Below are 57,671 nucleotides of genomic sequence, written 5' to 3'. Positions count from 1 at the left end.
ATCCCGAACGTACGCGCCACGCAACAAGCGCTGTACCAGGGCCTGGTCGCCACCAGCACCAACGGCTGGCCGAGCGTGAACAACGACATGATGGGGATTCTCGGCAAGGTCGGCGGCAAGCTGATGCCACCGGGCTTCTACTACAAAACCTTCATGTACCCGCAATCGTTCTGGATGACTTACGAGAAGTACATTCGTAAGGCTGCCGGTCTTGGCCGCTCGCCGACCGAGAACGATCCGGACACCTACGACTACATGAACCAGCACTGCGACGTGCTGATCGTCGGCGGTGGCCCGGCTGGCCTGGCCGCTGCTTTGGCAGCCGCTCGCAGCGGTGCTCGCGTCATTCTGGCCGATGAGCAGGAAGAGTTCGGCGGCAGCCTGCTCGACTCCCGCGAAAGCCTCGATGGCAAACCTGCCGTGGAATGGGTCGCCAGCGTCCTCGACGAACTGAAGAACACCCCGGACGTGCTGCTGTTGCCGCGCGCCACGGTCAACGGCTACCACGACCATAACTTCCTGACCATCCACGAGCGCCTGACCGATCACCTCGGCGACCGCGCACCGATTGGCCAGGTGCGTCAACGCATCCACCGGGTTCGCGCCAAGCGTGTGGTGCTGGCGACCGGCGCTCACGAGCGTCCACTGGTCTACGGCAACAACGACGTGCCGGGCAACATGCTCGCCGGCGCTGTGTCGACTTACGTCCGTCGCTACGGCGTGGCACCGGGTAAAAAACTGGTGCTGTCGACCAACAACGATCACGCCTACCGCGTTGCACTGGATTGGCTCGACGCCAGCCTGCAAGTGGTGGCCATCGCCGACGCCCGCAGCAATCCGCGTGGTGCACTGGTTGAAGAAGCCCGCGCCAAAGGCATTCGCATCCTGACCGGCAGCGCCGTGATCGAGGCCCGTGGCAGCAAGCACGTGACCGCCGCTCGCGTCGCCGCGATCGACGTCAAAGCCCACGCCGTGACCAGCCCTGGCGAGTGGCTCGAATGCGACCTGGTTGCCAGTTCCGGCGGTTACAGCCCGGTGGTTCACCTGGCTTCGCACTTGGGTGGCAAGCCAATCTGGCGTGAAGACATCCTCGGTTTCGTACCGGGCGAAGCACCGCAGAAACGCGTGTGCGTCGGTGGCATCAACGGCGTCTACGGTCTCGGCGATTCGCTGGCCGACGGTTTTGAAGGCGGCGCTCGCGCAGCCAGCGAAGCCGGTTTCAGCGTGGTCGAAGGCACCTTGCCGAAAGCCCTGAGCCGTCTGGAAGAGCCTACGTTGGCACTGTTCCAGGTGCCGCATGAAAAGAACACCGCACGTGCGCCGAAGCAATTCGTCGACCTGCAAAACGACGTCACCGCCGCCGCCATCGAACTGGCGACCCGCGAGGGCTTCGAGTCGGTCGAGCACGTCAAACGCTACACCGCACTGGGCTTCGGCACTGACCAGGGCAAGCTCGGCAACGTCAACGGCCTGGCCATTGCCGCCCGTTCGCTGAACGTGACCATCCCGCAGATGGGCACCACCATGTTCCGTCCGAACTACACGCCGGTGACCTTCGGCGCCGTGGCCGGCCGTCACTGTGGGCACATCTTCGAACCTGTACGCTTCACTGCGCTGCATCACTGGCACGTGAAGAATGGCGCCGAATTCGAAGACGTCGGTCAGTGGAAACGTCCTTGGTACTTCCCGAAAAACGGTGAAGACATTCACGCCGCCGTGAAACGCGAATGCAAAGCCGTGCGCGACAGCGTCGGCCTGCTGGATGCGTCGACCCTCGGCAAGATCGACATTCAAGGCCCGGATGCGCGTGAGTTCCTCAACCGCGTCTACACCAACGCCTGGACCAAGCTCGACGTGGGCAAGGCGCGTTATGGCCTGATGTGCAAAGAAGACGGCATGGTCTTCGACGACGGCGTCACCGCTTGCCTCGCCGACAACCACTTCGTGATGACCACCACCACCGGCGGCGCTGCACGCGTGCTGCAATGGCTGGAAATCTACTCCCAGACCGAATGGCCAGAGCTGAAGGTGTACTTCACTTCCGTGACGGATCACTGGGCAACCATGACCCTGTCCGGGCCGAACAGCCGCAAGCTGCTCAGCGAAGTCACCGACATCGATCTGAGCAACGAAGCCTTCCCGTTCATGACCTGGAAAGAAGGTCTGGTCGGCGGTGTACCGGCGCGGGTGTTCCGGATCTCGTTTACCGGTGAGCTGTCGTACGAAGTCAACGTGCAAGCCGACTACGCCATGGGCGTGCTCGAAAAAATCGCCGAGGCCGGCAAGCAGTACAACCTGACGCCGTACGGCACCGAAACCATGCACATCCTGCGTGCGGAGAAGGGCTTCATCATCGTCGGTCAGGACACTGACAGCTCGATGACCCCGGACGACCTGAACATGGGCTGGTGTGTCGGTCGCACCAAACCGTTCTCGTGGATCGGCTGGCGTGGCATGAATCGCGAAGACTGCGTGCGTGATCAACGTAAACAACTGGTGGGCCTGAAGCCGATCGATCCGACCAAATGGCTGCCGGAAGGTGCGCAACTGGTGTTCAACACCAAGCAGACGATCCCGATGACGATGGTCGGTCACGTCACCTCCAGCTACCTGCACAACTCCCTCGGCTATTCGTTTGCCATGGGCGTGGTCAAGGGCGGCTTGAAGCGGATCGGCGAGCGCGTATTCGCACCGCTGGCCGATGGCAGCGTGATCGAGGCGGAAATCGTTTCTTCGGTGTTCTTCGATCCGAAAGGCGATCGCCAGAACGTGTGATTGCCGGATGTGGTGCATCTGATGCACCGCATCGCCGGCGAGCCGGCTCCTACAGGATGTACGCGATTTGTAGGAGCCGGCTTGCCGGCGATGACGCCAGATCAGTCACCGCAAGCCTCACAACAGAATTCAGGAAAGGTGCTTTATGACCGCAGCCAATGTTTACCAACAACGCCCAACTACTGGGGCCAAGGCCGAGTCGTCGCTGCATCATGCCGACCTCGCCAGCCTGGTCGGCAAGGGCCGCAAAAACGCCGGCGTGATCGTGCGTGAGAAAAAACTCCTCGGCCACCTGACCATCCGTGGCGATGGCCACGATGCCGCGTTCGCCGCTGGCGTGCACAAGGCCCTGGGCATCGAATTGCCGAGCGCGCTGACCGTGATCGTCAAGGGCGAAACCAGCCTGCAATGGATGGGGCCGGATGAGTATTTGCTGATCGTGCCGACCGGCGAAGAATTTGCCGCCGAGAAAAAGCTCCGTGAAGCGCTGGGCGACCTGCACATCCAGATCGTCAACGTCAGCGGTGGCCAGCAGATCCTCGAACTGAGCGGTCCGAACGTACGCCAGGTGCTGATGAAGTCCACCAGCTACGACGTACACCCCAACAGCTTCCCGGTCGGCAAGGCTGTCGGCACTGTGTTTGCCAAGTCGCAACTGGTGATCCGCCACACCGCCGAAGACACCTGGGAACTGCTGATCCGTCGCAGCTTCTCGGATTACTGGTGGTTGTGGTTGCAGGATGCGGCGGCCGAGTACGGGCTTAGCGTTCAGGCTTGAGATTTTATCGCCGGCAAGCCGGCTCCTACATGTTGTTCATCTGACCTGTAGGAGCCGGCTTGCCGGCGATCAACCGCGCAGCGGTTGCCCATAACAACAGGAGTCACCGCACTATGAGCCGCGCCCCAGACACATGGATTCTGACCGCCGACTGCCCAAGCGTCCTCGGCACCGTGGACGCGGTGACCCGCTTTCTGTTCGAGCAGGGCTGCTACGTCACCGAGCACCATTCGTTCGATGACCGGCTCTCGGGTCGTTTCTTCATCCGCGTGGAATTCCGTCAGCCTGACGGCTTCGACGAACAAGCCTTCCGCGCAGGGCTGGAAGAGCGTGGCCAGGCGTTCGGCATGATCTTCGAGCTGACCCCGCCGCATCACCGCCCGAAAGTGGTGATCATGGTCTCCAAGGCCGATCACTGCCTCAACGATTTGCTCTACCGCCAACGCATCGGCCAGTTGTCGATGGACGTCGCCGCCGTGGTTTCCAACCACCCGGACCTCAAGCCGTTGGCCGACTGGCACCAGATTCCGTACTACCACTTCCCGCTCGACCCGAACGACAAGCCGTCGCAAGAGCGCCAGGTGTTGCAGGTGATCGAAGAATCCGGTGCCGAGCTGGTGATTCTTGCGCGCTACATGCAGGTGTTGTCGCCGGAGCTGTGCCGCAAACTCGATGGCAAGGCGATCAATATCCACCACTCCCTGCTGCCCGGTTTCAAAGGCGCCAAGCCGTATCACCAGGCCTACAACAAGGGCGTGAAACTGGTCGGCGCCACAGCGCATTACATCAATAACGACCTGGACGAAGGCCCGATCATCGCCCAGGGCGTGGAGGTGGTGGACCACAGTCATTACCCGGAAGATTTGATCGCCAAGGGGCGGGATATCGAGGGGCTGACGTTGGCGCGGGCGGTTGGGTATCACATTGAGCGACGGGTGTTCCTCAACGCCAATCGCACCGTCGTTCTTTAGTTCGCCTTCGCGGGCAAGCCTCGCTCCTACAGGTGAGCGAGTTGCCCTTGTAGGAGCGAGGCTTGCCCGCGAAGGGGCCCTTACAAACAACACAAGACACACAGGCAATAACCCGAGCAATCAACGCGCCGCCGATCCTGGGCGACGCGGCTATTACATAAAAACAACAGCGAGGTGAAAGCATGTCTGGCAATCGTGGTGTGGTGTATCTCGGCGCTGGCAAGGTCGAAGTACAGAAAATCGACTATCCGAAAATGCAGGACCCGCGTGGCAGGAAGATCAATCACGCCGTGATTCTGCGCGTGGTTTCCACCAACATCTGTGGTTCCGACCAGCACATGGTGCGCGGTCGTACCACTGCTCAAACCGGTCTGGTACTGGGTCACGAAATCACCGGTGAGGTGATCGAGAAGGGCAGCGACGTCGAGAACCTGCAAATCGGCGACCTGGTGTCCGTTCCGTTCAACGTGGCTTGCGGGCGCTGCCGTTCCTGCAAGGAAATGCACACCGGCGTCTGCCTCAGCGTTAACCCGGCACGTCCGGGCGGTGCTTACGGTTACGTCGACATGGGCGACTGGACCGGCGGCCAGGCTGAGTACGCGATGGTGCCGTACGCTGACTTCAACCTGCTGAAACTGCCTGACCGCGATCGCGCGATGGAAAAAATCCGCGACCTGACCTGCCTCTCCGACATCCTGCCGACCGGTTACCACGGCGCAGTGACTGCCGGCGTTGGCCCGGGCAGCACGGTGTACATCGCCGGTGCCGGTCCGGTTGGTCTGGCGGCTGCCGCTTCCGCCCGCCTGCTGGGTGCGGCAGTGGTCATCGTCGGTGACGTCAACACCGTCCGCCTGGCGCACGCCAAGGCGCAGGGCTTCGAAATCGCCGACCTGTCCCTGGACACCCCACTGCACGAACAAATCGCCGCATTGCTGGGCGAGCCAGAAGTGGATTGCGCCATCGACGCCGTGGGCTTCGAAGCGCGCGGTCACGGCCATGACGGCGTGAAGCACGAGGCTCCGGCCACCGTGCTCAACTCGCTGATGGGCGTGGTTCGCGTGGCGGGCAAAATCGGTATCCCTGGCCTGTACGTCACCGAAGATCCGGGTGCCGTGGACGCCGCCGCGAAAATGGGCAGCCTGAGCATTCGCTTCGGTCTGGGCTGGGCCAAATCCCACAGCTTCCACACTGGCCAGACCCCGGTGATGAAGTACAACCGCCAGCTGATGCAGGCGATCATGTGGGACCGCATCAACATCGCCGAAGTGGTGGGCGTTCAGGTGATCAGCCTGGATCAGGCACCGCAGGGCTACGGTGAGTTCGATGCAGGCGTGCCGAAGAAGTTTGTGATTGATCCACACAAACTGTTCAGCGCGGCATAAGGCTTCACGCAATGCAAAACGGCGACCCTCGGGTCGCCGTTTTTGTTTGAGTCATCCATCTGTCCAGTGACGAACGGGCTCAAAATGGGCGTAGCGCTGAGGAACATGCCAGCAGAAGCCGAGTCAAATCGGCAGGTTTTTCCGCCCATTGCCGGGCGGTTTTCATGGCGCAAGAGGATGTCTGGATGAAGTTTTCACGTGGTTTTGTACTGGCATCGCTCATGACTCTGGCGGCCAGTCCGGTCTTCGCGCAGTTCAGCTTGAGCGATGCAGCCAGTGCCATTTCCGGCATGAAGGACGATAACGCCGCCACAGCGGCAGCGCCGACTGCTGAAACAGCCGATCTGCTGGGTGCGCTCAGCGAGTTGAACCTGACGCCACAACAATTGCTTGGCGGTACCGGAGCGATGCTCGGCCTGGCGAAGAATCAATTGAGTTCGACCGACTATTCGGAACTGGCCCAAAGCGTACCGGGCATCGACATGCTGTCCGGCGGCGGTGAACTGGGTGCCATCGCCGGTTTGCTCGGTTCGTCCGGCAAGGTGGCCGGGCTGGACAATGTCTTGGGCAACGTCAAGGACACCAATGACCTGAACAATGCGTTCAGCGCATTGGGCATGGAAAGCGGCATGATCGGTCAGTTTGCCCCGCTGATTCTGCAATACCTCGGTCAGCAGGGCGTCGCCGGTTCGCTGCTGCAGAACCTGGGCGGGATCTGGGGCGCCGGCACCTGATTCAGCGGCGCTCGGCGCGCAAGGCGTCGATGCGCCGGTCCTTCTCGATCCAGAGCTGGTTGACCCAGTTCTGGACCGTTTCGCGAAACACCGGATCGTTCTCGTAATCGCCCTGCCACAACGCGGGGTCGAGTTCGCGGGTCTTGATGTCGATGATGACCCTCGGCACGTTGCCGCTGATCAAATCCCAAAACCCCGGGATCTTCGGCTGCGGATACACCACCGTCACATCGAGAATGGCGTCCAGCTGTTCACCCATTGCCGCCAGCACAAACGCCACGCCGCCAGCCTTGGGCTTGAGCAAATGGGTGAACGGTGACTGCTGCTGAGTACTTTTTGCTGCCGTGAACCGGGTGCCTTCCAGGTAATTGACCACCGTTACGGGCTGGCGCTTGAACAGCTCGCACGCGGCTTTGGTGATCTCCAGATCCTTGCCGGCAAGTTGCGGGTTCTTTGCCAGAAAGGCCTTGGTGTAGCGCTTCATGAACGGGTAATCCAGCGCCCACCACGCCAGGCCCAGGAACGGCACCCAGATCAGTTCTTTCTTGAGGAAGAACTTGAAGAACGGCGTACGCCGGTTGAGCGTCTGGATCAATGCCGGAATGTCCACCCAGGATTGGTGGTTGCTGATCACAAGGTACGACGTGTCGACCCGCAGGTCATCGCCGCCCCGCACGTCCCATTGCGTGGGGATGCACAGACGGAAGATCAGCTTGTCGATCTCGGCCCAGGTCTCGGCGATCCACATCACTGCCGCTGATGCGTAATCACGCAAGCGGCCGGGCAGGACCAGTTTGAGCAGGGCAAACACCATCAGCGGCCCGAACAGGACCAGGGTGTTGAGCAACAGCAGCAGGGTAACGAAACAGCCGGTGAGCAGGCGGCGCATAAGTAACTCTTGAAAGCGTCTGGGCGCGCCATGATAAGCAGCTTCGGGCGACAGGCCAAATCGGGGGGGAACGAATGTTTCACGGTTGCGTGGGTATGCTGGAACTGTGGTGATCATTCCGGCCTCTTCGCGGGCAAGCCTCGCTCCTACAGGTTTCCCGCTATCCATGTAGGAGCGAGGCTTGCCCGCGAAGCGATCTCAAGAACGAACGAATTGCCCACTGACGGTCTAAAATTCCGCTGCCCACTTTCCCAGGATGCCCCTTACGTGAAATCCCTCCTCGCATTGCTTTCCCTCGTGGCCCTTCCGGTCCTGGCCGCCGAGCCGACCCTGTACGGTCGCTACGAATACATTGCGCTGCCGGAAATCGGCGGCGAAGTCCTCAAGGCCAAAATGGACACCGGCGCCCTGACCGCCTCGCTGTCGGCCAAGGACATCGAAACCTTCACCCGCGATGGCGATGAATGGGTGCGCTTCCGTCTCGCCACCAAAGACGCGAGCAACAAGGTCTACGAACACAAGGTCGCGCGGATCAGCAAGATCAAGACCCGCTCCGAAGAGGACGAGGATGAAGATGTAGCGGCGCCCACCAAGCGCCCGGTGGTCGATCTGGAACTGTGCCTGGGTAACGTCAAGCGCACGGTTGAGGTCAACCTCACCGACCGCAGCAGCTTCAACTATCCGCTGCTGATCGGCGCCAAAGCCCTGCGTGAGTTCGGCGCGGCCGTGAACCCGGCGCGGCGTTTTACGGCGGACAAGCCCGACTGCTGATTTCAAGTGGTCTCATTGACGTGACGTGAGGCATGGGGCACCGTTCGCCCACTCAACTGCCGGGCTCGGACGCCATGCCTCATATCCTGATTGTCGAAGACGAAGCGGCGATTGCCGACACCCTGATTTTCGCCTTGCAGGGCGAAGGGTTCACCACGACGTGGCTGAGCCTTGGCGCCGCCGCGCTGGACCATCAGCGGCAGTCCCCGGCCGATCTGATCATTCTCGACATCGGCCTGCCGGATATCAGCGGCTTCGAAACCTGCAAGCAACTGCGCCGTTTCAGTGAGGTGCCGGTGATTTTCCTCAGCGCGCGTGATGCGGAAATCGACCGTGTCGTGGGCCTGGAAATCGGTGCCGACGATTATGTAGTCAAGCCGTTCAGCCCACGGGAAGTGGCCGCACGCGTGCGGGCCATCCTCAAGCGCATGGCGCCGCGTGCAGTGGCCGACGCTGGCTCTGCACTGTTTCGCATCGACAGCGAGCGGGTACAGATCTGCTATCGCGGCCAGTTGCTGAGCCTCACCCGCCACGAATTCCGCCTGCTGCAATGCCTGTTGGAACAACCCGAACGCGTGTTCAGCCGCGAGCAGTTGCTCGATGCGCTGGGCGTCGCCGCCGACGCCGGGTATGAGCGCAGCATCGACAGCCACATCAAGAGCGTGCGCGCCAAATTGCGTCTGGTGAAGGCTGACGCCGAACCGATCCAGACCCATCGCGGCCTCGGTTACAGCTACAGTCCGGGGCACAGCTGATGCCCTTGGGGATCCGGATATTCTTGGTCTATGTGCTGTTCATCGGCCTGACCGGCTACTTCGTGCTGAACACCGTGATGGAGGAAATCCGCCCCGGCGTGCGTCAGTCCACCGAAGAAACCCTGGTCGATACCGCCAACCTGATGGCCGAGATCCTGCGCGACGATTTCAAGGCCGGCACGCTCAATCAGAACCGTTGGCCCGAATTGCTCAAGGCCTATGGCGAGCGGCAGCCGAAGGCGAGCATCTGGGGGTTGCCGAAAAATCAGGTCAACCACCGTATCTACGTCACCGACGCCAAGGGCATCGTGGTACTGGATTCCAGCGGTGTGGCGGTGGGTCAGGATTACTCGCGCTGGAACGATGTTCTGCTGACTTTGCGCGGTGAGTACGGCGCCCGCTCCAGTCGCAGCGATCCGAATGATGCCAGCTCTTCGGTGATGCACGTTGGCGCGCCGATCCGCGACAACGGTCGGATCATCGGCGTGGTCACCGTGGCCAAACCCAATAGCTCGTTGCAGCCTTACGTCGATCGTACCGAGCGCCGATTGCTCGCGTATGGCGCCGGGCTGATCGGCCTCGGCTTGCTGTTTGGTGCGTTGCTGTCGTGGTGGCTGAGCGCAGCGCTGCGGCGCTTGACCGCTTATGCGAAAGCCGTGAGTGAAGGCCGGCGAGTCGAGGTCCCACACTATCGCGGCGGCGAGCTGGAGCAACTGGCGACTGCTGTGGAACAGATGCGCACGCAGCTCGAAGGCAAGGCCTACGTCGAGCGTTACGTGCACACGTTGACCCATGAATTGAAAAGCCCGCTGGCGGCGATTCGTGGTGCGGCGGAGTTGCTGCAAGGGGAGATGCCGTTGGCGCAACGGCAGCGTTTCGTCAGCAACATCGACAGCGAAAGCGTGCGGATGCAGCAGTTGATCGAACGGTTGCTGAACCTGGCGCAGGTTGAGCAGCGCCAAGGCTTGGAAGAGCGGGTGGTCGTGCCGTTGGCGGATTTGGTCGATGAGTTGCTGAGTGCTCAGGCCGGGCGCATCGAAGGCAAACGGTTACGCGTGGATCAGGCGATTCCAGGGGATCTGGCGTTGACCGGAGAACCGTTTTTGTTGCGTCAGGCGCTGGGTAATCTGCTGGAAAATGCGTTGGATTTCACGCCGGTGAATGGCGTGCTGCGATTCGGCGCGGAGCGGATTGGCGAACAGATTGAGTTCAAACTGTTCAATCAGGCCGAAGCGATTCCCGAATACGCGTTGCCGCGATTGAGTGAGCGCTTCTATTCGTTGCCGCGTCCGGACAGTGGACGTAAGAGCACAGGGCTTGGGCTCAATTTTGTAGAGGAAGTGGTGAAGCTGCATGGTGGAACATTGAGCATTGGCAATGTCGAGGGTGGGGTTGAAGTGACTTTGCGTCTGGCTTAGAACCGAGTTGCGGCCAATCGCCGGCCCAGTCTCCACATAATCTCCATACTTCCCCCACAAAACCCCCACACACCCATCCCAGACTCTCCCCATCCAAACAGGGAGAGTCCCATGAACCGAAATCTGACCATAAAACTCGGGGCCATTGCCCTGCTGATTCTGTTGTTGCTGATCCCGTTGCTGATGATCAACGGCGTGATTCAGGAGCGCCAGGAACTGCGCGACGGTGTGCTCGAAGACATCGCGCGCAGTTCCAGCTACAGCCAGCGCCTGAGCGGGCCGTTGATGGTGGTGCCTTATCGCAAAGTGGTGCGCACCTGGAAGCTCAACGAAAAAACCAACGAGCGTTACCAGGACATCGGCGAAGAGCGCGGCCGTTTGTACTTCCTGCCGGAGCGTTTCGAACTCGACGGGCAGGTCCAGACCGAGCTGCGTTCCCGGGGCATCTACGAGGCGCGGCTGTTCCACGCCGACAACCGCATCAGCGGACACTTCTCGGTGCCGGCGCAACTGGGCATCAAGGAAAATTTCGCCGACTACCAGTTCGATCAGCCGTTCCTTGCCGTCGGCATCAGCGACATTCGCGGCATCGAGAATGCATTGAAACTGGAGCTCAATGACCAGCGCCTGGACTTCATCCCCGGCAGTCAGGTGGGCTGGTTGGGCGAAGGTGTGCACGTGACGCTGCCAGCGCTTGACCCACGTCAGGCCACGGAACTGGCCTTCGGTTTCGACTTGCGCTTGCAAGGCACCGGCCAGTTGCAGGTTCTCCCGGTGGGCAAAACCAGCAAAGTCTCGCTGGCCGCCAACTGGCCGCATCCGAGCTTCATCGGCAATTATTTGCCGGCCCAGCGCGAAGTCTCCGACCAGGGCTTTACCGCGAATTGGCAGACCTCGTTTTTCTCCACCAACCTGCAAGAAGCGCTGAGCAGTTGCGTGTCCGGCCGCGACTGTGACGCGTTCAGCGGCCGCAGCTTCGGCGTGAGCTTCATCGACCCGGTGGACCAGTACCTGAAAAGCGACCGGGCGATCAAATACGCGCTGCTGTTCATCGTCCTGACCTTCGCCGGTTTCTTCCTCTTCGAAGTCCTTAAGAGCCTGGCGGTGCACCCGGTGCAATATGCGTTGGTGGGCGTGGCGCTGGCGTTCTTTTATCTGCTGTTGCTGTCGTTGTCCGAGCACATCGGTTTTGCCCTGGCGTATCTGTTGTCGGCCAGCGGCTGTGTGTTGTTGATCGGTTTCTATGTCTGCCACGTGCTGCGCAGCGTGCGCCACGGCTTGAGTTTTTCGGCAGGATTGGCGGCGTTGTATGGCCTGCTCTATGGCTTGTTGAGCGCCGAGGATTACGCGCTGTTGATGGGGTCGTTGCTGCTGTTCGGGTTGCTGGGTGTGTTCATGGTGCTGACCCGCAAGCTGGATTGGTACGGGATCGGGCAGAAGGCGGCCAAGCCGCTGGAATTCGATATCGGGGTGGTGGAATGAGTCGGTCGTTGGGGTTGCGTGAGGATCAGCGGGAGGGGGAGGTGTTGGCGACGCTGATTTTTGGGTTGTTTCCGGTAGATCCGGTGTGGTGCCATCGCGAGCAGGCTCGCTCCCACACTGGATCTGCGACATTGCCCATATGTTGTGAGCAACCAAAATCAAATGTAGGAGCGAGCCTGCTCGCGATGGGGCCGGACCAGCAAGCGAAGACCTAGACCTTCGGCATCGTCGCCACCATCGAAGGCCGCTGGCTCACCTCGAAATACCAGTCCGCCAGCTTCGGATTCACCTCGCGCCATCCCAGGTCCGGATGGCGCAAATCCACGTAACCCAACGCACACGCCACACTGATCGCCGCCACATCGAAATGGCTGGTCAGCTCGGCAATCGCATCCGCTTCCAGCAAGGCCAAGGCGCGGCGAATCTTGTCGCGCTGGCCATCGAGCCATTCGTCCCAGTGTTTTTCCGGGGCGCGCAGGGCGACTTCGTAACGCACCAGCACCGCAGCGTCCATGATCCCGTCGGCCAGGGAGGCCAGGGTCAGGCGACGCCAGCGTGCCGAGCCTTCGCGGGGAATCAGCGGGTTGCCGACGTGTTGGTGGTCGAGGTAATCGAGAATCACCCGGCTGTCATGGATGACGTTGCCGTCGGCCAGGCGCAGGGCCGGGATTTTGCTCAGCGGGTTGTCATCGATCAGGGGCAGGTCCGGGGCGACCGGGGTCAGCACACAGTTTTGCAGGGCGACGCGGTCTTGCTGACCGGTCTCGTGCAACAGCACCATGACTTTGCGAACGAAGGGCGACAACGGGTTGTGGTAGAGGGTCATGCTCGGGGCGGACATGGCAGCATCTCGGTCGGTTTGCAGTGTCGGGAGCATAGCGCGTGGATCACGTAACTTGTAGGAGCGAAGCTTGCTCGCGATGGAGGATAACGATAACGCGTAAAACCAGATGCCCAGTGGAGTCCTCGGGTTTTTCGCGAGCAAGCTTCGCTCCTACAGGTTTGGTGTGGTTATCGGCGTTGCAGGAGGCCGCGCAGGGCGAGGGTTGCGGGAACACCCAGACCGAGCCAGCTCAACGCATCCCACACACCATCGCCCAGCAAAGCCGCGAATAACCCGGCAGCGCTGAGCAGCGCGATGACCGTCGGCGTAGAGAAGACCTTCCAGAAATTCGACTGCCGCGGCTTCATGCGATGGCCTCCGCTTGTTCCAGTACTGGCCTTGCCGCTTTGCGCCGCACCACCCACAGGTAAACCCCGCTGCCGAGCACGATGATGGTCAGCACATCGAGGGTCGCCCAGAGGATCTTCATCGGCATGCCGCCGTAGTCACCGAAGTGCAACGGCTGCGACATGCCCATGGCGTCCATGTACCACGGCCGTTCGGCCACGGCGGTGACTTGCAGGGTGCTGGCGTCGATCAGCACCGGCGTCAGCAGATGCGAGGTTAGGTGCGTGCTGCCCTTCATGAACACCGCGTAATGGTGCTCACTGGAAAACCGCGTGCCGGGGAAGGCGATGAAGTCTGGCTGCATACCGGGTGCGACTTCTTTGGCGATGTCGAGCAAGCGGGTCGCAGGCGCGAGTTGCGTCAGCGCCGGCGCATCGCGATACGGTGCGACCATCGCGCTCAGGCTGTCATTGCGCCACGCGGCGATCAACAGGTCGGCGCAAGCACTGATGACACCGGTGACGCCGACCACCAGAGCCCAGGTCAGGGTGACGACACCGATCAGGTTATGCAGGTCGAGCCAGCGCAGACGCGTGGATTTGTTCTGGCGTACGGTGGCGAATTTCAACCGGCGCATGAACGGCAGGTACAGCACCGTCCCGGACACGATAGCCGCTACAAACAGAATCCCCATGAACGCCAGCAGCAGCTTGCCCGGCAGGCCGGCGAACATGTCCACGTGCAGGCGCAGCATGACCATCATGAAGCCGCCGTTGGCCGATGGCATCTCCAGCGCTTCACCGGTGCGGGCGTCGAGCATGAACGTGTGCGACGAATTCGGTTCGGTGCCGGCAGTGGCCGCCATGATCGCGATGGCGGCGTTCGGTTCGTCTTCGTCGAAGCCGAAATACTGCATGACTTCGCCGGGCCGATGTTTTTGAGCGGCCTGCACCAGCTGCTGCAGATTCAATTGCGGGGTGTCGGCCGGCAGCTGCTGCAACTCGGCGGCATCGCCCAGCAAGTGGTCGATTTCGTGGTGGAAGATCAACGGCAAGCCGGTCAGTGCCAGCATCAGCAGGAAGACCGTGCAGATCAGGCTGGTCCAGGTGTGGACGAAGGACCAGCGGCGAATGGTTTTGCTTTTCATGACCCATCCAAATGCAAAAGGGCCACGGCTGTACCGTGACCCTTGTGTGGCTGTAATCCGCTCAGCGGATTACCACTTGTAGTTGACTGCCGCCACGACATTGCGCTCGTCGCCGTAGTAGCACCAGGTGCCATCGCAGGTCGACAGATAGTCCTTGTTGAACAGGTTCTTCGCGGTGACGTCAACCGAAACGCCTGCCAGTACCGGGTTGATGCGGCTCAGGTCGTAATGCACGGCGGCGTCGTACACGGTGTACGAACCCACGTGACCATTGTTGGTGTTGGCCGTGTTGCCGTAGGTATCGCCGACATAACGCACGCCAGCGCCCACGCCAAAACCGTCGAGCACACCGGTGTGCCACGTGTAATCGGACCACAGGGAGGCCTGATTGCGCGGGACCAGTTTCATCCGGTTGCCCTTGTCGTCGCCCTTGAGGATCTCGGTATCGGTGTAGGTGTAGGAGCCCACCAGTTTCAGGTTGTCGGTGACATCGGAGACGGCTTCCAGCTCGATACCGCGCACTTTCAATTCACCGATCTGGCTGGTGACGTTGTTCTGCGACACCGACACGTTCTGCTGGCGAAGGTCGAACGCGGCAGCGGTCAGCAAGGTGCGGCTGCCCGGTGGCTGGTACTTGACGCCGACTTCGGTCTGCTTGCCTTCGGTGGGTTTGAACGACTGGGTCGAACGGGCATCGGCGCCCATCGAAGGCTGGAACGACTCGGTGTAGGAGATGTACGGCGTGATCCCGGAGTCGAACACGTAACTCAGGCCTGCGTTGCCGCTGAAAGCCTTGTCGCGCTGGGTGTTGGTGGCATCGCCCTGGTTATTGAACTGCGTCGAGCTGTGAATCCAGTCTTCGCGGCCGCCGAGGGTCAGGCGCCATTTGTCCAGGGAGATCTGGTCCTGGGCGTAGAGGCCGGTCTGGTTGGTTTTCTGGTTGTAGTCGTAAAAGGTGCTGTACGCGACGTTGGAGAAGTCCGCACCACGGATTGGCTTGATCACATTGCTGTCGGGTGCGTTGCCTTCCAGCCATTTGTAATTGGTGTTGGTCCGCTGGTGGTCCAGGCCCAACAGCACGACATGGCTCAGCGCACCGGTCTGGAAGTCGGCCTGGAAGTTGTTGTCCACGGCGAACTGGCTGATGTCCTCATCGACCTGATCGACCAGACGGCGCAGGGTGCCGTCCGCCGCCACGACGTCACCGAACGATGCATAGGCTTGCTGGAACGACAGATCGCTTTTGGTGTAACGCAGGTTTTGCTTGAACTGCCAGACATCGTTCAGGCGATGGTCGAAGGCGTAACCCAGTGCGTAATAGGTGCGGTCGTAGTGATCGGAGTCCGGATCGCCAAGGTTTTTATGGTGCGAAATTTTCGCCCCGGCCGGAGAGGCCAGCTTGGTGCCTTGCAGAGGCAGGAACTGACCACTGACCCCGGTATCGTCGCGGGTGAACTGCGAGAGGAAGGTCAGGTGTGTATCGTCATCGATGTTCCAGGTCAGGCTCGGCGCGAGGTTGTAGCGCTTGTCATCAATGTGATCGACCGGCATGCCGCTGTCGCGCACCACGCCGTCGACGCGGTACAGGAACTGACCCTCGTCATCGATTTTTCCGGTGCTGTCGAAGCTGATTTGCTTGCGATTGTTGCTGCCGACTTCGGCTCGCACCTCGTGGCTGGCAATGGCGTAGGGACGGCGGCTGACCATGTCGAGCATGCCGCCCGGTGGCGTCTGGCCGTATACCGAGGAGGCCGGGCCGCGCAGGAGCGTGATGCGTTCCAGGTTCCAGGTTTCAGCCTTCGGATTGGCGTAGGAACCTTTTGGCAACGGCAGGCCGTCGAGGAACTGGGTTGGCTCGAAGCCGCGTACACGCAGCCAGTCGGCGCGGGAGTCGCTGCCATAACTGCTGGCGATCACGCCTGGCATGTAACGCACGGCGTCATCGAGATTCTGTACGCCGCGATCTTCCATCTGGGCGCGGGTGATCACCGACATCGAGCGAGGTGCTTCGACAATCGGCGTATCGGTCTTGGTGCCGGCAGCGGTGCGAGTGGCGACGTAACCGTCTACCGGGCCCCAGGCGTTTTCAGTGTTTTCTACGCCGATCACGCTGGTTTCCGGCAGGGCCACCACGCCTTCAGGCATGGCCACCAGGCTGTAGGTGCCAGTGCTGCTCTGTTCCAGTTGCAGACCGGTGCCACGCAAAGCCGCCTGCAAGGCGCCAAGCGCGTCGAACTGGCCATTGACCGGTGCCGACGTCTTGCCCGCCGCCAGCGACGGATTCAGCGACAGCGCCAGGCCCGACTGGCTGGCGATCTGGTTCAACGTTGTGGCCAATGGCGCGGCCGGCAGGTTGTAGGAACGAACGCTGGACGCTTGTTCGGCGGCGATCAGTTGGCTACTGGCCAGAGGGGCGCAAAGGGCAATGGCGACCGCCAGCAGACTGGGGCGCAACAAGGTGTTTAGCGAACGGGACATGCAACGGCTCCTGAAAGGGAATACTTCTCAATTGCCTAGGTGCCGGACGAGAATCAAAAAGTGATAGGGCTGGATGAAAATAATTTCGATTCAGCAATTGTGGTGAGGCTGAGGGCCTCTTCGCGGGCAAGCCTCGCTCCTACAGGGTTTTGTGTCGTACACAGAATTACCGTTCGACACAAAACCCTGTAGGAGCGAGGCTTGCCCGCGAAGGCGTCGTGTCAGACACCGAAAAAATCAGGGTTTGGCATCAGCCTTCGCCACCGTCACCCACCACGGTGTGTGCTGTTCGATCTGCACCGGCAGCGTCGGCAACAGTGCGCTCAGCGCCAGGTCGGTGTCGTGCAACGGGAAACTGCCGGTGATGCGCAGGTCGGCGATCTCGGGTGCCACGCCCAGATGCCCACGCCGATAACGACCGAGCTCGTGAACCAGGTCTTCCAGCCGTGCGTTGTCCACCACCAGCATGCCCCGGGTCCAGGCGTCGGCACCGAGGTTGAGCGCGATGATCGGCCCCAGGCCATTGTTGCGCATCAGCACTTGCTGGCCTTCGTGCAGGATCTGTTCTTCAGGGCTCGACTCGGGGTGGGCGGCCACGGCGGACTGCAACACGCTCAGGCGCGTGCCTTCTTCCTCGCGCTTGACCAGGAACCGCGTGCCCAGCGCGCGCATGCTGCCTTCGCGGGTTTCGACGATAAACGGCCGGGCGTCGCCATGGCCGGTTTCGACGAGGATTTCCCCTTCCTGAAGAATCACCCGGCGCTGCTTCTCATCAAAGCGCACATCCACGGCGCTGTGAGTGTTGAGGTTGATCAGCGTGCCGTCGCTCAGACGCAGGGTGCGTTGCTCGCCGGTGGCGGTGCGCTGATCCGCCAGCCAATAGTCGACCGGCAGATAACGATCACCGGCAAACAGCGCCAGGCCAAGCACCGCAACGATGCTGGCCACGCCGCTGCCGAGTTTGCGCACCCGTCGGCGAATGCTTTCGCGCGATTGCAGCAACGCAGTGCGGGCCGGGCCGCTGGCCACGCTGAAACGCTGGTCGAGCATGCCCAACTGGCGCCAGGCGCGGGCGTGCTCTTCGTGGGCGGCGTGCCATTTGGCAAACTCTTCGCGCTCCACCGGAGTGCCGGAATCCAGCGACAATTGCCAGGCAATCGCCGCGTCCAGCACCTGTGCCGAGACGGGTTTGGAACTGACCGGGTTCACACCGGCTCACCGTACAGCGCGATGTAGCACTGACGAATGCCCTGCGCCAGGTACTGACGCACCCGCGGCACCGACACGCCCAGACGCTGGGCGATTTCCGCGTGACCAAGGCCGTCCAGACGGTTGTAGAGAAACGCCGCCCGCGCCTTGCTCGACAGCTTGCCGAGCAGGCGGTCGATGTTTTTCAGGTCCTCGAGGATCATCTGCTGTTCTTCCACCGACGGTTGTTCGCCTTCGGGGATCAGCATCAGCTCGGTGAGGTAGGCCTGTTCCAGCGCAGCGCGGCGGAAATAGTCGAACAGCAGGCCCTTGGCAATCGCCACCAGAAACGCCCGTGGTTCGCGAGGTTCGTTCAGTTGATCACGGCCCAGCAAACGCACGAAGGTGTCCTGACTCAGGTCTTCGGCCCGTTGCGGGCAGGCGACATTGCGTCGAAGCCAGGCCAATAGCCAACTGCGATGGTCGCGATATAACGCACCGACGAGCTCACTGTGGGGGCTTTGGACTGACGACACGCAGCATCACCGATTGGGAAGTGTTAACTAACGAGAATTGTTCGCGATTGTGGCAGAGGCGGGGGAGGTAAGCAATTGGCCACTGGTCAGGTGGTTTTGGTGGGGGGCAGTTGGACCGTGTCATCGTTCTTCGCGGGCAAGCCTCGCTCCTACAGGATGGTGCGTTGCTCACGAACAACGTAAACCCTGTAGGAGCGAGGCTTGCCCGCGAAGGCGCCAGATCAGACGCCGCGAATTCAGAACGAAGGCGCCCGCTGCCTGCGCTTCCACTGACTCAACCGCTGTTGCAGATTCAACGGGCTATGAATCTGCTGCTGCCGCGCGCGGCTGAACAGGATCAGCGCCAGCTCGGCGGTCGCCAGCGCATCGGCACTGGCGTTGTGGCGCTCGAACACCTCGAGCTTGAACCAGTCGATCCACTCATCCAGCCCCGCCTCGCGAATGTGCGCCTGGGGGCAGAGCAGGGGGGCGATATCCGCCACATCCAGAAACGGATGCTGCAATTTGTAGCCCAGATGATCTTTCAGTGCGCGACCGAGCATGTGCTGATCAAACGGCGCATGAAACGCCAGCACCGGGCTGTCGCCCACGAACTCCATGAACTCGACCAACGCCTGCGCCGGATCGCTGCCGGCGGCAATCGCGCTCGGGCCCAAACCGTGAATCAACATGCTCGGCGCCACTTTCATGTCCGCGCATTGCAGGGTGCGTTCGAACTGCTGACTGAAGTCGATCGCCCCGTCCTCAATCACCACCGCCCCAATGGACAGCACCCGATCCTTGTTCAGGTTCAACCCCGTGGTTTCCAGATCCAGCACCACCCAGCGCTGCTCGCGCAGGCTGCATTCTCTGAGCTCGGCCCGCGCCGGCAAACGTTGCAGACGTTGCTGCAAGTCCCCGGACAGCATCGGCCCTGCCGGGCGCAGCCATGAAAACAGGCTCATAGCTGATACCGCAGGGTCAGGCTGCTTTGCAGGCGTTGGGCCTGGCGCAGGGATTCACGCAGGATGCGTCGGTCCAGATGATTGAGGCTGTCGGGATCGACCCGGTTGGAGTAGGGCAAATTCTCCCGGGTCTGTAGCTGATGTTGCTGCATGCGGGTTTGCTGGATGAAGTGATACGCCTCTTCGTACGCCGCACCGTCCTGTCGATCAATGACTTCTTTATCGACCAACTGGCGAAAGCGCTCCAGCGTATTGTTCGCCTCGATGCCGTGGGCCAAGGCCAACAGTCGGGCGCCGTCGACAAAGGGGGTCAGGCCCTGGACTTTCAGGTCCAGCGTGGCTTTCTCGCCATTTTTGCGCGCCAGCACAAACTCGCGGAAACGCCCTACGGGTGGACGGTTGCGCAGGGCGTTCTCGGCCATCATTCGCTGGAACAATCGGTTGTCGGCAACCTGATCGAGAATCCCCCGACGCAACTGCTCGCAGCTTTGCTCGTCGCCCCAGACCACGCGCAGGTCGAAATAGATGCTCGAACCCAGCAGGTTTTCCGGTGTCGCCTCGCGAATGAACGCCGCAAAACGCCGCGCCCATTCGGCTCGGGACAAACACAGCTCGGGGTTGCCGGCCATGATGTTGCCTTTGCACAGGGTGAAACCGCAGAGCGCCAGGCTCTGGTTGATCTGCTGAGCGATGGGCAGCAACTTGCCACGAATCTCTGCGGCGTGCGCGGCGTCCCGTGCTTCGAACAGAATGCCGTTGTCCTGGTCGGTATGCAGCGTCTGCTCGCGGCGGCCTTCGCTGCCGAAACACAACCAACTGAACGGCACGCCCGGGTCGCCTTTCTCGGCGAGGGTCAGTTCGATCACCCGGCACACGGTGTGATCGTTGAGCAGGGTGATGATGTGGGTGATCTGGGTCGAGGACGCACCGTGGGCCAGCATGCGCTCGACCAATTGACCGATCTCGCCGCGCAGCGCCACCAGGTTTTCCACGCGCTGGGCGCTGCGGATGGTTCGCGCCAGATGCACGAGGTCGACCCGTTGCAGGGAAAACAGGTCGCGCTCCGAGACCACGCCGCACAGACGCTGGTCCTTGACCAGGCAGACGTGGGCGATGTGCCGCTCGGTCATGGCAATCGCGGCATCAAAGGCGCTGTGGTCCGGCGTCAGGAAAAACGGCGCCTGGGTCATGTGCCGTTCGATGGCTTCGTTGAAGTCGTTGATGCCTTCGGCCACAACATGGCGCAAGTCGCGCAGGGTGAAAATGCCCAGCGGCGCCTTGTGTTCATCGACCACCACAATGCTGCCGACCTGTTGCTCGTGCATCAGGGTGACCGCTTCCCGCAGCGGCGTGGTCGGGCTGCACGTCACCGGGTGACGCATGGCCAATTCGCCCAGACGGGTATTCAGCGAGTATTGGGTGCCGAGGGTTTCCACGGCTTTTTGCTGGACTTGCTGGTTGACCTGGTCCAGCAAACTGCTCACGCCGCGTAGGGCAAAGTCGCGAAACGCGTTGGAAAGTGCGAACAGTTTGATGAACGCCAGCTTGTTCAGCTGTAGGCAAAAGGTGTCTTCGGCGGCCAGGTGTTCGGTGCGTGTCGCACGCTCACCCAGCAGCGCGGCGAGGGGGAAACATTCGCCGGTGGTGATTTCGAAGGTGGTTTCCGTGCCGCCCTTGGCCGTGTGGGGACGTTCACCCACGACCCGGCCCTGTTTGACGACGTAGAAATGCTCAACCGGGCCATCGGCGGGCTTGATGATGCTCTCGCCGGGGGCATAAAAACGTAGCTGACATTGTTCAACCAGGTACGCCAGGTGAGCGTGTTCCATTTGATTGAAGGGCGGGAAGCGCTGAAGGAATTGCAAAGTGCCCTGGATGTTCTGCAATACCGCGGTTTTCCCTGCCTGTGTGAAGGCGTCCGCTTTACTCATAACCATTACCGCAGTCTTTTATGAATTGTTGTTGTCGGGTGACTCAGTCATGGTCGGCCCCTGCGCGCAGGGTGCCCATTGGACGTAAGTCTAGGTCGGGCCTTGCGGCGATGAAATTTCGGAAATGCCTTACACAATCTTGGGAAGAACCTATCCTTCCCCCTATAGGAAATAAATCCGACGAAGTGCACATTGACGGCCCGCTTAGCGATGTCTCACCACTGTGCTAGGGAATGATATTGGAAACTTAGAGAAAACCATGTCCGACCACGATATTTTGAGTGACGCCGAGCGCGAGGCGCTGAGTGCCGTCATGCTGGAACCCGACTTGCCGCCGCAACGGGTGCTGATCGTCGATGACGATAAAGATGCGCGCGAACTGTTGTCGGAGATTCTTGGTCTGGATGGTATTCGTTGCATGACCGCAGCCAGCGGTGAAACCGCGCTCAAGATGCTGGCGGAGAAACCATCGATAGGCCTGGTGATTACTGATCTGCGGATGGGCCATATGGATGGCCTGGATTTGATCCGCCAGGTGCGCGAATCGGTCCGCGCGGCGATGCCGATCATCATCGTTTCCGGCGATGCCGACGTGAAGGACGCGATTGCCGCCATGCATTTGAGCGTGGTGGATTTTTTGCTCAAGCCTATTGATAGCGCGAAACTGCTAAAGCTGGTCAAGCATGAGTTGGGGTTGGAGCCTTAACCAAAACCTGTCGGTCCTGCACATTCCCCTGTAGGAGCCGGCTTGCCGGCGATCGCGGTGTAACAGTCAACGTAGATGTTGAATGTCACGGCCCCATCGCCGGCAAGCCGGCTCCTACAGGGGATAGCATTTGCAAACAAAAAAGGCCCTGATCCGAAGATCAGGGCCTTTTTTTGTCACGGCATCAACGCTCGGTTACAGGCCATTGGCAGCCTTGAACTCGCGACGACGACGGTGCAGAACCGGCTCCGTGTAGCCGTTCGGCTGTTTGGTGCCTTCAACCACCAGTTCGACCGCCGCCTGGAAGGCGATGTTGCTGTCGAAGTTCGGTGCCAGCGGACGGTACAGCGCGTCATTGGCGTTCTGACGGTCAACCACCGGCGCCATGCGCTTGAGGCTTTCCATCACTTGCGCTTCGGTGACGATGCCATGACGCAACCAGTTGGCGATGTGCTGGCTGGAGATACGCAGCGTGGCACGGTCTTCCATCAGGCCGATGTCATTGATGTCCGGCACTTTCGAGCAGCCAACACCCTGGTCGATCCAGCGCACCACGTAACCGAGAATGCCCTGGGCGTTGTTGTCCAGTTCGTTCTTGATCTGTTCCGCGGTCCACTGCGGGTTTACCGCCAGCGGGATGGTCAGGATGTCATCCACCGAAGCGCGTGCACGTTTGGCCAGTTCGGCCTGACGGGCGAACACGTCGACCTTGTGGTAGTGCAGCGCGTGCAGCGCGGCAGCCGTTGGCGATGGCACCCAAGCAGTGTTGGCGCCGGCCAATGGGTGAGCGATTTTCTGTTCAAGCATCGCCGCCATCAGGTCGGGCATCGCCCACATGCCTTTACCGATCTGTGCGCGACCTTGCAGGCCGGTGCTCAAACCGATATCGACGTTCCAGTTCTCGTAGGCGCCGATCCACTTCTCGGCCTTCATGTCGGCCTTGCGCACCATCGGGCCGGCTTCCATGGAGGTGTGGATTTCATCGCCCGTACGGTCGAGGAAACCGGTGTTGATGAACACCACGCGCTCGCTGGCGGCCTTGATGCAGGCCTTGAGGTTGACCGTGGTGCGGCGCTCCTCGTCCATGATCCCGACTTTCAGGGTGTTGCGCGGCAGGCCGAGCACGTCTTCGATGCGACCGAACAGCTCGTTGGTGAACGCAGCTTCTTCCGGACCGTGCATCTTCGGCTTCACGATGTAGACCGAACCGGTGCGGCTGTTCTTGCGCGAGCTGTTGCCGTTGAGGCTGTGGATCGCCGCCAGGCAGGTCACCAGGCCGTCGAGAATGCCTTCCGGCACTTCGTTGCCGTCTTTATCGAGGATCGCGTCGATGGTCATCAGGTGACCGACGTTGCGCACGAACAACAACGAACGACCGTGCAGGCTCAGTTCCTTGCCATCAACGCCGGTGTAGGTGCGGTCGGCGTTCATGGTGCGGGTAAAGGTCTTGCCGCCCTTGGAGACTTCTTCCGACAGGTCGCCCTTCATCAGGCCGAGCCAGTTGCGGTAGATCACCACTTTGTCATCGGCATCGACAGCGGCGACGGAGTCTTCGCAGTCCATGATGGTGGTGAGTGCGGCTTCCATCAGGATGTCTTTGACGCCGGCAGCGTCGGTCTGGCCGACCGGGGTGCTGGCATCGACCTGGATTTCGAAATGCAGGCCGTTGTTTTTCAGCAGGATCGCGGTCGGTGCAGCGGCATCGCCGTGGAAACCGATCAACTGAACGTCATTGCGCAGGCCGCTGTTGCTGCCGCCTTTGAGGGCGACCACCAGTTTGCCGCCGACGATCTTGTAGCCGATGGAGTCGACGTGCGAGCCGGCAGCCAATGGCGCCGCTTCGTCGAGGAAGGCACGGGCGAAGGCAATCACCTTGTCGCCGCGAACCTTGTTGTAGCCTTTGCCTTTTTCCGCGCCGTCAGCTTCGCTGATGGCGTCGGTGCCATAGAGCGCGTCATACAGCGAACCCCAGCGGGCGTTCGAAGCATTGAGCGCGAAACGCGCATTCATCACCGGCACCACGAGCTGCGGGCCGGCCATGCGGGCGATTTCGTCATCGACGTTTTGCGTCGTTGCCTGGAAATCGGCCGCTTCTGGCAGCAGATAACCGATGTCTTGCAAGAAGGCCTTATAAGCCAAGGCGTCGTGCGCCTGACCGGCACGGGATTGGTGCCAGCCGTCGATACGAGCCTGGAAATCATCGCGTTTGGCGAGTAGGGCTTTGTTCTTCGGCGCCAGGTCGTGAATGACCTTGTCGGCACCGGCCCAGAATTTATCGGCGGTGAGGCCGGTTCCGGGAATGGCTTCGTTGTTCACGAAGTCGAACAGGACTTTGGCGACCTGCAGGCCACCGACTTGAACGTGTTCAGTCATTGCTTGCCTCACTCTGCTCAGCTATTTCGCTTTTCAGCTCTTCAAATTAACAATGAAGCCTCTGGCTATTTAAACCACAAACCCCTTCCACCAGTACATGCCATTTCGGGCGGCTGGGATGGAACCGATCAACGGCGTTGAGGCCTTGCTGATAGGGCTTTCAGGGCTGCGACCGCGCCTGTGGCAGACATCGATCCAACGTTATGTAGTGCGCGCTGCGGCATACTACATGATGAATTGCGGTTGTGAAAATTAGACTAATTACGTCGTTCTGCGACCCCGTGACGCATTGCAGTCACGTCGGGGATAGGGATGTTCTCAAAAAAGTATGAGATTGTTCCAGTTAAATATAAGAAGTTGTACACGATTTGTTTTTTTGCAGGTTCATCGGTGGTGATCCATTCGCGGGCAAGCCTCGCTCCTACAGGGATGGCGCAGGTCTTGTAGGAGCGAGGCTTGCCCGCGAAGGCGTCGGCCGACTCAGCGCAGCAACATCCCTTGCCTATACTTCTCTTTCTACAACAAAAGAGGGCTGCGCCATGGACCACCTCGTACTCACTGTTTTCGCACCGGACAAGCCTGGGCAGGTCGAGCGCATCGCCCAGTGCATTGCCGAGCACGGCGGCAACTGGCTGGAAAGCCGCATGTCACGCATGGCCGGGCAGTTTGCCGGGATTCTTCGGGTGGGCGTGCCGGCCGAGGCCTACGACGAATTGGTCGATGCCTTACAGGCGTTGTCCACCCATGGCATTCGCGTGCTGATCGCCGAAAGCGGCATCGAACAATCCTGCACCTGGAAACCGATTGCCATGGAATTGGTCGGCAATGATCGTCCGGGGATCGTGCGCGACATCACGCGTCTGTTGAGTGAGCAAGGGGTCAACCTGGAGCGGCTGGTGACGGAGGTGCGTCCGGCGCCTATGAGCAGCGAGCCGTTGTTCCACGCCGAAGCGATTCTGGCGGTGCCGCTGACCTTGTCACTGGACGTGTTGCAGTCGCGCCTGGAAACCCTGGCGGACGATTTGATGGTGGAGTTGGTATTGCGCAGCGACCCCTGACAGGGTTATCCAAGTTATACGTGCACCTGCCTGTGGATAACCTGTAGAGACAGCCCGCCAGCCCACGCCGGCCGGGCTTCTTCAAGATCTGATCAAAAAACCATCAGTTTCAACAAGTTGCGCACAAACGCCGGGGATCACGCTGTGGATAACCTTGGGAAGGATCGATGCAGGCCACGAGAGGCGTGGCCTGCAGAGGTTTGTACGATTTTTGATCAGCTGCGGCGGCGCAGACTTATCCACGCATCGACGCTGTAAACCGCCAGGCCTGCCCAGATAAAGATGAAGGCAACCAGTGTGCTGGACGACAGATGCTCGCCAAACAGCAGCACGGCTTGCAACAGCACCAATGTCGGCGCCAGGTACTGGAGAAATCCGAGTGTCGTGTAGGGCAAATGCCGTGCGGCGGCGTTGAAACACACCAGCGGCACCAGCGTTACCGGACCCGCAGCGACCAGCCACCAGGCTTCGGACGTGGTCCAGAACTCGGGCTGGGCGCTGACGGCCGTCTGATTGAAGAGCAGCCAGGCGATGGCAATCGGCACCAGCATCCAGGTTTCCACCACCAGGCCCGGTAGCGCCTTGACCGGCGCCTGCTTGCGGATCAATCCGTAGAAGCCGAACGTCAACGCCAGCACCAGCGACACCCACGGCAGACTGCCGACTTGCCACACCTGTTGCGCGACGCCGACCGCCGCCAGTCCCACGGCAATCCACTGCATGCGCCGCAACCGTTCGCCGAGGATCAACATCCCCAGCAACACGTTCACTAGCGGGTTGATGTAGTAACCGAGACTGGCTTCAAGCATGCGCCCGTTATTCACCGACCAGACGTACGTCAGCCAGTTGGCCGCGATCAGCGTGCCGCTCAAGGCCAGGATCGCCAGCCGTTTCGGGTTGTCACGCAACTCGCGCCACCAGCCCGGATGCTTCCACACCATCAGCAGCAACGCGCCGAACAGCGCCGACCAGAGCACGCGATGGATGATGATCTCCACGGCGGGCACGTTGGCGATGGCTTTAAAGTAGATCGGGAACAGGCCCCAGATGATGTAGGCACTCAGGCCCAGGATGTACCCGCGACGGGGGTTGGCGGCTTGCATGCAGAATCCTTGCTTAGGCAGCTAACAAAGAGAGGATTGTATAGACATGTCACATCTTTTGTAGGAGCCAGCTTGCTGGCGATGAAGATTACGCGGTATGTCAGGGAGACCGCGTCATCGTTCATCGCCGGCAAGCCGGCTCCTACAAGGGTTAGAACAGTTTCAGGGGTTCTTCGTTGAGGGCGGCGAGTTGCTCGCGCAACGCCAACACCTGATCACCCCAATACCGCTCCGTCCCGAACCACGGAAAACTGTGCGGGAACGCCGGGTCATCCCAGCGGCGCGCCAGCCACGCGCTGTAATGCATCAGGCGCAGCGCGCGCAGCGGTTCGATCAGCGCCAATTCCCGTGGGTCGAAATCGTGAAACTCGTTGTAGCCGTCCATCAGTTCCGACAACTGCCCCAGACATTCCTGACGGTCACCGGCGAGCATCATCCAGATGTCCTGCACCGCCGGGCCCATGCGGCAGTCGTCCAGGTCGACGATGTGGAACATCTCGTCGCGGCACATCATGTTGCCGGGGTGGCAATCGCCGTGCATGCGGATGTTCTGGTGCGGCGTGGCGTTGTAGACGTCTTCCACACGTTTGAGCAGGTCGCGGGCGACAGACTCGTAGGCCGGCAGCAGGCTTTTGGGGATGAAATTGCCTTCGAGCAAGGTTGTCAGCGAGGCATGACCGAAGTTCTTCACGCCTAGGGCTTCACGGTGTTCGAACGGTTTGGTCGAGCCGACGGCGTGCAGGCGACCGAGCAGTTGGCCCAGCCGATACAGCTGATCGAGATTGCCTGGCTCCGGTGCGCGGCCACCACGGCGGGGGAACAGGGTGAAACGGAAACCGTTGTGTTCGTGCAGGCTGGCACCGTTGTGAATCATTGGCGCCACCACCGGCACGTCGCACTCGGCGAGTTCGAAGGTGAACTGGTGTTCTTCGAGAATCGCTTCGTTGGTCCAGCGCTGCGGGCGGTAGAACTTGGCGATCAGCGGCTCGGAGTCTTCGATGCCGACCTGATAGACGCGGTTCTCGTAGCTGTTGAGCGCCAGAACGCGCGCGTCGCTGAGAAAGCCGATGCTTTCGACGGCATCGAGCACGAGGTCTGGGGTGAGGGTTGCAAACGGGTGGGCCATGCTGACTCCTGCGCGCAGCAGGCTGCCGCGTCCGGCCAAGCATGGTAGCGCAGACGGGCTGTCTTTAGTGGTTGGGGTTGAGATGAGTGTTGTCAGGGCTGACGTCTTCGCGGGAAATCGCCATCACCGAAGACCGCGGCTTGCCGTTCGGCAGGTGCTCAGGGAACGTCGAGCCACCGTTTTCCCCCGGATGCTGAATCCCGACAAACAGCGTCTTCTGGTCCGGCGAGAAGCTGATCCCCGTCACCTCGCAACCCACCGGCCCGACCATGAAGCGTCGGATCTCACCGGTCACCGGGTCGGCACAGAGCATCTGATTGTTGCCCATGCCGGCAAAATCACCGGCGTTGCTCGAATCGCCATCGGTCAGGATCCACAAACGCCCAGCCTTGTCGAAACCCAAGCCGTCCGGGCTGTTGAACATGTTCTGCGGCGTGATGTTCGACGAACCGCCCTTCGGCGTGCCGGCGTGGACACCCGGATTGCCGGCGACCACAAACAGATCCCAGGCAAAGCTTTTCGAACCGTGATCATCACGGTCGGTGCGCCAGCGCAGAATCTGCCCGTAGACGTTCTTCTCGCGCGGGTTCGGCCCGCCCACCGGTTGACCGTCTTCACCGCGCTTGGCGTTGTTGGTCAGCGTGCAATAAACCTGGCCGTCCTTGGGGCTGACGACGATCCATTCCGGACGGTCCATGCGCGTGGCTTTCACCAGCGTGGCGGCGAGGCGCGCATGAATCAGCACTTCGGCCTGATCGGCAAAACCGCTGCTGGCGTCGATGCCGTTTTTACCGTGGGTCAATTCGATCCACTCGCCCTGGCCTTTCGGGTGATCGGCATTGCCGTCGCCCGCGTCGAAACGCGCCACGTACAAGGTGCCGTGGTCCAGCAGGTCGCGGTTGGCTTTCGGGTTCTTGTGGTTGATCTTGTCGCGGCTGACGAACTTGTAGATGAACTCGCCGCGTTCGTCGTCGCCCATGTACACCACGGCGTGGCCGTCATGGGTTTCGGCCAGGGCCGCGTTTTCATGTTTGAAACGGCCCAGCGCGGTGCGCTTGACCGGTGTCGATGTCGGATCGAACGGGTCGATTTCCACCACCCAGCCATGACGGTTGAGTTCGTTGGGGTTCTTCGCCAGGTCAAAGCGCTCGTCGTGTTGATGCCAGTTGATCTCTTTACTGGTCGCCACCGCACCGTAGCGTTTTTGCGCCGGGTCGAATTTCTGCTCGGCATTGCTGCTGCCGAAGCAATCGGTGAAGTTCTCTTCACAGGTCAGGTAGGTGCCCCACGGCGTCTTGCCGTTGGCGCAGTTCTGGAAGGTGCCGAGCACGTTCTTGCCGTGCGGGTCGGCGCTGGTTTTCACCAGCGCGTGGCCGGCAGCCGGGCCGCTGAGGCTGATCGGTGCGTTGCCGTGAATGCGGCGGTTGTAGCGCGAGCCCTGAACGAATTGCCATTGGCCGTTCTTGCGCTGCACCTCGATCACCGACACGCCTTCGCAGGCCAGCGCCTTGCGCACTTCTTCGGCCGATTGCGGCATGCCGCCGTGCGGGTAGAGGTAGCGGTAGTTGGTGTATTCGTTGTTGATCGCCATCAGCGCCCGGTCTTTCTCGCCCGGAAATTCGAACAGGCTCATGCCGTCGTTGTTGTCGCCGAACTGGACTTCCTGTTGCTCGGCGCTGCCGTTGCCGCTTGGATCGAATGCCGGACCGTTCTTTTGCAGCGGCTGGCCCCAGCTGATCAGCACCGAAGACTTGTAGCCCGGTGGCAGGGTGATTGCGTCGCTGGTGGCGGCGGGGATGCTGTCAAAACCCAACAGTTTGCTGGTGCCTGCGCTGACACTGGCCGCCAGCACGCTGCGGCTCAGCAGGTTGCCGCCGAGGAACATCGCGGCACCGCACAGGGCGCCCGCGCTGATGAAACCACGACGGCTGAGGCCGACCATTTGCTCGAGGTCGGTGGATTGGTTGTCTTCTAATAGGCTCACATCAGGCTCCCTGCTGGTTTTTGCAGTCACCTTAAAGCGCGTTAATGACGCTTGTGTTTCAGAGCGGTGTACCGAGCAGCACATTGGAGGGGGAAAATTGCACCCGCAGCGCTTTGCCGGTGGCCAGACCGTGGGTTCGCAAGTGCAGCGGTTCGGCCAGCGCGCACAGCGTCTGGCCATTGGGCAGGCCGATGCGCACTTCACTCGGGCCGTCTTCGGCGTCGAGGATTTCTTCAAGGGTGCCGGCCAGGCAATTGTGTCCGGGCGTTGCCTCGTCATCGATACCCAACAGGTCGAGCCAGCCGGCCTTGATCAAGGCGACGACTTCGGTGCCGATTTGCAGCTCCAGGCGCAGGGTGCTGTCGTGAGTGATCTGCGCCACGAGGATCAAGCCTTCAGCCAGTTCCAGGCGGATCAGGTCGTTGCGTCCCTGAGCTTCGATTTCCACGACTTTGCCGTGCAGTTGATTGCGCGCGCTGGTTCTGAGCATCAGACGGCCGAGGAGGTTGAGGTCGCTGGCGTCTTCGGCGGCCTCCAACACCTGCGCCTGCAACGTTTGCAGCTTTTGATACAAACGCAATACGCGTTCGCCTTCGCTGGACAGCTTGGCGCCACCGCCGCCCTTGCCGCCGACGCTGCGCTCCACCAGCGGTTTCTGCGCGAGGTTGTTCAGCTCGTCGATGGCATCCCATGCAGCTTTGTAACTCAGGCCCGCGCTTTTCGCGGCGCGAGTGATCGAGCCCTGTTCGGCGATGTGTTGCAGCAAGGCGATGCGCTGCGGGCGACGGACAATGTGCTGGGACAACAACGTAGGCAAGGACATGGCGAGACGCTTTGGCGGGTGATGATGGTGAGGACGTTGGCGGCTGGAAGCCCGGGAGTCAAGTCAGCCACGATTCCTGTAGGAGCGAGCTTGCTCGCGATGGACTTGAGAACGACGCGTTCATTCAGAAAGCGCGCATTATCGTTAACGTCCATCGCGAGCAAGCTCGCTCCTACAGTCAGGCTGTGTCGCCGGGTTTGGGTGTTCGGGCCAGGCAGTAGACGTCGACTCGCGCTGCGCCCACATCCATTAATAGACGAGCCAATGCCTGGGCCGTGGCGCCGGTGGTCAGTACGTCGTCAACCAGCGCCAGGTGACGGCCCTTGATCAGTGCTCCGGGCATCAGCGCGAAGGCGTTACGCAGGTTCTTCCTGCGCGCATCGGCCTTCAGCTCCTGTTGCGCGCAGGTGTCCTGAATCCGCTTGAGCAGCTGTTCGTCACAGGGGATATCCAGGCTGGCGCTCAACCAGCGGGCCAGCATCGCAGCCTGGTTGAAGCCCCGTTGGCGCAGACGTTTAGCGGCGAGCGGAACGGGGACCAACGCATCTGGCCGTTCCAACCCTTCATCGAAGCGATGTTGCAGGGATTGAGCAAGAAGTTCGGCGAGCAGGCGACCATACGGCCACTTCGCGCTGTGCTTGAATCGGGTGATCAAGCTGTCGACCGGAAAACCATAGGTCCACGGGGCAATGACTTGCTCGAAAGGCGGCGGTTGCTGCAAGCACTGGCCGCACGTCAGGCCCGCCGCAGGTAATGGCAGGGCGCAGGTCTGGCAGTGATCGCCGAGCCAGGGCAGCTCGGTTTCGCAGGCCATGCAGATCGGCGTGGCTTCTTCGGCCGTCTCGTCGCAGAGCAAACAAGTTTGGTTGTTTTTTAACCAGATGTAAACCGGTCCTTCGTATCGTGGTTGACAGCGCATCGCTCTTCCTTAAATATGCCGAACATCCGTGTCGCGTCTGTGGGTATTCCGTCCCCCGACCGCTTGCCCAGCATAAAACAAAGGAAACGCCCATGAGCGCCAGCACCTCTGCAACCCTGCGTCATGACTGGTCTTTGGCCGAAGTCAAAGCACTCTTCGTTCAGCCATTCAATGACCTGCTGTTTCAGGCGCAGACCGTGCACCGCGCGCATTTCGACGCCAACCGCGTCCAGGTTTCCACGCTGCTCTCGATCAAGACCGGCGCCTGCCCGGAAGATTGCAAATATTGTCCGCAGTCCGGTCACTACAACACCGGCCTGGAAAAAGAAAAACTGATGGAAGTGCAGAAGGTCCTCGAAGAGGCCGCTCGCGCCAAAGCCATCGGTTCGACCCGTTTCTGCATGGGCGCGGCGTGGAAACACCCGTCGGCCAAAGACATGCCGTATGTGCTGAAGATGGTCGAAGGCGTGAAGGCCATGGGCCTGGAAACCTGCATGACCCTCGGTCGTCTGGACCAGGAGCAGACCGAAGCGCTGGCCAAGGCCGGCCTCGATTACTACAACCACAACCTCGACACTTCGCCGGATTTCTACACCAGCATCATCACCACCCGCACCTACAGCGAGCGCCTGCAAACCCTGGCTTACGTGCGTGATTCGGGGATGAAGATCTGCTCCGGCGGCATCCTCGGCATGGGCGAGTCCCTCGATGACCGCGCCAACCTGCTGATCCAGCTGGCCAACCTGCCGGAGCATCCGGAATCGGTGCCGATCAACATGCTGGTGAAAGTCGCCGGTACGCCGCTGGAAAACGCCGAAGACATCGATCCGTTCGACTTCATCCGCATGCTCGCCGTGGCGCGCATCCTGATGCCGAAGTCCCACGTGCGCCTGTCCGCCGGCCGTGAAGCGATGAATGAACAGATGCAGGCTCTGGCGTTCTTTGCCGGCGCGAACTCGATTTTCTACGGCGACAAACTGCTGACCACCGCCAACCCGCAGGCCGACAAGGACATGCAACTGTTCTCGCGACTGGGCATCCTGCCGGAAGCGCGCGAAGAGCACGCCGACGAGGTGCATCAGGCCGCCATCGAGCAGGCGCTGGTGGAGCAGAAGAGCAGCGAGCAGTTCTATAACGCCGCCGTCTAACCAACGCGAAACCCTGTAGGAGCGAGGCTTGCCCGCGAAAGAGTCACTGCGGTCGCTCAGTCAGGCCGCGGCGTTCCCTTCGCGGGCAAGCCTCGCTCCTACAGGTTATGTATGTTTTCCTTACTTGCGAGGCCTGCATGTCTTTCGATCTCGCCGCACGCCTTGCTGCCCGTCGTGCCGAAAATCTCTATCGCCAACGCCCCTTGCTCGAAAGCCCCCAGGGCCCGGAAGTGGTGGTCGATGGCCAGCCGTTGCTGGCGTTCTGTAACAACGATTACCTGGGCCTGGCCAATCATCCGCAAGTGATCGAGGCCTGGCGCGCCGGGGCGTCTCGATGGGGCGTCGGCGGCGGCGCTTCGCATTTGGTCATCGGCCACAGCACGCCACATCACGAGCTGGAAGAAGCGCTGGCTGACTTGACCGGCCGCCCGCGCGCGTTGCTGTTCACCACCGGCTACATGGCCAACCTCGGTGCGGTCACCGCGTTGGTCGGGCAGGGCGATACGGTGCTCGAAGATCGCCTCAATCACGCCTCGTTGCTCGATGCCGGTTTGTTGTCCGGCGCGCGTTTCAATCGTTATCTGCATAACGATGCAGCGAGCCTGGCCAATCGTCTCGAGAAAGCCACCGGCAATACGCTGGTGGTCACCGACGGTGTGTTCAGCATGGACGGCGATATCGCCGACCTGCCAGCGCTGGCCCGAGAAGCCAAGGCCAAAGGCGCGTGGCTGATGGTGGATGACGCGCACGGTTTTGGTCCGCTGGGTGCCAATGGCGGCGGGATCGTTGAGCATTTCGGCCTGAGCCAGGAAGACGTGCCTGTGCTGGTCGGCACCCTCGGCAAGGCGTTCGGGACGGCGGGCGCGTTCGTCGCCGGCAGCGAAGAGCTGATCGAGAGCCTGATCCAGTTCGCCCGTCCCTACATTTACACCACCAGCCAACCGCCAGCCCTGGCCTGTGCGACGCTGAAAAGCCTGGAGTTGCTGCGCAGCGAACACTGGCGGCGTGAGCATCTGAAAACGCTGATCCGTCAGTTCCGCCACGGCGCCGAGCAGATCGGCCTGGAGTTGATGGACAGCTTCACGCCCATTCAACCGATCATGATCGGCGACGCCGGGCGTGCGGTGCGACTGTCGCAGATGCTGCGCGAACGCGGCTTGATGGTCACGGCGATTCGTCCGCCGACCGTGCCCGCCGGCAGCGCCCGGCTGCGGGTAACCCTGACCGCTGCCCACAGTGAGGCGCAGGTGCAGCTATTGTTAAATGGACTGGCCGATTGTTTTCAACAACTGGGACCGGAGCCAAGCCATGCGTAATCGCCTGATTCTGCTGCCCGGCTGGGGCCTCGGGATTTCTCCGCTGGAACCCTTGGCGGCTGCGTTGCAGGGGCTGGACGAACACCTGCGCGTCGAGATCGAGCCGTTGCCGGATCTGGAGTCCAGCGACCTTGAAGAGTGGCTCGACGAACTCGACTCGGCCGTGCCTCAGGATGCGTGGCTTGGCGGCTGGTCGCTCGGCGGCATGCTTGCCTCCGAGTTGGCGGCGCGACGCGGTGATCGTTGCTGCGGCTTGCTGACCTTGGCGAGCAATCCTTCTTTTGTTGCCCATGAACAGTGGCCGAGCGCGATGCCCGGCGAGACGTTTGATGCGTTTCTGGCAGGCTGCAATGCCGATCCGCGCATGACCTTGAAACGCTTTTCGCTGCTGTGCGCGCAAGGCGCCGAAGACCCGCGCGGGCTTTCGCGTCTGCTGCTCGGTGGTGCGCCAAACGCCTCTGCTGCGGTGTTGATGAGCGGCCTGGAGTTGCTGGCACAACTGGATACCCGTCAGGCGTTGCAGGCGTTCCGCGGTCCGCAGTTGCACCTGTTCGCCGGCCTCGACGGACTGGTTCCGGCCGAAGCGGCGGGGGACTTGCTGGCGTTGCTGCCGGATGTCGAAATCGGTCTGATTGAACAGGCCAGCCACGCGTTTCTTCTGGAAGACCCTCACGGTGTGGCGGGGGCGATCCAGGCCTTTTTGCATGAGTCCGGTGATGACTGATTTATCCCTTCCCAGCCTGCCCGGCGGCCTGCCGGACAAACGCCAGGTGGCGGCGTCCTTTTCCCGCGCGGCGGCCAGCTACGACAGCGTGGCCGAATTGCAGCGTGACGTCGGCAGCCAGTTGTTGAGCCGTTTGCCGGAAGATTTCGTGCCTGGTCGCTGGCTGGACCTGGGCTGTGGCACCGGGCATTTCAGTCGTGTGCTGGGTGAGCGTTTTCCTGGCGGTCACGGCGTGGCGCTGGACATCGCCGAAGGCATGCTCAATCACGCGCGCCCATTGGGCGGGGCCACGCACTTCATCGCCGGGGATGCAGAGCGGTTGCCATTGCAGGATTCGACCTGTGATTTGATTTTCTCCAGCCTGGCGGTGCAATGGTGCGCAGACTTTGCGTCGGTGCTCAGTGAAGCCCATCGCGTGCTGAAACCCGGCGGAATGTTTGCGTTTGCTAGTCTGTGCGTGGGCACACTGTTTGAGCTGCGAGACAGTTGGCGTCAGGTGGATGGCATGGTGCACGTCAACCGCTTCCGCGAGTTCGGGGTTTATCAACACCTGTGTGCGGCCAGCGGTTTGAAGGTCGCGAGTCTGCAAACCCGTCCTCACGTGCTGCATTACCCGGATGTGCGCAGCCTGACTCATGAACTCAAGGCGCTGGGCGCGCACAATCTGAACCCCGGTCGGCCGGGTGGTTTGACCGGCAGGGCGCGGATCCTCGGCCTGGTCGAGGCGTATGAGCAGTTTCGTCAGGCCCAAGGCCTGCCGGCGACTTATCAAGTGGTGTACGCCGTTTTGGAGAAACCCTTATGAGCGCAGCGTATTTCATCACAGGGACTGACACCGATGTCGGCAAGACCACCGTGGCTGCGGGTTTGCTGCATGCTGCGCGGTTGGCCGGCCTGAGTACGGCGGCGGGAAAACCGGTGGCCTCCGGTTGCGACGTGACGCCCAAGGGCTTGCGCAACGCCGATGCGCTGGCGCTGCTGGCGGAATGTTCGGTGCCGTTGACGTATGCACAGGTCAATCCGGTGGCCTTCGAACCGGCCATCGCTCCGCATCTGGCAGCACGCGAGGCCGGCGTCGCGTTGACGGTGCAATCGTTGCTGACGCCAATGCAGCAGATTCTGGAGATGCAGGCAGATTTCACCCTCATTGAAGGCGCTGGTGGTTGGCGCGTGCCGCTGGCGGATCAGGACAACCTGTCGGACCTGGCCATGGCGCTGGATCTGCCGGTGATTCTGGTGGTCGGCGTACGGCTGGGCTGCATCAACCATGCGCTGCTGACGGCCGAGGCGATTGCCCGGGACGGTTTGCAACTGGCGGGTTGGGTGGCCAATATCATCGATGCCAAGACTGCGCGCCTTGAAGAAAACCTGGCCACGCTGGCCGAGCGGATCCCCGCGCCGTGCCTGGGGCGCGTGCCGAAACTCAAGTTGGTGACCGCCGAGGCGGTGGCGGAACACCTTCAGCTGGATTTGCTGGACTGAGGTTTCAAGCACTGGTTTTACCTATGACAAGGCACTGTGCCATTAGTGTTTTTGTCGGGCCTTTTGCAGGCGGGTCTGGTTCAATGGCCGCTGTTGATCCTTTGTAGGACGAGTTCTCCCATGGAAATCTCAGGAAGTACCGCTTTTTATGCTGGTCTGAGCACTATTCAGACAGGGCAGAACCGTGTGGATCAAGCCTCCGGCCAGATTGCCAACAATTCGGTCGAGCGTTCGGTGACCAGTCAGTCCTCCGATGCTCAGGTCAATCGCCTGCGCTCGGTTGATCGCAGCCAGCAATCGGACCTCGCCAGCAACATGGTCGAGATGGCTCAGGGCAAGTTTCAGGTCGAGGCCGGTGTCAAAGTTGCCAAAGCTTCCGATGAAATGCTCGGTACGCTGATCGATACATTCGCTTGATCATCTGCTGAAACCGCTCTGCCAACGCCGCGACCCTTCGCGGCGTTTTTGTGTGTAAGTCCTTCTCTCCCAACTAAACTTTTCTGCAGGACGTGTTGCTCAGTCAACGGCGTTGCGTTGTCGCGTGTGCGGCTTAGCGCGGGGTGTGAAGACGAACGGCCAAAGATCGGCGCTTGACAAGATTTGGGCGTAAACGTATGTTTCAAACAACTGTTTGACCGTCACAACAAATCAACGCGGTCGTTCATTCCCGGTTACATCAGCAGAGGTTTATCGCTATGCCTGACTACAAGGCCCCCTTGCGTGATATTCGCTTCGTTCGTGACGAACTGCTCGGCTACGAAGCGCACTATCAGAGCCTTCCGGCTTGCTCGGACGCAACTCCGGACATGGTTGACGCCATTCTCGAAGAAGGCGCCAAGTTTTGTGAGCAGGTACTGGCTCCGCTGAACCGCGTGGGTGACACCGAAGGCTGCACCTGGAGCGAGTCCGGCGTTAAAACCCCGACCGGCTTCAAAGAAGCCTACAAGCAATTCGTTGAAGGCGGCTGGCCAAGCCTGGCCCACGACGTAGAGCACGGCGGCCAGGGCCTGCCGGAGTCTCTGGGTCTGGCAGTCAGCGAAATGGTTGGCGAAGCCAACTGGTCGTGGGGCATGTACCCGGGCCTGTCGCACGGCGCGATGAACACCATTTCCGAGCACGGCACGCCGGAGCAGCAACACGCCTACCTGACCAAACTGGTGTCCGGCGAATGGACTGGCACCATGTGCCTGACCGAACCGCACTGCGGCACCGACCTGGGCATGCTGCGCACCAAGGCCGAACCTCAGGCCGACGGTTCCTACAAAGTCTCCGGCACCAAGATCTTCATCTCGGCCGGTGAACACGACATGGCCGACAACATCGTCCACATCGTGCTGGCTCGCCTGCCGGATGCACCGGCTGGCACCAAAGGCATCTCGCTGTTCATCGTTCCGAAATTCATGCCGAACGAAGACGGTTCGATCGGTGCGCGCAACGCCGTGTCCTGTGGTTCCCTGGAACACAAGATGGGCATCCACGGCAACGCCACCTGCGTGATGAACTTCGACGCGGCCACCGGTTTCCTGATCGGCCCTGCGAACAAAGGCCTGAACTGCATGTTCACCTTCATGAACACCGCACGTCTGGGTACCGCGCTGCAAGGCCTGGCCCACGCCGAAATCGGTTTCCAGGGCGGCCTGAAATACGCTCGCGATCGTCTGCAAATGCGCTCCCTGACTGGCCCGAAAGCGCCGGAAAAAGCCGCCGACCCGATCATCGTGCACCCTGACGTCCGTCGCATGCTGTTGACCATGAAAGCGTTCGCCGAAGGCAACCGCGCAATGGTTTACTTCACCGCCAAGCAAGTCGACATCGTCAAGTACGGCGTGGACGAAGAAGAGAAGAAGAAAGCCGACGCACTGCTGGCGTTCATGACGCCAATCGCCAAAGCCTTCATGACTGAAGTCGGTTTCGAATCCGCCAACCACGGCGTGCAAATCTACGGCGGCCACGGCTTCATCGCCGAGTGGGGCATGGAGCAGAACGTTCGCGACAGCCGCATTTCGATGCTGTACGAAGGCACCACCGGCATCCAGGCACTCGACCTGCTGGGCCGCAAAGTGTTGATGACTCAAGGCGAAGCTCTGAAAGGCTTCACCAAGATCGTCCACAAGTTCTGCCAGACCAACGAAGGCAACGAAGCCGTTCAGGAATTCGTCGCACCGCTGGCTGCAATCAACAAAGAATGGGGCGAGCTGACCATGAAGGTCGGTATGGCGGCCATGAAAGATCGCGAAGAAGTCGGCGCGGCCTCCGTGGACTACCTGATGTACTCCGGTTACGCCTGCCTGGCCTACTTCTGGGCTGACATGGCACGTCTGGCGGCCGAGAAACTGGCAGCCGGCACCACCGAAACAGCGTTCTACACCGCCAAGCTGCAGACTGCGCGCTTCTACTTCCAGCGCATCCTGCCGCGTACCCGCACTCACGTTGCAACCATGCTGTCGGGCGCCAACAACCTGATGGACATGAAAGAAGAAGACTTCGCACTGGGCTACTAAGCCTTAACGCAGCCTTCTGAAAAAACCGCTGCTCCTTCGGGAGTGGCGGTTTTTTTTCAACTCGACTTTGGTGAAAAAAACACGGTCGAGGGCAGTTCTCCCGTCTTTTATGACGACCTTTGATGGGGGAACCGTGCATTGCTGGTTGGCCGGATAGTAGTCAGTAATGCGGCGTCAAAAAAACCTTAGCAAATCACTCAGAAAATCAGGGTCACTGCCGTTAAAGTAGTGGGCACAATGCCATCTATAGACATGACGGGTCGGAGCTTTACCCTTGCCGCGTTCTTCCGCTGTACGTTTCAGTCATTTCCTGCCGTCACTTCTGCTTTTGCTTGCGGGGCTGGCGGCTGCGTACGTCAAGGACCTGAACGTCTTCTTCACTTCGCTGTTCAACGTGCTGCCTACGTTGGTGCTGTTGCTCGGCGGCGCTTATTGCGCGGTTTACCGACGTCAGCGTGAACTGTTTCTGATGGTCACGGTGTACATCGCCTACTACCTGCTCGACACCCAGACCGACTATTACCGCGACAACGGCAGAGTGCGTGAAGACGCCGCCGTGGTCTTTCACCTGTGCTGTCTGTTGCTGCCGCTGATGTTTGGCATATTCGCCGCGTGGCAGGAACGCACCCATCTGTTCCAGGACATGATCGCGCGTTTCGCGGTGTTGCTGGCCGTCGGCAGCGTGGCGTTGGGCCTGGAGCAAAGTTACCCACAGGCGCTGTTGATGTGGCTGTCGGAAATCCGCTGGCCAGCCCTGCATGGCGCGTGGATGAGCCTGATTCAGCTGTCCTACCCCGTGTTTATCGCTTCGTTCCTGCTGCTGAGCTGGCAATACTGGCGCAACCCCAGGCCTTTGCACGCCGCCCAACTGGTGGGTCTGCTCGGGTTGTTCTGGGCGTTGCCGAAGACGTTCATCCTGCCGTTCACCCTGAACATCATGTGCAGCCAGGTGATGTTGATGATTGCCGCGGCGGTTGCCCATGAAGCCTATCAAATGGCCTTCCGCGATGAGCTCACCGGTTTGCCTGGCCGCCGCGCGTTGAACGAACGCATGCAGCGCCTGGGGCGCAATTACGTGCTGGCCATGAGCGACGTCGACCACTTCAAGAAATTCAACGACACCCACGGCCACGACGTCGGCGATCAGGTGCTGCGGCTGGTAGCTAGCAAACTGTCGAAAATCGGCGGCGGCGGCAGGGCGTATCGCTACGGCGGTGAGGAATTTGCGCTGGTGTTCGCGGGCAAGACGCTTGAAGAGTGCATGCCGCACCTGGAAGTCATCCGCGAATCCATCGCCACCTACAACATTCAACTGCGTAACCAGGACAACCGTCCTCAGGATGACCAGCAAGGTCGTCAACGTCGTTCCGGCTCAGGGGCTTCGAGTGTGTCGGTCACCGTCAGCATCGGCGTCGCCGAACGCGTGGAACAACGCAACCCGGAAAAAGTGCTCAAGTCCGCCGACGAGGCGCTCTACGCCGCGAAAGGCGCCGGGCGAAACTGCGTGGTGGCTTTCGGTCAGAACCGTCGTGGTGCGGTGCGCGAGGCGGCTGCGGGTTGAGTGATGATGGCGCATTCAGCGTCTGGACTGTGATTGTGAGGCGTGGTCGGCGGCAGTAGGTTTGATCAATCTGCTGCCGGAGAAATGACCATGCCCGAGTACAAAGCTCCCCTGCGCGACATGCGCTTTCTGATCGACCACGTCTTCGACTTTCACAGTAACTACGCCGCACTGGGCGCCACGGATGCCAGCCCGGACATGGTCAATGCGATCCTCGAAGAAGGCGCGAAGTTCTGCGAGAACGTGCTCGCACCGCTCAATCGCAGCGGCGACGAAGAGGGCTGCCATTTCGACAACGGCGTGGTGACAACGCCTACAGGCTTCAAGCAAGCCTTCGCACAATACGTCGAAGGTGGCTGGCATGGTCTGGCGGCCGATCCCGCTTATGGCGGCCAGGGCTTGCCGAGCTCCCTGGGGCTGGTCATCAGCGAGATGGTCGGGTCCAGCAACACTTCCTGGGGCATGTACCCGGGCCTGACGCACGGCGCGATGTCGGCGATCCACGCCCATGGCACCGAAGAACAGAAAAACACCTACCTGAGCAAACTCACCGCAGGCCAATGGACCGGCACCATGTGCCTGACCGAAGCCCATTGCGGCACAGACCTGGGCATCATCAAGACCCGCGCCGTGCCGGCAGCGGATGGCAGTTACGCGATCTCCGGCAGCAAGATTTTCATCTCTGCCGGCGAACACGACATGAGCGACAACATCATTCACCTGGTGCTGGCGAAACTGCCGGATGCGCCTGCGGGCACCAAGGGCATTTCGCTGTTCATCGTTCCTAAGTTCCTACCCGATGCCGAAGGTGAGGCGGGGGCGCGCAACGGCGTTTCCTGCGGCTCGATCGAGCACAAAATGGGTATCAAGGCCTCGGCCACCTGCGTGCTGAACTTCGACGAGGCCAAGGGCTTTCTGATCGGTGAGCCGAACAAGGGCCTGAACTGCATGTTCACCATGATGAACCATGCGCGTCTCGGCACTGGGATGCAGGGTTTGTGTTTGGGGGAAGCGAGTTTTCAGGGCGCGATCAAGTACGCCAATGATCGTTTGCAGATGCGCTCGCTGACCGGCCCGAAAGCACCGGAAAAAGCCGCCGACCCGATCATCGTTCATCCAGATGTGCGTCGAATGTTGCTGACCATGAAGGCCTTCAACGAAGGCAATCGCGCGCTGACCTACTTCACCGCGCAACTTCTGGATGCCGCGCACCTGAGCCCGGATGAAACCGCGCGGCAGGACGCCGAAGACCTGTTGGCGTTCCTGACGCCGATCTGCAAGGCCTTCATGACCGACACCGGGCTGGAAGTGACCAACCACGGCATGCAGGTGTTCGGCGGCCACGGCTTCATTCGTGAGTGGGGCATGGAGCAGTTGGTTCGCGATTGCCGGATTGCACCGATCTACGAAGGCACCAACGGCATTCAGGCGCTGGATTTGCTCGGGCGAAAAGTGCTCGGCAGTCAGGGCAAATTGCTGCGCGGCTTTACCAAAATCGTTCACAAGTTCTGCGCGGCGAACGCCGATCACCCGCAACTCGCCAGCTACGTGGCGCAACTCAACGGGTTGAATCAGCAGTGGGGCGAACTGACCACTCAGGTCGGCATGGCCGCGATGAAGAATCCGGACGAAGTGGGCGCCGCGTCGGTGGATTACCTGATGTACAGCGGTTACATCATCCTCGGTTACTTGTGGCTGCGCATGGCGCTGGTGGCTCAGGCGCAACTGGATGCGGGCAGAGGTGATGCCGATTTCTGCCGGGGCAAACTGGCGACCAACGAATTTTACTTCAAGCGATTGCTGCCACGCACGGCTGCCCATCGCGCGGCTATCGAGGCGGGTAGCGATTGCCTGATGCAGCTGCCGGCTGAGTTGTTCTCGGTGTAACGCACCAGACTGTAGGAGCGAGCCTGCTCGCGAAGGTCGTGAACGATGGCGCGTAAAACCAGACGCCGGCGGCGTCTTTAGGTTTTTCGCGAGCAGGCTCGCTCCTACAACAGAAAACAGGTTTCGCCTTCTCGTGTCGCAATGACCAAAAATTACAAAACGGTCACAGCCTGACCCTATGTGTCGCAAAAGTTGTTGGGTTACACTCGGACCCAACGAAAACACTCTTCCTACGAATCACCTGTAAAGATCCTGCGAGGTTTGCCATGGCTGACTACAAAGCGCCCCTGCGCGATATGCGCTTCGTCCTCAATGAAGTATTCGAGGTCGCCAAGCTCTGGGCCGAGTTGCCTGCACTGGCCGATACCGTCGACGCAGAAACCGTTGAAGCCATTCTTGAAGAGGCCGGCAAGGTCACCAGCAAAAGCATCGCGCCCCTGAGCCGTGCGGCTGACGAAGAAGGTTGCCATTGGGCGGACGGTGCTGTCACCACGCCGGCAGGTTTCCCACAGGCTTATCAGACTTACGCTGAAGGCGGTTGGGTCGGCGTCGGTGGCGATCCGACCTACGGCGGCATGGGCATGCCCAAGGCGGTTTCGGCCCAGGTCGAAGAAATGGTCAACTCCGCGAGCCTGTCGTTCGGCTTGTACCCGATGCTGACCGCCGGTGCCTGCCTGTCGATCAACGCCCACGCCAGCGACGAACTGAAAGCCGCTTACCTGCCGAACATGTACGCCGGCGTCTGGGCCGGTTCCATGTGCCTGACCGAGCCGCACGCCGGTACAGACCTGGGCATCATCCGCACCAAGGCCGAGCCTCAGGCGGACGGTTCCTACAAAGTCAGCGGCACCAAGATTTTCATCACCGGCGGCGAACACGACCTGACCGAGAACATCATTCACCTGGTACTCGCCAAACTGCCGGATGCACCGGCGGGGCCGAAAGGCATTTCGCTGTTCCTGGTGCCGAAGTTCATGGTCAATGCTGATGGCAGCCTCGGTGCACGTAACCCGGCGACCTGCGGTTCGATCGAACACAAGATGGGCATTCAGGCCTCCGCGACTTGCGTGATGAACTTCGACGAAGCCGTGGGTTACCTGGTCGGCGAGCCGAACAAGGGCTTGGCGGCGATGTTCACCATGATGAACTACGAGCGTCTGGGCGTCGGTATCCAGGGCCTGGCCTCTGGCGAACGCTCTTACCAGAACGCCGTTGAATACGCCCGCGACCGCCTGCAAAGCCGTTCGCCGACCGGCGCGCAGAACAAGGACAAAGTGGCCGACCCGATCATCGTCCACCCGGACGTGCGTCGCATGCTGCTGACCATGAAAGCCTCGAACGAAGGCGGCCGTGCTTTCTCGACTTACGTGGCCATGCAACTGGACACCGCCAAGTTCAGCGAAGATGCGACCACCCGCAAACGCGCGGAAGACCTGGTGGCGCTGCTGACCCCGGTAGCGAAGGCATTCCTGACTGACCTCGGTCTGGAAACCACCGTTCATGGCCAGCAGGTTTTCGGCGGCCACGGTTACATCCGTGAGTGGGGCCAGGAACAACTGGTTCGCGACGTGCGCATCACTCAGATCTACGAAGGCACCAACGGCATCCAGGCGCTGGACCTTGTCGGGCGCAAGATCGTTGGCAGTGGCGGGGCGTTCTACAACCTGTTCGCCGACGAGATTCGTCACTTCACCGCGACGGCCAGCGCTGAGCTGGACGAGTTCACCAAGCCGCTGAACGATGCCGTGACCACCCTCGACGAACTGACGGCGTGGTTGCTGGATCGGGCGAAAAACAACCCGAATGAAATCGGCGCGGCTTCGGTCGAGTACCTGCAAACTTTCGGTTACGTGGCTTACGCCTACATGTGGGCACTGATGGCCAAGGCCGCCTTCGGTAAAGAAGCACAGGACGATTTCTACGCGAGCAAATTGGGCACGGCGCGGTTCTATTTCGCACGCCTGCTGCCGCGTATTCACTCGTTGAGTGCGTCGGTGAAGGCCGGTAGCGAGTCGCTGTTCCTGCTGGACGCGGCGCAGTTCTGACAATGTAACGTCATGTAAGCATTCTCTTACATGACGTGCTGCTTTTCTCCCATAGATGCAAATTGGATCCACGGCTAATCTACTTCACATGGACGTCGCGCAGGAAGCGCAAAGCAACAACACGGACACGTAGGATTCTGCCAGGACGGCGGAGTGAAATGGATGTCAGGGAAACAGTCTGCAAAGCCCCGCTTCGGCGGGGTTTTCTTTTGCCCGCAGAAAAGTACTCAGCTCATCCCGTCCAGGGTTGCCGGGACTTCATTCGGGCCATTCATCACTTCTTCAAGCAAGGTCCGCAACAACGCCAATGACGCTTGTTGCCGTTGCACATCGCGACACACCAACCCGACTTTCAATGGCACCCGTGGCTCGGTCAGCGGCTTCCAGAGCAGTTCGTCATTGCCCAGCATCTTCTGCGAGCGGCCGGGCAGGACAGTCGCCAACCGGGTGTGCGGCAGGCTGTCGAGAATCCCCGCCATGTTGTTCAGTTCGGCTTGCACTTGCGGGCGTCGTCCCAGGCTGGCCAGTTGCGTCTGCCAGATCTGTCGCACCTGAAACTCTTCACCCAGCAGCAACATCGGCAACTCGGCGGCTTGACTCATGGAGACTTTCTTGAATTCGCGCAGCGGATGATCCGCCGGGATGACCAGTGTCAGTTCATCTTCGTATAGCATCACGCCGTGTAGCCCCGGCTGACGGGGCGGCAGGTAACTGATGCCGATGTCCAGCGAACCGTTGAGCAGCCGTCGTTCGATTTCCAGTCCCGTCAGTTCATAGATCTGCACCACCAGGTGCGGCTGCGCCTTGCGCACGCGTTCGAGCATCTGCGGCACCAGGCTGGTGTGGACGGTTTGCAGCACGCCAATGGCCAGGGTGCGCAGCGCTTGTCCCTTGAAGTTGCCCAATGCTTCACGCGCCCGTTGCAGGCCGTCGAGCAAGGGCAGGGCGTGGTTGTACAGCGTGTGCGCGGCCAGGGTCGGCAGCAAGCGTTTACTGCTGCGTTCGAACAGGCTCACATCGAGGTGTTGTTCGAGCTGGCGAATCTGTTGGGAGAGTGCCGGTTGGGAGATTGAAAGCCGCTCGGCGGCCCGGCCCACATGGCCCTCTTCGTAGACCGCGACGAAATAACGCAGTTGTTTAAAATCCATAAGTTTTACTTATTGAAAATACTGGGAAATCGAAATGGCTCAAGGTCCTGCCTGAGCCTAGTCTAACCGCATTCACAGGGCTTACAGGGCCATAGAACGCGATGACTACCGTTTACGCCGAAGGTGTTTACATAGGTAAGGCAAAACACCTCAAACGAGGTGTTTTCGGATGAATTTGTTCAATTTACGGCGCAACGCTCCCAGCCTTGATGACCTGAGCGTGGACACTTTCCTGTCGTACAGAAGTGACAATCTTTCCAGTGAGTGCCTGATGCCCAGTGTCGAGCGGCCGAAACAGATTTTTGTGCGCGGTCAGGGCTCCTGGTTGTGGGACAGCGAAGACCGCGCCTATCTGGATTTTTCCCAGGGTGGCGGGGCCAATAGCCTCGGACATAGCCCTTCGGTACTGGTCAACGCGATCACGGCGCAAGCTCAATCGCTGATCAACCCCGGTTTCGGCCTGCACAACCGCGGCATGCTCAACCTCGCCGAGCGGCTCTGCGTCAGCACTGGCAGTGACCAGGCGTACCTGCTCAACAGTGGCAGTGAAGCCTGTGAAGCGGCGATCAAACTGGCGCGCAAGTGGGGCCAGCAACATCGCGGCGGTGCGTCGCGGATCATCGTGGCCAACAACGGTTGCCATGGACGTAGTCTCGGGACTATCCCGGCGTCGGACAGCACCAGGCTGACCAACCGCTTCGAGCCGCAACTTCCAGGCTTCAGCCACGTACCGTTCAATGATCTGGCCGCTCTGCACGCCGCCGTTGATGCCCGGACCGTGGCAATCATGCTTGAGCCGATCCAGAACGAAGCCGGGGTCATTCCCGCCACCGAGGATTACCTCAAGGGTGTCGAACTCCTGTGCCGTGAGCTTGGCATCCTGTTGATCTTCGACGAAGTGCAAACCGGTCTTGGGCGACTCGGCACCTTACTCGCGGAACAGTCCTACGGTGTGCGAGCCGATATCGTCGTCCTCGGCAAAGGCCTGGGCGGTGGTGTGCCCTTGGCGGCGCTGCTGGCGCGTGGCAAAGCCTGCTGCTTCGACGTCGGCGAGCTGACGGGCACTCACCATGGCAACGCGCTGATGACCGCTGCTGGCCTGGCTGTGCTCGACAGCGTGCAGGACAAGGGCTTTATCGAGCATGTCAGGGAAACTGGCCAGCACTTGTGCGAAGGCCTGGCACGTCTGGCTCATCGCTATGGACACGGCGAACTGCGCGGTCAGGGATTGCTCTGGGGTCTGACCCTGTCCGACGATTCGGCTGACGCCGTAGTCAAAGCAGCGCTGTACGAAGGCTTGCTGCTCGACGCCCCGCAAGCCGATTGCCTACGATTCACCCCAGCGCTCACGGTCAGCAAGTCCAACATCGACGAAATGCTCCTGCGCCTGGCCCGCGCGTTTTCCCGCGTGCGCACCGCACAACTGCAATGCCGCAAAGGGATTGCCGTCTGATCAGAACCGCCCTACACGAATTCCCGAACCGTCTCGCGGTATAACGCATCGCCCCACGTTTGATTCTTTTGACGTGGGGCGTTTTTTTGTCTGCGAACTCATTCGGGCAACGACAGTGGGCCAAGACTCGAACTGAACCCTGACGAACGGCGCAGGTCGATTGGTTGTGTGGCTCACGTGAGCCCACTTCAATTCAGGAGCTGCCCCATGGATTTCATTCGCATCATCATCGCCATTCTATTGCCGCCACTGGGTGTGTTTCTGCAAGTCGGTTTCGCCGGCGCGTTCTGGCTGAATATTCTGCTGACGTTGTGCGGATACATTCCGGGGATCGTGCATGCGGTGTACATCATCGCCAAACGCTAAGGTCCGCAGCGCAAGATAGATCGCATTCGCTGGCAAGCCAGCTCCCACAGAGTTTGTGCACGCTGCCGATCCTGTAGGAGCGTGGCTTGCCCGCGAAGGGCGCGACACGGTTTCAGCTTTCGAGCGCCATCACCCGTCGATAAAACAACCACTCCTGCTCTAGCGCATGGGCCTGATTGCCGGCCTTGCGGAAGCCGTGACGTTCGTCCGCGTAATAATGCGCCTGTACCAGAATGCCATTTTGCTGCAGCGCCTCGGCCATGTCGCGGGTCTGTTGCGGCACGACCACGGCGTCCAGTTCGCCCTGAAAGAAAATCACCGGCACGCTGATGTTGCTCGCATGCAGCAGGGGTGTGCGTGCGGCGTAGCGCTCGGCGTCCAGCTCAGGATCGCCAATCAGCCAATCCAGGTAATCGCCTTCGAACTTGTGGGTTGCGCGGCCCAGGGCAACGGGATCGCTGACGCCGTAAAGACTGGCACCAGCGCGAAAGACCTTCTTGAACGCCAATGCACACAGTGTGGTGTAGCCGCCGGCACTGCCACCGCGAATAAACGCCTGGTCGCCATCGATCAATCCGCGCTCGGCGAGATAGGCGACTACCGCGCAGGCATCTTCCACATCCACTTCACCCCAACTCAAATGCAGCGCCTGGCGATAGGCCCGGCCGTAGCCGCTGCTGCCACGGTAGTTGAGGTCGGCCACGGCGAAGCCGCGTTGTGCCCAGTACTGGATGCGCGGATCAAGCATCGGGTAGCACGCCGATGTCGGGCCGCCGTGGATGAATACCACCAGTGGCGGTTTCGCTTCGCCGGTCATCGCCGGGTAGAAAAAACCGTGAGCCTCGCCCGAACCGCTCGGGTAGCGCAGGGTTTGCGCGATGCTGATCTGATCGGCGGGAATCGGCGCGATTCCACCGGCCAATACCCTGACGGCTCGGGTCTTGCGGTCGATGGCAATCACGGCTGATGAACTGACCGGCGAAGCGGCAATGCAGTAGATGAATTGTTCATCCAGTGCGAGATGTCGGAATCGGCTGTAGTCCCCGGTGAAATCTTCTGTAGCGTCACCGCCAATACCCAGTCGGCCGAATCCGCCTTCGGTCCAACTGGCCAGATAGCTGTTTTCACCCAAGGGCAGCCAAGTGCAGCCACCCAACTGCCAGGGCGCTGGTCCATGATCCGCCGCAGTGCTAGGCAACGGGCGCAACGCATCGGAAGACTCCGCCCACGGCTGCCAGTAACCGCCGCGATCCGTCAGACACAACAGCCGGCCACGGTCATCGAATCGCGGTTGTTGCAACGACTCCTGAATATCTTCACCCGCCAGGCAACGCGCTTGAGCGTAACGGCCATCGCTCTGGCGCTCGGCAACCATCAGGCGCGTCGCGGTCCATGGCTGGTCCGGACGGCTCCATTCGATCCAGGCCAACCGTCGAGCATCGGGGCTCAGTGTCGGCGAGGCATAAAAGTCAGCACCCTCGGCCAACAGATGCCGCGTGCTGTCCGCCAGATCGATGGCCACCAGACGATGCCGGTCCCGATGTTCTTCAACGGCCAACACTTGCCCATTGGCAAATTGCAGATCGCCGTAGCGGCATTCACCGGACGTCAGCGCTTCGGGCGTTTCGCCTTTGAGCGATTGGCGATACAGCTGCTGATCCGCCTCGTTGACGAAAACTACCCCGTCATCTGTCAGACAGAACGCTCCGCCGCCATATTCGTACACCCGACTGCGCACGCTGAAACCCATTGGCGTCAGGCAATGCGCCTGGCCATCACGCCAATGCCAGATTCGACAAGCAGCGTCCTCGGGGCGGTACTCGTTCCAGAGCAGGCCATGCTGGCCAACCTGCAGTTCGGCAAAGTCGACACCGGCAGCGACCGCTTTGGCGGCGCTGAAGGGTTCAGCTTTTTGCGATGAGTCGTGAGTTTCGTTCATTGCGAAAGGCCAGTTGTTCGATGGTCTGGGTCGCGTGCTCGGCTTCTTCGCGGGCCTTGAGAATCACGCCGTGATGTTCCGATTTGCTGCACACCGGGTCGGCGTTGCTGGCGTCACCGGTGAGCATGAAGGCCTGGCAGCGGCAGCCACCGAAGTCCTTTTCTTTCTCGTCGCACGAGCGGCATGGCTCGGGCATCCAGTCGTAACCGCGAAAGCGGTTGAAGCCAAACGAGTCGTACCAGATGTGCTGCATGCTGTGGTCGCGCACGTTAGGAAACTGCACCGGCATCTGTCGGGCGCCGTGACACGGCAGCGCGGTTCCGTCCGGGGTTACTGTCAGAAAAATACTGCCCCAACCGTTCATGCAGGCCTTCGGCCGTTCTTCGTAATAGTCCGGCGTGACGAAAATCAGCTTGCACGGATGCCCTTCGGCTTCCAGTTTGGCGCGGTATTCGTTGGTGATGCGTTCGGCCCGGACCAGTTGTTCCTTGGTCGGCAGCAGACCGACCCGGTTGAGCTGCGCCCAACCGTAGAACTGGCACGTGGCGAGTTCGACGAAGTCCGCCTCAAGGGCGATGCACAACTCGATGATCCGGTCGATCTTGTCGATGTTGTGCCGATGAGTGACGAAGTTCAGCACCATCGGATAACCGTGTGCTTTCACTGCGCGAGCCATTTCCAGTTTCTGCGCGAAGGCCTTTTTCGAGCCGGCCAGCAAGTTGTTCACCTGCTCGTCGCTGGCCTGGAAGCTGATCTGGATATGGTCCAGGCCGGCCTTCTTGAAGTCGCTGATTTTCTGCTCGGTGAGGCCGATGCCAGAGGTGATCAGGTTGGTGTAGAAACCTAACTTGCGCGCCTCGGCAATCAGTTCGGCGAGGTCCTGCCGCACCAGCGGTTCGCCGCCAGAAAAGCCCAGCTGCGCCGCGCCCATTTCCCGTGCTTCGCGGAACACCTTGATCCACTGCTCGGTGCTCAGCTCTTTGCCTTGCTCGGCGAAATCCAGTGGGTTGGAGCAGTACGGGCATTGCAGCGGGCAGCGGTAGGTCAGCTCGGCCAGCAGCCACAGCGGGAGGCCGATTTCCGGTTTGGGCGGTAACTTGTCCGACACGGAATCAGGCAAGTTCGATCCAGTGCTGAGCACGGGCGACCTCCATGAATTGCTCGATGTCATCACCGAGCTCCGGCACGCCAGGGAACTGCGCGTCGAGTTCGGCGATGATCGCTGCGACGTCAAGTTCGCCGTCGATCAAACCGCCGATCAGCGCGGCGCTTTCATTCAGTTTGATCATGCCTTCCGGGTACAGCAGCACATGGCCTTTTTGTGCCGGTTCGTACTGGAACCGGTAGCCTGGACGCCAGGTTGGGGTCTTGCTGCGATCAAAACTCATAAGGTGATTCCTTTGTGCCAGACCCGTTGCTCGGTCACGCTGTGATATGGCGGGCGTTTCAGTTCATAGGCCATGCTCATGGCATCGAGCATGCTCCAAAGAATGTCCAGTTTGAACTGGAGAATTTCCAGCATGCGCTCCTGGCCTTCCCGCGTCGTGTAGTGCTGCAGGGTGATCGCCAGACCGTGTTCGACGTCGCGGCGCGCCTGGCCCAGACGGGTGCGGAAATATTCGTAACCGGCCGGGTCGATCCATGGGTAATGCTGCGGCCAGCTGTCGAGACGCGACTGGTGGATCTGCGGCGCGAACAGCTCGGTCAAAGAGCTGCTGGCGGCTTCCTGCCAACTGGCCCGGCGGGCGAAGTTGACGTAGGCGTCCACGGCGAAACGCACACCGGGCAACACCAGTTCCTGCGAGCGCAGTTGGTCCGGGTCGAGACCGACGGCCTGGCCCAGACGCAGCCACGCTTCGATGCCGCCGTCTTCGCCGGGGGCGCCGTCATGGTCGAGCAGGCGTTGAATCCACTCGCGACGGATTTCCCGGTCCGGGCAGTTGGCCAGAATCGCGGCGTCTTTCAGGGGGATGTTCACCTGATAGTAGAAGCGGTTGGCGACCCAGCCCTGGATCTGCTCGCGGGTCGCCCGGCCTTCGTACATCGCCACGTGATAGGGGTGATGGATGTGGTAATAGGCGCCCTTGGCGCGCAGGGCGGCTTCGAATTCGGCGGGGGACAGTGGGGTGTCAGTCATTTCGGTCTCCGGGGAACAACCGGTGGATTCTGTTGTGTCTGTTCGGACGCTTTCGCGGGCAAGCCTCGCTCCTACAGGGATAGCGCCGAATCTGTAGGAGCGAGGCTTGCCCGCGAAGAGGCCATCCGCTACAACACAATACTCATGCCGTCATACGCCACTTCAACATCCCGCCGAACCAGCTCGGCGCGCTCCGGCGAATCCTCATCAAGGATCGGGTTGGTGTTGTTGATGTGGATAAGCACCTTGCGCTGCTTGGGCAACTGCTCCAGCACTTCCAGCATACCGCCGGGGCCGTTCTGCGCCAGATGGCCCATTTCCCGACCGGTGCGGGTGCCGACACCACGGCGCTGCATTTCGTCGTCGTCCCACATCGTGCCGTCCACCAGCAGGCAGTCGCTGCCGGCCATGATCTCCAGCAGCGGTGCGTCGACCTTGCCCAGGCCCGGCGCGTAGAACAGCTTGCCGCCGGTGTTCAGGTCTTCAATGATCAACCCGATGTTGTCGCCCGGATGCGGGTCGAAACGGTGCGGCGAATACGGTGGCGCGGCGCTGCGCAGCGGCAGCGGAGTGAAACGCAGACTCGGGCAGGCCGGGATGGTGAAGCTGCAGTCGAGTTCGATGCGGTTCCAGTTCAGCCCGCCATTCCAGTGGGTCAGCATGGTGAACAGCGGGAAACCGGTGCTCAGGTCTTCATGGACCATGTCGGTGCACCAGACGTTGTGCGGGCAACCCTCGCGCAGGCTGAGCAGGCCGGTGGTGTGGTCGATCTGGCTGTCCATCAGGATGATCGAGCTGATGCCTGTATCGCGCAGGGCGCGGCCCGGTTGCATCGGGGCAAAATTCTGGAGCTGGGCGCGGATGTCCGGCGAGGCGTTGCACAGCACCCAGTTCACGCCGTCATCGGAAATCGCGATGGACGACTGGGTCCGCGCCTTGGCATTCAGGCTCCCGTCGCGAAAACCTGCGCAGTTCACGCAGTTGCAGTTCCACTGGGGGAAACCGCCGCCGGCGGCGGAACCTAGAATCTGGACAAACATGGGTGCTCCATCATTTCAACGCTGAAAATAAAAACGCCTCGGCAAACCGAGGCGCTGAACGGCAGGACAAGCTTAGCGGCTTGCGAAGTACATGGTGACTTCAAAGCCGATACGCAGGTCGGTGTAAGCAGGTTTGGACCAGGACATGGGAGCGCTCCTTCAGGTGATGGGACGGTTGAGATCTATACATATAGTCCACCTCCAGCCGGAGATGTTCAGATAGTTAGGTGGCTATGTTACTCAAAATTACAGAGCGATTGGCCTGCAATCTCGGAAAAAGCTAATTGCACCAGCGGTAATGATCATTTTGCCACTTGCCAAGGCGCCTCCGGTTGCGAACTGCTGGCCAGACCGCGCCAGCCGCCCTCGGCGTTGATCAGGCGCAGTGCGGCGGCGCGCAAGGCAGAACGATCGATGTCCAGAATGGCTTGGGGAAGCTGCGTCAGATAATCCGACGAGTGGCCGGCCAGTTTGCCTTGCCAGAGCAGCTCGGCGGCTTGGGCGACGGGCAACGCAGCGATCTGGAATTGATCGGCCAAGGCCTGACGCTGGGCAACGAAGGTCGCCTCGTCGATGCCGTCGATCATTGCGGGCACGTCGTTCAGAAAGTCTTCCATGTGTTGCAGCAAGTTCAGAGGGGCGACGCTCGGTGATTGCACGCCGAACAGAACGCCCGTCTGCCCATGGACCTGACGCAGCGCACTGAACACCGCATAACCCAGTTGCAACTCAACGCGCAGACGCTGGTAGAACGGCGTCTGACAAATATGCGCAAGCAAACGCCACGCAGCTTCGTCAGAGATTTCCTGCGTGGCTGTCGGACAGAACAGCAACAGCGCGTGTTCGCTGGAACCGGTGTCGACGGCGGTCCACAGACGCTGCCCGTTGATCGAGGGCGGCGACGACGGTTGAGTGTCCGCAATGCCGGGCACGCGACTCAGGGCGAACCCCATCGCTGCTTGAGTCTGTGCCGACAACCCGATTGCCAGGCCTTCCCAGCGCGCCGTCGACCACAGCTGCTGCAAGTCATCAGCGACAGCGCTGTGCTCAAGGCAATGATCAGGCAGCGCTTTCAGCAGTTGTTTAATCGGTATCAACGCGGCGCTTTTCGGTTCTTCCTGTGAGAAACCGGCGTCAGGGTTTGTCAGCTCTTTCAGCGCATGTTCGAGGATGGTCGGCATCGACTCTTGCAGCCCCGTCATTTTCAGCAACCATTCATTTCCAGAAGCGCTGAAGGAAACGTCGACGCCTGCCTGACGGGCATCTTCGCGCAGTGGTTGCAGGCGGTTTTCCAGACTCTGTTGATGGCGGGGTTGAGGTTTGGACTCAAGTCGCCAGCGCAGATAAATCGCGCCTTCAGCGGTGTTGTCCGGCAGAGCTTGGCTGAATTGCATCGGCGAGTTTTCGCGACGGCTGCGCGAGCGGTCCTGGGCAAATGTCCGCAGGCCACGGTGTTTGCTGGTCTGGCCGCGAATCAGGCCGGCATTTGAGGGTGGCGCCTCGGCGCGCAAGAACGGATTCGGTGTCGGCAGTTGCCATTCACCGCTGAAGTTATCCACAGCGCCGATTTTCTTCAGGATGTCCTTGAGCGCTGCAACGCCTTGCTCGGATAACCCGGTTTCAAGCTGTTCGCTGTCGAGTCGGGCCAGTTGCAGCGCACTGCTGACTTGTTGCTGGCGCTGAAGCACGGCAGCGTACTCGTCACGCAGAAGGGCCCAATCTTGCTGAGCTGCAAAAAAGCCCAGCCAATTCAGGAGCTTCTCGCTCAAGACGCTCGCCGATGTGGTCGTTGTGAATTCAACGTGCAGCACGGCTTGTCCGGCAAATTGATACAGCGGCTTGGCATTCAGATGCTCAGCCAAACCGCTTTCGCGCAATACAGTCAGCAGCCCGCCGGGTTTCGCGGCGTTCAACCAATGGCACAGAAACGCCAATGCTTCGGTCGACGAATTGGGCAGTGCTTCGAAGGTAAACAGCAGATCCAGCCGACGCTCGCCAGCCTGTTGATAACTTGCGACTGAAGATTCCATCAGCGGCACAGGAGCCTGTTGCGGGAGGTTTTCTCCCATGGAAATCACTGCGCCGAATTTCAGCGCCATTTGCTTCAACTCTTCGATACTTTGCGGGCCAGCCAGGCTCAGCGTCATCTGTCCGGTCTGATAAAACCGCTGATGGAAATCCTGCAGCGCTTGCTGAAACCCCGGTTGCTGCACGGGCAGGCTGTCGCGGTTGCCGGCATGAAAGCCGCGCAACGGATGAGTCGGTGAAAGCCCATCGAACAACGCTAGTTGCTGCTGTGCCGTAGGATCCTGCGACCAGGCGACAAACTCCGCGTGCAGCACTTCCCGTTCCCGCAACTGATCGTCCAGATTCATACGCGGCTGAGCGAGCATGTCTGACAGACGCTGCAATCCTTCGTTGAAGACTTGAGGTGGCAACTCGAAAAAGAAGTCGGTGGTGCGTTCGCTGGTCCGTGCATTTACCTGCCCGCCATGCCCTTGTACGTAGGCCATCAGCCCTTGTTCCGCAGGAAAACGCTCGGTACCGAGAAACAACAGGTGCTCAAGAAAATGCGCCAGGCCTGGCCATGCCAATGGCACGTCATGACTGCCCGCAGCGACCCGCAACGCGGCCGCACAACGCTTCAGATTCGGGGCATGACGCAGCGTCACCCGTAGGCCGTTGGCCAGGGTTTCAGTGTGAGGGCGAGGGGGATTCAGCGCAGGCATGAGCACTTCCAGAACAGGGAAGCGCTAATGCTAGCGGATTACTGGGTGTCAGCGCTTGTTCAGCTCGCCGTAAAGCTCGGGGCGGCGATCGAGGAAGTAACGATTGGCGGCGCGGGAATCGATCATCAACTGGCGATCCAGCTCACCGACAATCAGCGCTTCATCAAGGCCCGCCTGAGCGATGCGGCTGCCATCCGGCGCGGCGATGCTGCTCTGGCCGCAGTAGTGGATGTCGCCTTCGTTGCCACAGTAATTGGCATACGCCACGTAACACTGGTTTTCGAAGGCGCGGGCGCGGACGGTGACGTCGGCGATGAAGTCGTAAGGAATCATGTTCGCCGTCGGCACCAGAATCAGCTCGGCGCCGGCCAGGGCCAGACGCCGCGCGTTCTCCGGGAACTCCATGTCGTAGCAAATCAGGAAACCGAGCTTCCAGCCGTTGAGCTCCACCAGCGGAAAATCATCCTGGCCGGCGCTGAACATCGAGTGATCGAGGTCGCCGAACAGGTGAGTCTTGCGGTAGTTGCACAGGCGTTCGCCATTGGCGTCGATCAGTTGCACGGCGTTGTAGATCTGCCCGTCTTCGGTACGCTCGGGATAGCCATACAAAATGGCGATCCCCGCTGTCTTGGCAATGCGCGCGATCTGCTGCGCCGATTCACCGTTGTGCACCTCCGCCAAGACGCTGACGGCATCGACGCCGATGTTGTAACCGGTCAGGAACATCTCCGGCAGCACCAGCAAATCGGCGCCTTTGGCCTCCAGCGCCAGTTGGTGCAGGCGTTGCAAATTGCCGGCGACGTCCAGGGGCAGCGGTGGACATTGGTAAAGGGCTACGCGCATTTCGAACTCCTTTTACTCGGGCAGGGCGATCGGACCGATCTCGTTGAACACATCTCCTGGACCCGGGTTCTCGGCGTGAGTTTCACCGCCGAAGTGTTTCATGATGCCCCACACCGCATTGAGCGAGGTCTGCACCGCGCCTTCGACCCACGCCGGTGTCCACGAAACGTCGTCGCCGGCGATGAAAATCCCGCGCTGTTCGGCTGGCATATCAGCCTGCATGAAGTGTGCGTACATGCGCTGGTTGTAACGGTAGTGACCGGGCAATGCGCCTTTGAACGCGCCAAGGAAATGCGGGTCGGCTTCCCACGACACGGTGATCGGATCGCCGATGATTCGCGCGGCGATGTCGACTTTCGGGTAGATCTTTTTCAGCGCGTTCAACGCCAGTTCGACGCGTTTTTCCACCGGGTGCGGAAGCATTTTCAACGCATCGCTCATCCACGAGTACGACAGGCAAATCACGCCCGGCTTGTCGTCGCCGTTGTCGAACAGATAGGTGCCGCGGGTCAGGCGATCGGTGAGGGTCATGCTCATCAGGTCGCGGCCGGTTTCCGGATCCTTGTCCTTCCAGAACGGGCGGTCGACCATCACGAAGGTTTTGGAAGATTGCATGTAGCGGGTGCGGTCGAGGGCCATCCACATCTTTTGCGAGAACAGGGTTTCGTCGCACTCGATCTGGGTGGTCAGCAGCCAGCTCTGGCAGGTGGTCAGCACCGCCGCGTATTCGCGGGTATCGCCGTTGTTATCGGTGACCGCAAAACGGCCGTCCGCGGCGTGAGCGATTTTCTTGACCCCGGAGCGTGGTGCGCCTCTGTGCAGCGACTTGAGGCTGGTGCCTTCGGGCCAGTGCACACAACGTTCCGGCGCATGGCGCCAGATGCCTTGCGGCACTTGTTCGACGCCGCCGACGACCAGGTGTTGGTGATCGTCGCAGTTAGTCATCACTACGCGGAAGATTTCCAGCATCGAGTTCGGGAAGTCCGAGTCCCAGCCGCCAGTGCCGAAACCAACCTGGCCGAATACTTCGCGGTGATGGAACGACAGCTTGGCGAATGCTTCGGAGGTGGCGACAAAGTCGTAGAAGGTGCGGTCGTCCCACAGCGGAACCAGGGTGTTCCACAACTCTTTGAGGCGTGGCACGTCGCGGTCGCGGATCGCTTGCTGGATATCGGAGAACTGCGAGCCGGCTTCCAGTGCGTCCGCCCACGCGTCAGCCACTTCCTGGAACAGTGCCGGAAGATCCGCCAGTTTCTGTGCGTAATGGGTTTTGCCTTCCAGGTCGATGACGGTGCTGCCAGAGGCAGGGGTCAGCGGATTGGGAAAGGGTTTGGTCTCGAGGCCGAGCTTGTCGACATAGTGGTAAAACGCGGTGGACGACACCGGAAAGCGCATGCCGCCCAGTTCGGCGACGATGCCATCGGTCCCGTTGAACGCCTGCGAGCGCAGACGGCCGCCCAATTTCGAGGCTTCATAGACGACGGGCTTGAGGCCCAGTTTCATCAGTTCGTAGGCCGCGACCAAACCGGCGATACCGGCGCCGACAATCGCTACTTCGGCGCCGTGGTTGTGCGCAGGAATGCTGCCGAGGCCGGCCGGGTGTTCGATCCAGTCGTCGAAGGCGAAAGGAAAGTCCGGGCCAAAAATGGTGACTGGTTTTTTACCGTCTGCAGGATGGCGATTGTTCTTGTTCATGGCTGACCTTGCTGGCGACCGGACGCGGGGTGCGCGTCTGAGTATAGGAAAAGATGGCAGCCATTCTAGAGAGCGTAGAACACGTTAATAAGACGCAATGTGTCGTCGTTTTGCTAATTAATTGAGCATAGTGACGATGTATCGATACACACTGTCCACTGTGGGAGCGGGCTTGCTCGCGAAAGCGGTATGTCTGTTATTTCATTTTTCAATGG

General features: G+C 60.6%; 48 protein-coding genes (1 of these 48 running past the window's edge). 23 read left to right on the top strand and 25 right to left on the bottom strand.

Annotated features, from left to right (window positions below):
• The 5 genes from KGB24_RS09275 to KGB24_RS09255 all read left to right on the top strand — a co-directional run.
• A protein-coding gene (locus KGB24_RS09275; RefSeq protein WP_223413627.1) for a sarcosine oxidase subunit alpha crosses the window boundary here: on the top strand, window positions 1-2,775 show its 3' portion. 243 nt of this gene lie to the left of the window's left edge; only the last 2,775 of its 3,018 coding nucleotides appear in the window; its start codon lies beyond the left edge, outside the window; it ends in the stop codon at window positions 2,773-2,775.
• 145 nt (window positions 2,776-2,920) lie between these two features.
• A complete protein-coding gene (locus KGB24_RS09270; RefSeq protein WP_008035033.1) occupies window positions 2,921-3,553 on the top strand; it encodes a sarcosine oxidase subunit gamma in 633 nt (210 codons plus the stop codon).
• Window positions 3,554-3,666: 113 nt separating this feature from the next.
• Entirely contained in the window at window positions 3,667-4,524 is an 858-nt protein-coding gene (purU, locus tag KGB24_RS09265; RefSeq protein WP_008035031.1) for a formyltetrahydrofolate deformylase, read from the top strand.
• A 182-nt stretch (window positions 4,525-4,706) separates the two neighbouring features.
• On the top strand, window positions 4,707-5,906 hold the full coding sequence (gene fdhA, locus KGB24_RS09260) for a formaldehyde dehydrogenase, glutathione-independent (RefSeq protein WP_008035029.1): 1,200 nt from the start codon (window positions 4,707-4,709) through the stop codon (window positions 5,904-5,906).
• 185 nt (window positions 5,907-6,091) lie between these two features.
• A complete protein-coding gene (locus tag KGB24_RS09255; protein WP_223413628.1) occupies window positions 6,092-6,640 on the top strand; it encodes a DUF2780 domain-containing protein in 549 nt (182 codons plus the stop codon).
• Window position 6,641: 1 nt separating this feature from the next.
• Here the strand turns inward: KGB24_RS09255 and KGB24_RS09250 are convergent, their stop codons facing one another.
• The gene (locus tag KGB24_RS09250; RefSeq protein ID WP_223413629.1) at window positions 6,642-7,529 is read right to left on the bottom strand and encodes an acyltransferase; all 888 of its coding nucleotides are present in this window, start codon (window positions 7,527-7,529) and stop codon (window positions 6,642-6,644) included.
• Window positions 7,530-7,796: 267 nt separating this feature from the next.
• Between KGB24_RS09250 and KGB24_RS09245 the strand changes: the two genes are divergently transcribed.
• From KGB24_RS09245 to creD, 4 genes are all read left to right on the top strand, one after another.
• The gene (locus KGB24_RS09245) at window positions 7,797-8,300 is read left to right on the top strand and encodes an ATP-dependent zinc protease (protein ID WP_223413630.1); all 504 of its coding nucleotides are present in this window, start codon (window positions 7,797-7,799) and stop codon (window positions 8,298-8,300) included.
• Between the two features lie 74 nt (window positions 8,301-8,374).
• Window positions 8,375-9,055 (top strand): two-component system response regulator CreB, encoded by a 681-nt coding sequence (gene creB, locus KGB24_RS09240; RefSeq protein WP_223413631.1) that lies wholly within the window; start codon window positions 8,375-8,377, stop codon window positions 9,053-9,055.
• Window positions 9,055-10,473 carry a two-component system sensor histidine kinase CreC gene (gene creC, locus KGB24_RS09235; protein WP_223413632.1) on the top strand — a complete coding sequence of 473 codons (1,419 nt, stop codon included), beginning with the start codon at window positions 9,055-9,057 and terminating at the stop codon, window positions 10,471-10,473. Before creB ends, creC begins: the two co-directional genes overlap by 1 nt.
• Window positions 10,474-10,584: 111 nt before the next feature.
• A complete protein-coding gene (gene creD, locus KGB24_RS09230; RefSeq protein ID WP_223413633.1) occupies window positions 10,585-11,955 on the top strand; it encodes a cell envelope integrity protein CreD in 1,371 nt (456 codons plus the stop codon).
• Between the two features lie 211 nt (window positions 11,956-12,166).
• Here creD and KGB24_RS09225 read toward each other — a convergent pair whose 3' ends face one another.
• The 8 genes from KGB24_RS09225 to KGB24_RS09190 all read right to left on the bottom strand — a co-directional run bounded on the left by KGB24_RS09225 (window position 12,167) and on the right by KGB24_RS09190 (window position 21,356).
• The gene (locus tag KGB24_RS09225; RefSeq protein WP_223413635.1) at window positions 12,167-12,796 is read right to left on the bottom strand and encodes a glutathione S-transferase; all 630 of its coding nucleotides are present in this window, start codon (window positions 12,794-12,796) and stop codon (window positions 12,167-12,169) included.
• A gap of 170 nt (window positions 12,797-12,966) precedes the next feature.
• Entirely contained in the window at window positions 12,967-13,146 is a 180-nt protein-coding gene (locus KGB24_RS09220; protein ID WP_223413636.1) for a hypothetical protein, read from the bottom strand.
• Complete coding sequence (locus tag KGB24_RS09215) at window positions 13,143-14,273, bottom strand: PepSY-associated TM helix domain-containing protein (protein ID WP_223413637.1); 1,131 nt, start codon at window positions 14,271-14,273, stop codon at window positions 13,143-13,145. Before KGB24_RS09215 ends, KGB24_RS09220 begins: the two co-directional genes overlap by 4 nt.
• Before the next feature lie 69 nt (window positions 14,274-14,342).
• The gene (locus KGB24_RS09210) at window positions 14,343-16,751 is read right to left on the bottom strand and encodes a TonB-dependent siderophore receptor (RefSeq protein WP_223413638.1); all 2,409 of its coding nucleotides are present in this window, start codon (window positions 16,749-16,751) and stop codon (window positions 14,343-14,345) included.
• A gap of 237 nt (window positions 16,752-16,988) precedes the next feature.
• Entirely contained in the window at window positions 16,989-17,960 is a 972-nt protein-coding gene (locus KGB24_RS09205) for a FecR domain-containing protein (protein WP_223413639.1), read from the bottom strand.
• Window positions 17,957-18,475, bottom strand: a complete 519-nt coding sequence (locus KGB24_RS09200) for an RNA polymerase sigma factor (RefSeq protein ID WP_032829214.1) — start codon at window positions 18,473-18,475, stop codon at window positions 17,957-17,959. Before KGB24_RS09200 ends, KGB24_RS09205 begins: the two co-directional genes overlap by 4 nt.
• Window positions 18,476-18,711: 236 nt before the next feature.
• Window positions 18,712-19,419, bottom strand: a complete 708-nt coding sequence (locus tag KGB24_RS09195) for a PolC-type DNA polymerase III (protein WP_223413640.1) — start codon at window positions 19,417-19,419, stop codon at window positions 18,712-18,714.
• On the bottom strand, window positions 19,416-21,356 hold the full coding sequence (locus KGB24_RS09190) for a putative nucleotidyltransferase substrate binding domain-containing protein (protein ID WP_008045144.1): 1,941 nt from the start codon (window positions 21,354-21,356) through the stop codon (window positions 19,416-19,418). Before KGB24_RS09190 ends, KGB24_RS09195 begins: the two co-directional genes overlap by 4 nt.
• Window positions 21,357-21,609: 253 nt before the next feature.
• Here KGB24_RS09190 and KGB24_RS09185 point away from each other — a divergent pair, with 253 nt between their 5' ends.
• Window positions 21,610-22,056 (top strand): response regulator, encoded by a 447-nt coding sequence (locus KGB24_RS09185; protein WP_223413641.1) that lies wholly within the window; start codon window positions 21,610-21,612, stop codon window positions 22,054-22,056.
• A 195-nt stretch (window positions 22,057-22,251) separates the two neighbouring features.
• Here the strand turns inward: KGB24_RS09185 and KGB24_RS09180 are convergent, their stop codons facing one another.
• A complete protein-coding gene (locus KGB24_RS09180; RefSeq protein ID WP_223413642.1) occupies window positions 22,252-24,429 on the bottom strand; it encodes a malate synthase G in 2,178 nt (725 codons plus the stop codon).
• Window positions 24,430-24,968: 539 nt separating this feature from the next.
• On the opposite strand from KGB24_RS09180, the gene KGB24_RS09170 reads away from it, so the two are divergent.
• Window positions 24,969-25,487 (top strand): glycine cleavage system protein R, encoded by a 519-nt coding sequence (locus KGB24_RS09170; protein WP_192416792.1) that lies wholly within the window; start codon window positions 24,969-24,971, stop codon window positions 25,485-25,487.
• A 215-nt stretch (window positions 25,488-25,702) separates the two neighbouring features.
• Here the strand turns inward: KGB24_RS09170 and rarD are convergent, their stop codons facing one another.
• From rarD to KGB24_RS09145, 5 genes are all read right to left on the bottom strand, one after another.
• Window positions 25,703-26,590 (bottom strand): EamA family transporter RarD, encoded by an 888-nt coding sequence (rarD, locus tag KGB24_RS09165; RefSeq protein ID WP_223413643.1) that lies wholly within the window; start codon window positions 26,588-26,590, stop codon window positions 25,703-25,705.
• Window positions 26,591-26,741: 151 nt separating this feature from the next.
• The gene (locus KGB24_RS09160; protein ID WP_223413644.1) at window positions 26,742-27,716 is read right to left on the bottom strand and encodes a serine/threonine protein kinase; all 975 of its coding nucleotides are present in this window, start codon (window positions 27,714-27,716) and stop codon (window positions 26,742-26,744) included.
• A 64-nt stretch (window positions 27,717-27,780) separates the two neighbouring features.
• A complete protein-coding gene (locus KGB24_RS09155) occupies window positions 27,781-29,700 on the bottom strand; it encodes a PhoX family protein (RefSeq protein WP_223413645.1) in 1,920 nt (639 codons plus the stop codon).
• Between the two features lie 58 nt (window positions 29,701-29,758).
• Entirely contained in the window at window positions 29,759-30,523 is a 765-nt protein-coding gene (locus KGB24_RS09150; RefSeq protein ID WP_223413646.1) for a TOBE domain-containing protein, read from the bottom strand.
• A gap of 178 nt (window positions 30,524-30,701) precedes the next feature.
• Window positions 30,702-31,442 (bottom strand): ComF family protein, encoded by a 741-nt coding sequence (locus tag KGB24_RS09145; protein WP_223413647.1) that lies wholly within the window; start codon window positions 31,440-31,442, stop codon window positions 30,702-30,704.
• A 92-nt stretch (window positions 31,443-31,534) separates the two neighbouring features.
• On the opposite strand from KGB24_RS09145, the gene bioB reads away from it, so the two are divergent.
• The 10 genes from bioB (at window position 31,535) to KGB24_RS09095 (ending at window position 44,106) form a co-directional block, all read left to right on the top strand.
• Window positions 31,535-32,590, top strand: a complete 1,056-nt coding sequence (gene bioB / locus KGB24_RS09140; protein ID WP_008024223.1) for a biotin synthase BioB — start codon at window positions 31,535-31,537, stop codon at window positions 32,588-32,590.
• Between the two features lie 137 nt (window positions 32,591-32,727).
• Window positions 32,728-33,906 carry an 8-amino-7-oxononanoate synthase gene (bioF, locus tag KGB24_RS09135; protein WP_192416798.1) on the top strand — a complete coding sequence of 393 codons (1,179 nt, stop codon included), beginning with the start codon at window positions 32,728-32,730 and terminating at the stop codon, window positions 33,904-33,906.
• A complete protein-coding gene (locus tag KGB24_RS09130) occupies window positions 33,899-34,630 on the top strand; it encodes an alpha/beta fold hydrolase (RefSeq protein ID WP_008035901.1) in 732 nt (243 codons plus the stop codon). Before bioF ends, KGB24_RS09130 begins: the two co-directional genes overlap by 8 nt.
• The gene (bioC, locus tag KGB24_RS09125) at window positions 34,623-35,435 is read left to right on the top strand and encodes a malonyl-ACP O-methyltransferase BioC (protein ID WP_223413648.1); all 813 of its coding nucleotides are present in this window, start codon (window positions 34,623-34,625) and stop codon (window positions 35,433-35,435) included. Before KGB24_RS09130 ends, bioC begins: the two co-directional genes overlap by 8 nt.
• Complete coding sequence (bioD, locus tag KGB24_RS09120) at window positions 35,432-36,112, top strand: dethiobiotin synthase (RefSeq protein WP_223413649.1); 681 nt, start codon at window positions 35,432-35,434, stop codon at window positions 36,110-36,112. The genes bioC and bioD overlap by 4 nt, the downstream gene beginning before the upstream one ends.
• A gap of 120 nt (window positions 36,113-36,232) precedes the next feature.
• On the top strand, window positions 36,233-36,529 hold the full coding sequence (locus KGB24_RS09115; RefSeq protein WP_008024213.1) for a hypothetical protein: 297 nt from the start codon (window positions 36,233-36,235) through the stop codon (window positions 36,527-36,529).
• Window positions 36,530-36,807: 278 nt separating this feature from the next.
• Complete coding sequence (locus tag KGB24_RS09110) at window positions 36,808-38,613, top strand: phenylacyl-CoA dehydrogenase (RefSeq protein WP_008024212.1); 1,806 nt, start codon at window positions 36,808-36,810, stop codon at window positions 38,611-38,613.
• A gap of 274 nt (window positions 38,614-38,887) precedes the next feature.
• Complete coding sequence (locus tag KGB24_RS09105) at window positions 38,888-40,174, top strand: GGDEF domain-containing protein (RefSeq protein WP_223413650.1); 1,287 nt, start codon at window positions 38,888-38,890, stop codon at window positions 40,172-40,174.
• 90 nt (window positions 40,175-40,264) lie between these two features.
• Window positions 40,265-42,061, top strand: a complete 1,797-nt coding sequence (locus KGB24_RS09100; protein ID WP_223413651.1) for an acyl-CoA dehydrogenase C-terminal domain-containing protein — start codon at window positions 40,265-40,267, stop codon at window positions 42,059-42,061.
• A gap of 266 nt (window positions 42,062-42,327) precedes the next feature.
• Entirely contained in the window at window positions 42,328-44,106 is a 1,779-nt protein-coding gene (locus tag KGB24_RS09095; protein ID WP_008024204.1) for an acyl-CoA dehydrogenase C-terminal domain-containing protein, read from the top strand.
• 227 nt (window positions 44,107-44,333) lie between these two features.
• Here the strand turns inward: KGB24_RS09095 and KGB24_RS09090 are convergent, their stop codons facing one another.
• Window positions 44,334-45,254: a LysR family transcriptional regulator gene (locus tag KGB24_RS09090; protein ID WP_223413652.1), complete on the bottom strand. Its 921-nt coding sequence runs from the start codon at window positions 45,252-45,254 to the stop codon at window positions 44,334-44,336.
• A 169-nt stretch (window positions 45,255-45,423) separates the two neighbouring features.
• Between KGB24_RS09090 and KGB24_RS09085 the strand changes: the two genes are divergently transcribed.
• Together KGB24_RS09085 and KGB24_RS09080 are read left to right on the top strand one after the other, a co-directional pair.
• Window positions 45,424-46,707: an aspartate aminotransferase family protein gene (locus KGB24_RS09085; RefSeq protein WP_223413653.1), complete on the top strand. Its 1,284-nt coding sequence runs from the start codon at window positions 45,424-45,426 to the stop codon at window positions 46,705-46,707.
• A 207-nt stretch (window positions 46,708-46,914) separates the two neighbouring features.
• Window positions 46,915-47,073: a YqaE/Pmp3 family membrane protein gene (locus KGB24_RS09080; RefSeq protein ID WP_007904205.1), complete on the top strand. Its 159-nt coding sequence runs from the start codon at window positions 46,915-46,917 to the stop codon at window positions 47,071-47,073.
• Between the two features lie 112 nt (window positions 47,074-47,185).
• Here KGB24_RS09080 and KGB24_RS09075 read toward each other — a convergent pair whose 3' ends face one another.
• The 9 genes from KGB24_RS09075 to KGB24_RS09035 all read right to left on the bottom strand — a co-directional run bounded on the left by KGB24_RS09075 (window position 47,186) and on the right by KGB24_RS09035 (window position 57,456).
• Complete coding sequence (locus KGB24_RS09075; RefSeq protein WP_223413655.1) at window positions 47,186-49,012, bottom strand: S9 family peptidase; 1,827 nt, start codon at window positions 49,010-49,012, stop codon at window positions 47,186-47,188.
• Entirely contained in the window at window positions 48,978-50,153 is a 1,176-nt protein-coding gene (gene pqqE / locus KGB24_RS09070) for a pyrroloquinoline quinone biosynthesis protein PqqE (protein ID WP_008024195.1), read from the bottom strand. The genes KGB24_RS09075 and pqqE overlap by 35 nt, the downstream gene beginning before the upstream one ends.
• The gene (gene pqqD, locus KGB24_RS09065; protein ID WP_223413656.1) at window positions 50,125-50,400 is read right to left on the bottom strand and encodes a pyrroloquinoline quinone biosynthesis peptide chaperone PqqD; all 276 of its coding nucleotides are present in this window, start codon (window positions 50,398-50,400) and stop codon (window positions 50,125-50,127) included. Before pqqD ends, pqqE begins: the two co-directional genes overlap by 29 nt.
• Window positions 50,397-51,149 (bottom strand): pyrroloquinoline-quinone synthase PqqC, encoded by a 753-nt coding sequence (pqqC, locus tag KGB24_RS09060; protein ID WP_223413657.1) that lies wholly within the window; start codon window positions 51,147-51,149, stop codon window positions 50,397-50,399. The genes pqqD and pqqC overlap by 4 nt, the downstream gene beginning before the upstream one ends.
• Before the next feature lie 128 nt (window positions 51,150-51,277).
• On the bottom strand, window positions 51,278-52,189 hold the full coding sequence (gene pqqB / locus KGB24_RS09055; protein ID WP_223413658.1) for a pyrroloquinoline quinone biosynthesis protein PqqB: 912 nt from the start codon (window positions 52,187-52,189) through the stop codon (window positions 51,278-51,280).
• A gap of 72 nt (window positions 52,190-52,261) precedes the next feature.
• Window positions 52,262-52,336 carry a pyrroloquinoline quinone precursor peptide PqqA gene (pqqA, locus tag KGB24_RS09050; RefSeq protein WP_009045898.1) on the bottom strand — a complete coding sequence of 25 codons (75 nt, stop codon included), beginning with the start codon at window positions 52,334-52,336 and terminating at the stop codon, window positions 52,262-52,264.
• Between the two features lie 155 nt (window positions 52,337-52,491).
• Window positions 52,492-54,918, bottom strand: coding sequence for a pyrroloquinoline quinone biosynthesis protein PqqF (pqqF, locus tag KGB24_RS09045; protein ID WP_223413659.1), 2,427 nt, complete (start codon window positions 54,916-54,918; stop codon window positions 52,492-52,494).
• Between the two features lie 48 nt (window positions 54,919-54,966).
• The gene (locus KGB24_RS09040) at window positions 54,967-55,761 is read right to left on the bottom strand and encodes a carbon-nitrogen hydrolase family protein (RefSeq protein ID WP_008027017.1); all 795 of its coding nucleotides are present in this window, start codon (window positions 55,759-55,761) and stop codon (window positions 54,967-54,969) included.
• A gap of 12 nt (window positions 55,762-55,773) precedes the next feature.
• Window positions 55,774-57,456, bottom strand: a complete 1,683-nt coding sequence (locus tag KGB24_RS09035; protein WP_008027019.1) for a flavin monoamine oxidase family protein — start codon at window positions 57,454-57,456, stop codon at window positions 55,774-55,776.
• Window positions 57,457-57,671 lie beyond the last annotated feature (215 nt).

It is taken from the genome of Pseudomonas sp. BF-RE-25 (assembly GCF_019956105.1).
Taxonomy (GTDB): Bacteria; Pseudomonadota; Gammaproteobacteria; order Pseudomonadales; family Pseudomonadaceae; genus Aquipseudomonas; species Aquipseudomonas migulae.
The sequence above is the reverse complement of the archived record's forward strand: the minus strand, read 5'-3'. Positions and strand labels throughout refer to the sequence as shown.

What these genes read in the sequence shown, in the direction of transcription:
- fdhA (WP_008035029.1), top strand. Translation starts at nt 4,707, where the DNA reads ATGTCTGGCAATCGTGGTGTGGTGTATCTCGGCGCTGGCAAGGTCGAA.
- KGB24_RS09270 (WP_008035033.1), top strand. Translation starts at nt 2,921, where the DNA reads ATGACCGCAGCCAATGTTTACCAACAACGCCCAACTACTGGGGCCAAG.
- KGB24_RS09185 (WP_223413641.1), top strand. Translation starts at nt 21,610, where the DNA reads ATGTCCGACCACGATATTTTGAGTGACGCCGAGCGCGAGGCGCTGAGT.
- KGB24_RS09250 (WP_223413629.1), bottom strand. Translation starts at nt 7,529, where the DNA reads ATGCGCCGCCTGCTCACCGGCTGTTTCGTTACCCTGCTGCTGTTGCTC.
- KGB24_RS09220 (WP_223413636.1), bottom strand. Translation starts at nt 13,146, where the DNA reads ATGAAGCCGCGGCAGTCGAATTTCTGGAAGGTCTTCTCTACGCCGACG.
- KGB24_RS09100 (WP_223413651.1), top strand. Translation starts at nt 40,265, where the DNA reads ATGCCCGAGTACAAAGCTCCCCTGCGCGACATGCGCTTTCTGATCGAC.
- KGB24_RS09095 (WP_008024204.1), top strand. Translation starts at nt 42,328, where the DNA reads ATGGCTGACTACAAAGCGCCCCTGCGCGATATGCGCTTCGTCCTCAAT.
- KGB24_RS09035 (WP_008027019.1), bottom strand. Translation starts at nt 57,456, where the DNA reads ATGAACAAGAACAATCGCCATCCTGCAGACGGTAAAAAACCAGTCACC.
- KGB24_RS09085 (WP_223413653.1), top strand. Translation starts at nt 45,424, where the DNA reads ATGAATTTGTTCAATTTACGGCGCAACGCTCCCAGCCTTGATGACCTG.
- pqqC (WP_223413657.1), bottom strand. Translation starts at nt 51,149, where the DNA reads ATGACTGACACCCCACTGTCCCCCGCCGAATTCGAAGCCGCCCTGCGC.
- KGB24_RS09210 (WP_223413638.1), bottom strand. Translation starts at nt 16,751, where the DNA reads ATGTCCCGTTCGCTAAACACCTTGTTGCGCCCCAGTCTGCTGGCGGTC.
- KGB24_RS09215 (WP_223413637.1), bottom strand. Translation starts at nt 14,273, where the DNA reads ATGAAAAGCAAAACCATTCGCCGCTGGTCCTTCGTCCACACCTGGACC.
- pqqB (WP_223413658.1), bottom strand. Translation starts at nt 52,189, where the DNA reads ATGTTTGTCCAGATTCTAGGTTCCGCCGCCGGCGGCGGTTTCCCCCAG.
- bioF (WP_192416798.1), top strand. Translation starts at nt 32,728, where the DNA reads ATGTCTTTCGATCTCGCCGCACGCCTTGCTGCCCGTCGTGCCGAAAAT.
- KGB24_RS09255 (WP_223413628.1), top strand. Translation starts at nt 6,092, where the DNA reads ATGAAGTTTTCACGTGGTTTTGTACTGGCATCGCTCATGACTCTGGCG.
- creB (WP_223413631.1), top strand. Translation starts at nt 8,375, where the DNA reads ATGCCTCATATCCTGATTGTCGAAGACGAAGCGGCGATTGCCGACACC.
- KGB24_RS09075 (WP_223413655.1), bottom strand. Translation starts at nt 49,012, where the DNA reads ATGAACGAAACTCACGACTCATCGCAAAAAGCTGAACCCTTCAGCGCC.
- KGB24_RS09225 (WP_223413635.1), bottom strand. Translation starts at nt 12,796, where the DNA reads ATGTCCGCCCCGAGCATGACCCTCTACCACAACCCGTTGTCGCCCTTC.
- KGB24_RS09160 (WP_223413644.1), bottom strand. Translation starts at nt 27,716, where the DNA reads ATGGCCCACCCGTTTGCAACCCTCACCCCAGACCTCGTGCTCGATGCC.
- KGB24_RS09080 (WP_007904205.1), top strand. Translation starts at nt 46,915, where the DNA reads ATGGATTTCATTCGCATCATCATCGCCATTCTATTGCCGCCACTGGGT.
- KGB24_RS09040 (WP_008027017.1), bottom strand. Translation starts at nt 55,761, where the DNA reads ATGCGCGTAGCCCTTTACCAATGTCCACCGCTGCCCCTGGACGTCGCC.
- KGB24_RS09180 (WP_223413642.1), bottom strand. Translation starts at nt 24,429, where the DNA reads ATGACTGAACACGTTCAAGTCGGTGGCCTGCAGGTCGCCAAAGTCCTG.
- KGB24_RS09150 (WP_223413646.1), bottom strand. Translation starts at nt 30,523, where the DNA reads ATGTCCTTGCCTACGTTGTTGTCCCAGCACATTGTCCGTCGCCCGCAG.
- KGB24_RS09195 (WP_223413640.1), bottom strand. Translation starts at nt 19,419, where the DNA reads ATGAGCCTGTTTTCATGGCTGCGCCCGGCAGGGCCGATGCTGTCCGGG.
- bioC (WP_223413648.1), top strand. Translation starts at nt 34,623, where the DNA reads ATGACTGATTTATCCCTTCCCAGCCTGCCCGGCGGCCTGCCGGACAAA.
- KGB24_RS09190 (WP_008045144.1), bottom strand. Translation starts at nt 21,356, where the DNA reads ATGGTTATGAGTAAAGCGGACGCCTTCACACAGGCAGGGAAAACCGCG.
- KGB24_RS09090 (WP_223413652.1), bottom strand. Translation starts at nt 45,254, where the DNA reads ATGGATTTTAAACAACTGCGTTATTTCGTCGCGGTCTACGAAGAGGGC.
- purU (WP_008035031.1), top strand. Translation starts at nt 3,667, where the DNA reads ATGAGCCGCGCCCCAGACACATGGATTCTGACCGCCGACTGCCCAAGC.
- KGB24_RS09110 (WP_008024212.1), top strand. Translation starts at nt 36,808, where the DNA reads ATGCCTGACTACAAGGCCCCCTTGCGTGATATTCGCTTCGTTCGTGAC.
- pqqD (WP_223413656.1), bottom strand. Translation starts at nt 50,400, where the DNA reads ATGAGTTTTGATCGCAGCAAGACCCCAACCTGGCGTCCAGGCTACCGG.
- pqqF (WP_223413659.1), bottom strand. Translation starts at nt 54,918, where the DNA reads ATGCCTGCGCTGAATCCCCCTCGCCCTCACACTGAAACCCTGGCCAAC.
- bioD (WP_223413649.1), top strand. Translation starts at nt 35,432, where the DNA reads ATGAGCGCAGCGTATTTCATCACAGGGACTGACACCGATGTCGGCAAG.
- rarD (WP_223413643.1), bottom strand. Translation starts at nt 26,590, where the DNA reads ATGCAAGCCGCCAACCCCCGTCGCGGGTACATCCTGGGCCTGAGTGCC.
- KGB24_RS09145 (WP_223413647.1), bottom strand. Translation starts at nt 31,442, where the DNA reads ATGCGCTGTCAACCACGATACGAAGGACCGGTTTACATCTGGTTAAAA.
- KGB24_RS09130 (WP_008035901.1), top strand. Translation starts at nt 33,899, where the DNA reads ATGCGTAATCGCCTGATTCTGCTGCCCGGCTGGGGCCTCGGGATTTCT.
- bioB (WP_008024223.1), top strand. Translation starts at nt 31,535, where the DNA reads ATGAGCGCCAGCACCTCTGCAACCCTGCGTCATGACTGGTCTTTGGCC.
- creC (WP_223413632.1), top strand. Translation starts at nt 9,055, where the DNA reads ATGCCCTTGGGGATCCGGATATTCTTGGTCTATGTGCTGTTCATCGGC.
- creD (WP_223413633.1), top strand. Translation starts at nt 10,585, where the DNA reads ATGAACCGAAATCTGACCATAAAACTCGGGGCCATTGCCCTGCTGATT.
- KGB24_RS09170 (WP_192416792.1), top strand. Translation starts at nt 24,969, where the DNA reads ATGGACCACCTCGTACTCACTGTTTTCGCACCGGACAAGCCTGGGCAG.
- KGB24_RS09115 (WP_008024213.1), top strand. Translation starts at nt 36,233, where the DNA reads ATGGAAATCTCAGGAAGTACCGCTTTTTATGCTGGTCTGAGCACTATT.